Here is a 57,303-nt window from a genome sequence, read left to right on the forward strand (position 1 = left end):
CGTGGTGCTGAGGTTCTCGATCGACTGGTTGGTGGCGAACAGCTGCGAGCCGTTGATGGCATCGGTCGAGCCACCCGAGATCCGGCCCGCCGCCACGTTGGTGATGGTGCGCTCGGCGCCCACGCTGCCCACGCTCACCGTGCTCCCCGGTGTGGTGCCGGCGAAGTTGTAGGTCGTGCCGTTGATCACCGTGCTGGCCGTGCCCACCGCCGCCAATGTGGTGGAGCCGCCGCCCAGTGCCACGTCGTTCGCGTTGTTGGCGACCGCATTCGGGCCGATGGCGACCGAGTCGGTGCCCAGTGCCTGCGAATCGGGCAGCGTCGAGGTGGCATGGAAATACTTGATGCCCCCGCCGTTGTTGATGTCGCCGATCGTGTTGCCCAGGTTGGTGATCTGCGTGGTGTTCGCCGTCACCTGCTGGTTGGTGGCGAAGAGCTGCGAACCGTTGATGGCATCGGTCGAGGTGTTGGAAAGCCGGCCCGCCGCCACGTTGGTGATGGTGCGCTCGGCGCCCACGCTGCCCACGCTCACCGTGCTCCCCGGCGTGGTGCCGGCAAAGTTGTAGGTGGTGCCGCCGATCACCGCGCTGGCCGTGCCGACGGCCGCGGCCGTGGTGGAGCCCGAACCCAGCGCCACGCTGTTGGCGTCCGACGCCGTGGCGCCGAGGCCGATGGCCACGGCCGAGGTGCCGGCCGCCGCCGCGTTCTTGCCCGACGCGATGGCGTCGGCTCCGGTAGCGCCCAGGTTGTCTTCGTTGGTGCCGCCGGTCGAGTTGACGCTGTAGTACTTGGTCTTGTTGGTGGTGACCGTGGTGCTCAGGTCCTCGATCGACTGGTTGGTGGCAAACAGCTGCGAGCCGTTGATCGCATCGGTGGAGGTGCCGGAGATCCGGCCGGCCGCCACGTTGGTGATGGTGCGCTCGGCACCCACGCTGCCCACGCTCACGGTGCTCGCGGGCGTGGTGCCCTGGAAGTTGTAGGTCGTGCCGTTGATCACGGCGTTGGCCGTGCCCACCGCAGCAGCGGTCACGGAGCCCGAGCCCAGGGCCACGTCGCCCGCACTGGCAGCCGCCGTCGCGGCATTGCCGATGGCCACGCTGCCTGCCTTGCCGGCCGCACCTGCGGTGGAGCCATTGCCCAGTGCCACCGATCCCTGGCCGATCGCCTTGTTGCCATTGCCGATCGCGACCGCACCGTTGGCCTGGTTGGCCGCGGTGGCCGTGGCCGTGCCGTCGCTGTTGGCAATGTTGTTGGCGCCGCCGGTGAAGGCGCCGGTGCCGCTCGCATAGCTCGGATCGCCGATCACCACGGCGCCGTCGCCGTAGGCCGTGTTGCCTGAACCGATCGAGATGGCCTTGCCGCCCGTGGCCGTCGCGCCCTTGCCGATGGCCACGGCCTCGGCCGAATCGGCCGTTGCGCCGCTGCCGATCGCCACGGTGTCCGCGGCGCTGGCGCGCGAGCCGTTGCCCATGGCCACGCCGCTGGCACCGGCCGCCGAGGCGTTCACGCCGGCCGCCAGGGCATTGATGCCCGTGGCGCCGTCGTTCGCATAGTTCCCCTGCTTGGTGCCGTTGTCGTTCACGCTGTAGTAGCGGATCTTGGCCCCTTCCACCTGGGTGTTCAGCTGGCTCACGTTCACCGCATCGGTGGGCGCCACGCCGGGCGCCACGTTGGTGATGACCGTGTTGCCGGCGTTGATGCCGTTGATCGTCACGCTCGGGCCGCCCGCGATCGTGAGGCCGTTGTTGTTCAGCACCGTGCCGCCCGTGGTCACGCTGGTGAAGCTGGGCGTGGCGCTGGTGGCGATCTGCACTTCGGCGCCGTTCTGCGTGATGGCGATGTTGTTGCCCGCCGTGTAGGTGGCGGTGGCACCGGGCGCGATGTTCTGCACGCTGGTGCCCGTGGCGGTGCCGGTGCCGGTCTGCGCCGTGGTCACGTTCCAGCCCTTGCCGGCGGTCGTGGCCACGTCGTCGATGGCGGCGTTGGTGGCGAACAGCTGCGAGCCGTTGATGGCATCGGTCGAGGTCTGGGAGATCCGCCCGGCTGCCACGTTGGTGATGGTGCGCTCGTTGCCCGCGCTGCCCACGCTCACGGTGCTCGCCGGCGTCGTGCCCTCGAACTTGTAGGTCGTGCCGTTGATCACGGTGCTGGCCGTGCCGACCGCCTTGCTCGTCGTCGAGCCCGAGCCCAGCGCCACGTCGCCCGCATTGGCGCCCGCTGATGCACCGGAGCCCAGCGCCACGCCATTGACCGTGCTGACCGCGGCGTTGGTGCCCATGGCCACGCTGCCCGTCGCTGCCGTGGTGGTGCTGGCGCCCACGCCTGCGGCAATGGAGTTGATGCCTTGTGCGCCGTCGTTGTTGACGTTGCCTCCGGCCACGCCGTTGTCGTTCACGCTGTAGTACTTGGTCTTGCTGGCCGCGACCGTGTCGGTCAGCTGGTCCACGTTCACCGCATCGGTGGGCGCCACGCCGGGCGCCACGTTGGTGATGACCGTGTTGTTGGCGTTGATGCCGTTGATCGTCACGCTCGGGCCGCCCGCGATCGTGAGGCCGTTGTTGTTCAGCACCGTGCCGCCCGTGGTCACGCTGGTGAAGCTGGGCGTGGCGCTGGTGGCGATCTGCACCTCCGCGCCGTTCTGCGTGATGGCGATGTTGTTGCCCGCCGTGTAGGTGGCGGTGCCGCCCGGCGCGATGTTCTGCAGGCTGGTGCCCGTCGCAGTGCCGGTGCCGGTCTGGCCCGTGGTCACGTTCCAGCCCTTGCCGGCGGTGACGCCCACGGCATCGATCGCCGAGTTGGTGGCGAACAGTTGGCTGCCGTTGATGGCGTCGGTCGAGGTGCCGGAGATCCGCCCGGCCGCCACGTTGGTGATGGTGCGCTCGGCGCCCGGAGCGCCGACACTCACCGTCGAAGTCGGCGTGGTGCCCTGGAAGTTGTAGGTCGTGCCGTTGATCACGGTGCTGGCCGTGCCGACGGCCGCGGCCGTCACCGAGCCCGAGCCCAGTGCCACGTCGTCGGCCTGGGCGGCCGTGGCGCCAACGCCGAGCGCGAGCGCATTGGCAGCGCTCGCATTGGCCCGGTTGCCCACGGCAGTGGCATTCGCGGCCGACGCAATGGTGCTCGATCCGAATGCAATGGCGTTGTCGCCGGAGGCATTGGACACCGATCCGATCGCGGTGGCGTTGGAGCCTGAGGCGTTGGACCGGTTGCCGACCGCGATGGTGCTGACATTGCTCGAATCGGATTGGAGGCCCAGCGCAATCGAGGACTTTCCGGAGGCGCTTGCCAACGGGCCCACGGCCGTGGCTTGCGTGCCCGCCGCCAGGGTGCCCACGCCAGCCGCCAGCGCATTGGCGCCAGTTGCGCCGTTGTTGGTGTAGTTCCCCTGCTGCACGCCGCCGTCGTTCACGCTGTAGTAGTGGGTCGGCGTGCTGGCCGCGATCGCCTGCACCGCCTGGTTGGTGGCGTAGAGCTGCGAGCCGTTGATGGCATCGGTCGAGGTCTGGGAGATCCGGCCCGCCGCCACGTTGGTGATGGTGCGCTCGGCACCCAGTGCGCCGACGCTGACCGTGCTCAATGGCGTGGTGCCGGCGAAGTTGTAGGTGGTTCCGCCGATCACGGCGCTGGCCGTGCCGATGGCCTTGCTCGTCGTGGAGCCCGAGCCCAGTGCCACGTCGTCCGCGTTGTTGGCCACCGCCGTGTCGCCGAACGCCACCGCGCCCGCGGCCAGCGCGCTGCTGGTGCTGCCGATCGCCACGCTGCCCTGGCCGACCACCGTGTTTTGGTAGCCGATGCCGACCGCGCCCTGCGCCGCCGTGCCGGGGGTGCTCACGGCCTGGCCGCCGCCGCCCACCATGTTGGTGTTGCCCATTGCGACCGAACCATTGCCGGTGGCGGTGTTGTCCAGGCCCGAGGCAATCGCGCCGTTGCCGGTCGCGGTGTTGGGATCGCCGATTGCCACGGCGCCGTTGCCGCTCGCGACGTTGCCCGAGCCGATGGCGACTGCGCGGCCGCCGGTGGCCCGGGAGGCCCGGCCGATGGCGACTGCATCAGCGGCATCGGCGACGGATTCACCGCCAATGGCGATGGCATTGGCGCCCGATGCAAAGGCACCCAGGGTGGCATTGCCGCCGATGGCGAGCGAACCCACGCCGGTGGCGCGCACGGCAGTCGCGGCAGTGGTCCCGCCCGAGCCGAGCGCGGTCGCGTTGTCGGCCGCCGCATTGGCCCGGGTACCGGCCGCCAGCGCATCGAGGCCGGTGGCCCGGCTTCCGATCCCCATGGCGACAGCGCGATCTTGAGAGGCGGTCACGTCCGTGCCGATGGCGATGGCGCTCTCCGCCAGGGCACCCGCTCCTGCAGCCGTGCGCGCGCCAAGATTGATGGAATTGACCGCCGATGCGATCGCCTGGGTACCGATGGCGATGGCGTTGATGCCGCCTGCAGTGGCGAGGGTGCCTTGCGCGAGAGTGTTTGCTGCCGATGCCTTTGCCAGCGAACCGAGGGCGATTGCGTTGTTCGCGCTCGCATTCGCGCTCAAGCCGATCGACGTGGTTCCATTTCCCGCCACGCCGATGCCTGCGTTGGTGCCGATGGCGATGTTGTCGTTGCCGCTCACCAAGCTGCCTGCCGAAGCGTCCAGGTTGGCGTCGTAGGCGACCGTGCCATCGCCCGAACCGAAGGCGACGTTGCGCGTTCCCGTGACACCTGAACCTGCGCCTCGCATCACGCTCGCAATGCCTCCGCCCATGGCGGTGTTCTGCGCGCCGCTGACCAGCGTGCCGGCGGCAATGCCCACGGCGGTCGAACCCGTATTGGCGACCGTCGAGCCTGCGCCGGCGCCCTGGCCGACCGCCACGGTGCTGGTCCCGACAGCGACCGCTTGCGCGCCGAGCGCGAGCGAACTGTTCCCCAGCGCCCGGGCGCTGTTGCCGACGGCGGTGGCTGCGTCGTCGCTTGCCGTTGCCAGATGTCCTATCGCGGTGGCATTCACTGCGGACGCGCTAGCCTGAGTTCCTTGCGCGACGGCGTCCTGCATGCTTGCAGATGCCTCGGCGCCAACGGCGATGCTGCGCAGCCCGGTTGCGGCCGAGTTCGTACCGACGGCGAGGGCATCGGTGTTCGTGGCATTTGCGACGACCCCGATCGATGTCGCGTTGATACCACTCGTGCTGGAGCGGGCGCCGATCGCGACTGCACCGGTCGAACCTGACGTGGTGGCTTGCAAACCAATGGCAACGCTGTTCGCAGACTGCGCGTTCGCATCCTGACCCATGGCGACTGCCGCCTGTCCGGCGGCGTTTGCTCTGATGCCGATGGCCGCGGCGTTGAGCGCGCTGGATTGGGCCAGGGTTCCGATGGCAATGACATTGCCCGCGCTGGCGGTCACATCCGTGCCGATCCCGATAGCACCCGCAGCCAAGGCGCCGGTACCGGCGGCGGTACGTGCGCCCAGATAGATCGAATTGATGCTTGTGGCATAGGCCCCAAAGCCCAAGCCGATGGCATTCTGTCCTGTGGTATGGGCGGCATACCCCACTGAGAGCGCACCAAGCACATCGGCAGCTGCGAGGGAGCCCAGCGCAGTGGCTCCGATTCCCGCGGCCGAGGAGTTGAGGCCCATGCAGGACGCCGTGCCGCTGTACGCATTCCAAGGCGACACATTGCAGTTCACCGACTGCGCCTGCGCCGAGATCGATAGCAATCCGAGCACGCTCGCCGCCGCGGCAATGGCCACCCGGCTGCCGCCTCGCTTGCCACGCGCGCGGGTGGTTTCGGATGCGGCGACCCAGGCGCCCAACGCCTCGTTCCAGATGCTGCGGTACGACTTATTCATGCATTTCTCCTTGATTGTTCAAGACGCCAAAAGCCCTGCTCCAAGGCCAATGGATCCCCGGACGGCACATGCCAATAAAACTTTAGAAATAGTTGTAAAACTATTTAATCAACTGCAATTAAACAGAAACATTTTTGGCGGATCTTAAGAGATTGGGAAGGAATGCAACTGGCGTGTGGCGGATTCACGTCATTGTCGTATCGCCGCAATTAAGGATTCTTATTGGACCGATCTTATGAATAGTAATGTGAAGTTATTATTAATTAAATCGCATAACATAATATTCGGATGCTTTTATTTGGAAATTCCTATTGATAATTCCATACAAATAGTAATACAAAGTTTTTAAATATTATATTTACTGCCACGGATTTCAGTAGTTTTCGATTGAAAATTTATATCAATTCATCAATGGCGGTAGCGCACCGAACCGGCGCGCCCCAAATTGGCCGGCACTGAATTGATGCGCACCGAATTGGCGCAGGCGACGGAATGCCGGGCGCGAGCTGTTTTCGGTGCTGAGGGTTGGCCGAGGCCGAGGGAGATGGCGCTGCCAGAAAGGCGGCGAGCTGCTGCCGATGGCTGCGGCCCGCGCTCAGGAGGCGGTGCAGCGATCGCTGGAGCGGGAAGGGGAGATTGCTGCTGCGAACGCCTGCCGCTTGGGGCATTCGCCAGGCAGATGCGCCGCGGAACCGCGGCGCATCGAAGGGAGCGGCTTGGGGGAGCGGCTTAACGCAGCACGTAGCCGCTCAGGCGCCACGTGCCGCTGGCATCGAGGCGAAAACTCGTCAACTCGCGCACCACCCGGTTGCTGGCGTTGGCAAAACGGGTTTCGTATTCGACGTTGATGTATTGCCCGGCCACATCGGGATCTTCGTTTGCAACCATTTGGCGATTGACCGAAATCCACGTGCGCTGCTGCGCGGCACCGAGCGGCGATCGCGACGCCTCGACCTGGCGAACGAACTCGGGACGCGCCACCCGCTTTTTGGTGGCGGGGCCCGAGCCGTCCCAGAGTTCGCCGATCTTGCCCTGGTCCACCAATTGGATGGCCTGCAGGCCGCCGCGAACCATGTTCGTCGGGTCGGCGTCCTGGGCCGAGGCCGTGCTCATCCAACTCGCCAGGAATGCGGCGCCGAGCAGCAATTTGCTTCTTGAGGTCATGTCAGGTCCGGGAGTGATACTAATTTCAATATGTAAGTATGCCGATTCGCATGTGGCACTTTCATGGTGCCGTTCGTTTATAGCACCCCGGGATTGAGGCGCGAATGCAGATGCCGGCCTGCGATTGCGCCATGACGGGCGATTAAAGAAACCGCCCGACCTTTCCATGGCGATTGAAGGACGGGTCTTTTGCGGATTCCGCCTCAGGCTGCGCCCGCATGCCTCCACCGCAGCGATACGCGGGTGCCTTCGCCGCTGCGGCTGTCGATGCGCAGGTGGGCGCCGATCGCTTCGGCCTGCTCCCGCAGCCCGACGAGCCCGTAGTGCCCCGCGGCGCCTGCGCTCGGCTCGAAGCCAATGCCGTCGTCCGCGATCTCCAGTTCGATGCCGTCGCTTCCCATGCGCTGCAGGCGGATCAGGAGGCGTGCCGCGCCCGCGTGCCGCTCGACGTTGCGCAGCACTTCCTCGCACATGTGGAACACGGTTTCCGCCGGCTCGGCCGCAAGGGCGGACAAGGCGGGGTCGATCCGGCAGTCGAGCTCGATGCCGGAGCGCTCGCCCAGGCTCTTGGCCAGCTCGGCCAACGCTGCGCCCAGCCCGATGTCGCGCACCGGGTTGCTGCGCAGCTGGTCGATCGCGCGGCGTGCCTCGTCCAGTCCGTCGCGCGCTGCGCGCTCGGCCCGCACCAGCTCGTTCGGCAGCGCATCGGGCCGGTTCGATGCCAGGTGCTTGAGCACGCGGATTTCGGTGAGCATTGCCATCATGGAATGCGCCAGCGTGTCGTGCAGTCCGCGCGCGAGCCGCAGCCGCTCGCGCACCACCGCCGCATCGCGCGATTCCTGCGCGAGCCGATTGATCTCTTCGGTGCGCTGCCGCACGCGTTCGTCCAGCTCGGCGTTGAGCCGGCGCAGCTCGTCGCGTTCGCGCTGCAGCGTGTCCAGCAGCCGGTCGAGCGCGCTGCCCAGCCGCGCGGCTTCATCGGCGCCTTGCGGCACCTCGATGCGCGTGGCGCTGCCGGCCAGCACCGCGTCGGCCGAATGGGCAATCACGCTGACACGGCGCGTGAGCCGGCGCGCCATGACAATGCCCGCAACCGCGGCGGCCAGGCCCAGCAGGCTCAGCACGATCGAGATGCGCCATTCGATGGCGGTCGCAAACGCCGCGACCGATTCGACCGGCTGGATCACCACGGCCTGCCAGCCGAGCCGGCGCAGCGTGCCCTCGCGCGCATTGGGCGGGGTCGCGATCAGGTAGGGCCGGTTGTCCAGCAGCCGCCTTGTGCGGATGCGCATGGGCAGATCGGATCCGTCGTTGCCCAGGCCCGCGACCACGGGATCGAAGGGCGTGATCGGATCGCCGGCATCCTGCCAGCGCTGCCCCAGGAGCGCGCTCGGCCCGTGGCGCACGATGCCGTCGCGGTCGATCAGCAGCCATTCGCCCGGCGATGCGCGGATCTCGGCCATCATCTTCTGCACCCAGTTCCAGCGGAGGTTCGCGGCCACCACGCCGATGATCGCGCCGTCTGCGTTGCGCACAGGCGCTGTGAGCTTCAGGAAGCGCTCCTGCGGCGAGCGGCCTTCCTCGATCCATGCGGCGTCCAGGCCCTGCGAGATCCAGGCGTGCTGGTTGACGTTCTGGCCGACCACCTGTTCGTCGGTGGCGGCGACGATGAAGCCGTCGGCATCGGTCACCGCCAGCCAGATCAGGTCGGGCACGCCGCGGCGCACCGCCTCGAGCGAGCGCTTCAGGCGTGCGCCTTCGCTGCGCTGCACGTCCTCCGACAGCATGGCCGCCACCACGCTGACGGCCTGCAGGCGCAGCAGCAGCGCGGTGTCGAGTTCGGCGCTGACGTGCTCGGCCGCGGCCTCCAGGCGCTGGCCGTGCTGCTCGAGCAGCGTCGCACGCACGAAGCTGCGCAGCCACAGGTTGGCCGCGAGCGCCAGGCACAGCGTGAGCGCAATCAGCAGCCAGCCGATCGCGGCAGCCATGGAGCGCCGCGGGTCGATGCGACGTGCGAGGTTCATTGGCTGCGGATTCTCGCAGCCGGTGGCCGTGACTTTCGGCATGGGTACTTCCCCCGAGTCCTCGGGGTTTGTCTCGATCCGCCGCGTGACTTCCGGCAGGCGCGCCGGCGGCGGTTTGCGGCAACAGTTGCACCCATCGCGATCCGTGCCTGCAGCGCGACTGAATTCCAACCCTGAACGTGCCGCGACGCGATCGGCGCGACAACGAATGGAGACCCAACGAATGAATCCCACGTCCCTCACACAGGCCGCATCCGGCGCGCCGCCGCGCCTGTTCGACAACCGCTGGCTGCAACTGGCCGTCGGCATCGTCTGCATGATTGCCACGGCCAACATCCAGTACGCATGGACCTTGTTCGTGCCGGAGATCCAGGGCAAGTTCGGCTGGGAGCGCGCATCGATCCAGATTGCCTTCACCATCTTCGTGCTGGTGCAGACCTGGCTCGCGCCGATCGAGGGCTACTTCATCGACAAGTTCGGGCCGCGGCTCATCGTGGCCTTCGGTGCGCTGTTCATCGGCGCGGCCTGGGCCATCAACTCGCAGGCCACGACGCTGATGGGCTTCTACATCGGCGCGGCCATCGGCGGCATCGGCGTGGGTTCGATCTACGCCACCTGCATCAACAACGCGCTCAAGTGGTTTCCCGACCGGCGCGGCCTGGCGGTGGGCCTGACGGCCGGCGGCTACGGCGCGGGCTCGGCCGCCACCATCCTGCCGATCGCCGCGATGATCGAGAGCTCCGGCTTTCAGCAGGCCTTCCTGTTCTTCGGCCTGCTGCAGGGCTCGCTGGCCTTCATCGCGGCCTGGTTCCTGCGCGCACCCAAGGGCAACGAAGTGCGGGGCTCGACCAAGCTCGCGCAGAGCCGGCGCGACTACACGCTGGGCGAGGCGCTTCGCACGCCGCTGTTCTGGCTGATGATCCTGATGTTCTCCTGCGTGGTCACCGGCGGCATGATGGCCGTGGCGCAACTGGGCGTGATCGCGCAGGACCTGGGCGTGAAGAACTTCAAGGTGGACCTGTACTTCGTCACCATGGCCGCGCTGCCGCTCGCGCTGATGCTCGACCGTGTCATGAACGGCATCTCGCGCCCGCTGTTCGGCTGGATCTCCGACCACATCGGCCGCGAGAAGACCATGGTGATCGCCTTCACGCTGGAAGGCATCGGCATCATCGCGCTGGGCTACTTCGGCCACAACCCGTGGGCCTTCCTGATCTTGTCGGGCGTGGTCTTCCTGGCCTGGGGCGAGGTGTACTCGCTGTTCTCTGCGTTGGCGGGCGATGCCTTCGGCACCAAGCACATCGGCAAGATCTATGGCGTGCTGTATTGCGCCAAGGGCGTCGGCGCGCTGTTCGTGCCGCTCGGCAATCTGATGATGGAAGCCACCGGCACCTGGTCGACCGTGCTCTACACAGTCGCGGCGCTCGACCTGTTCGCCGCCTTCCTGGCGATCGTCGCGCTGCGGCCGATGCTCGCAAGGCACACCGCCAGCAATGCCGCCGCATCGCATGCGCCTTCGCCAGCGCCTGATCTCGCAATGCCCGGCGGCCTGTCGCCTGCAGGCCGCACGGCCTGATCGATGCCGCTTCGGGGGGTTACTTCTTCAACACCAGCACCGCCAGTTCGGTGCGCGTGTTCGCGTGAAGCTTCTGCATGATCCGGCTCACGTGGTTCTTTGCCGTTCCCTCGGCCAGGTTGAGCGCCGTGGCGATCTGGCGGTTGCCATAGCCCTTGGCGATCAGTTCGAGCACGGCGGCCTCGCGCTCGGTCAGCGGTTTGGTCGCCATCGTCATCATCGAATCGGACGGCGATGGCTCGCCGGGCGCGGCGGCCTGCGCCGCGGCGCGGGGATCCGGCGCCGGCGGGGAGGGCGGCTCTTGCGCGACGCGATCGGCCAACAGCCGGAACTGGTCCATCACCTTGCGCGCGATCTGCGGCGTGAGGCGCGACTCGCCGCGATGCACGGCCCGCACGGTGTCCAGCACCTCTTCTTCCGAAGCGTCCTTGAGCAGGTAGGCCTGTGCGCCGGCACGCACCGCGTCGAAGACCAGGTCGTCGCGGTCGAAGGTGGTCAGCACCATCACGCGCGTGTGCGGCAAGGCGGCCGAGATCTCGCGCGTCGCGAGCACGCCGCCCTTGCGCGGCATGTGCAGATCCATCAGCACCACGTCGGGCAGCAGGCGGCGGGCCAGCTCCACGGCTTCCACGCCGTCGGCCGCCTGGCCGAGGACCTCGATGTCCGGCGCGGCGTCCAGCAGCATGGCCATGCCGCGACGGATCAGTGCCTGATCGTCGGCAATCAGCACGCGGATTTTCGGCGCGGCCTGCGAAGAAGAGGATGACGGTTCGGCGATGGTGCTCATGGCAGCGCCGATTGTGCCCCGAGGTGTTCCGGGCCCGTCACAATTTGCCGTGTCGACTGCTACGCAAAAGGAAAATCCGATGTCACAAGCCAACCAATTGCGCCCCTTCTCGTTCGTGCTCGCTGTTCCTGACCTCGAGCGAAACACCGCCTACTTCAGGGATGCGCTGGGCTTCAAGGCCGAGTGGCCGGAAGGAACCGGCTGGCAGCTTCTTTCGCGCGGCGATGTGCGCATCATGATCGGCCATTGTCCGGACGCCGTCCCACCGTCTGCGACGGGCGACCACAGCTACTTCGGATACCTGCATGTGGATGACGTCGATGCACTCCATGAAGAATTCGTCCGGCGCGGCGCGTTGATAAAGCAGGCGCCCGCAGACAAGCCGCATGGCATGCGCGAGTTCTCGGTCGTGACGCCTGACGGACACCGACTCATGATTGGCCAGGACCTTGCATCGAGGGCGGGAAGCTGAGTTGGCTTGTGAGCCGAGGCTTGTCGACTGCCGAATATCATCAAACCCATGGCGATATCCGCGTTTGCTGTCAAAGTGCCCTCTGCCGAGACGTTGGTCGGCGACCTTCGGCAGCGTTTCGACGCGACGACGAAGCTGGGAGTTCCGGCGCACATCACGGTGCTTGTGCCGTTCATGGATCCCCAGTACATCACGCCTGCCGTACTGGACCGAGTGCAACGCGCGTTGAATCCAGTGGCTGCGTTCTCCTTTTCGTTGGGCAGGGTGGGGCGCTTCCCGGCGACCGCGTATCTCGCGCCGGAACCGCCAGAACCGTTCATCGCCATGACCAAGGCGCTCGTGGATGTCTTTCCAGATTTCCCGCCGTACGGAGGGGAGCACCAAGGAGTGGTTCCGTACCTGACTGTGGCTCATGGGGAACCCTCCGAGGCCGATGCAGCCGCTGCTGAGTTGCAGAAGCGACTGGATGCATCTGGCGGCATCGTGGCGGATTGCGCCTCGGTCGTGCTGATCGAAAACTCGACGGGCCGTTGGGAAGAGTTGCATGTCTTCCACTTGCCGTCGGCTGATACCCCGGCCCGCGACGATTGACCCCGGGGGTCGAACACGCGTCGCACCATGGTCTTCAGCATTCACTACACCGCGAAGCGGGACATGCCACTGACCCCCATCGGCTGGGCTGCCTGTTGAGCTCGCCGTTTCGGCCGTTTACCCGGTGCGCTTGAACCATCGGCCACGCCGGCGGCGTGCTTGTTTGCAACCGACGGTGCCTAGCCCGCGAGCGTCGGATAGTCCGTGTAGCCCTTGGCGCCGGGCGTGTAGAACGTCTCCGGCGCAGGCGCATTCAGCGGCGCGTCCTGGCGCATGCGGTCGACCAGGTCGGGGTTGGCGATGAAGGCCCTGCCCATGGCCGTCAGGTCTGCGCGGCCTTCGCTCAGGGCCTGCAGTGCGCTGGCCTTGTCGAGTCCGCCGGCAAGGATGAAGGGGCCATCGAACGCGGCCCTGAGGTCGGTCTTCAGCTTGGCCGGGACGGGCGGGGTGCCCAGGGCCGAATGGTCGAGCACGTGGACGTACATGAGGCCGAGCGCGGAGAGCTGCTTCACCAGCGCCAGGTACTGTTCGTCCACGCCTTCGAACGCGCCGGTGCCATTGAGCACGCCGTGCGGCGACAAGCGGATGCCCACGCGCTCCGCGCCGATTTCCTTCACGGCCGCACGCGCGACCTCGAGCACCAGCCGGTTGCGCCCTTCGGCCGTGCCGCCGTAGCCGTCGGTGCGGCGGTTGACGTTGGCGTTCAGGAACTGCTCGAGAAAGTAGCCATTGGCGGCATGCAGTTCGATGCCGTCGAAGCCGGCCTCGATGGCAAGGCGCGCAGCCGTGGCGTATTCGCCGATCGCCACCTGGATGTCGGCCTCGGTCATGGCGCGCGGCGGCGTGTGAGGCTGGTTGCCTTGCGTATCCGTCCACATCTGGCCGGGGCATGTCTCCGACGACGAGCTCAGCACCTCGGCACCGGCCGGCAGGTTGTCCGAGTGGGCCACGCGGCCGGTGTGCATGAGCTGCACGACGATCCTGCCGCCCTTGGCATGCACTGCGTCGGTCACGAGCTTCCAGCCTTGCACCTGGGCATCATTGAACAGGCCGGGAATCCGGGCGTAGCCCAGGCCGTTGGGCGAAGGCGAGGTGCCTTCCGTGATGATGAGCCCGGCGCCCGCGCGCTGGGCGTAGTAGGTGGCCATCAGGCTGTTGGGCGTGTTGTTCTCGGCCGCGCGGCTGCGGGTGAGCGGCGACATCACGGCACGGTTCTTGAGCGGGATGGCGCGCAAGGAGAAGGCGTCGAAAAGCATGGACTGTCCTGAAGAAAAGGGGAGTGAGAAGAAAGGAGGGGGATGGCCTTGGCCCGCAGCGGCTCAGCCGATCCGGTAGCGCGGGGCCGGCGTTCCCACCTGGGTGGCGGCAAACAATGCGGAGCGCGCCGCTTCGTACTTGTCCCACAGCGTTGCATCGGCGACCGACGGCCACGTGACCGCTTCGCCCTGGTCCCATCCCGCGAGCGCCGCATCGACCATGTGCTCGGTGGTCATCAAGGCGTCCTTGTTGAGGGCCGCCAGAGGCACGCCCGACAGGTCCCAGATCTCGGTGGCCGTCGAGGCCGGCAGGACCAGCTGAACCTTCACGCCGGTGCCGGCCAGCTCTTCCTGCAGGCCCCGGCTGTATTGCAGTACGAAGGCCTTGGTGCCGCTGTAGACGGCGCTGATCGGCAGCGCATGGATGCCCAGCACCGAAGCGATGTTGATGATCACCCCGTCGTTTCTGGCGATGAAGGCGGGCACCACCGCCTGGGTCAGGCGCGTCAGCGCCGTGATGTTGAGGGCGATCTGCGACAGCGCGTCGCCCGCGGACCTTTGTGCCACCGGTCCCAGCCGCGCAATGCCGGCGTTGTTCACCAGCACGCGCAGGTCGGCGCGGGTGGACAGGATCGTCTCGATCCGCGCCAGGTCCTCGTCCTGGGTCAGGTCGGCAACGACCGCCTCGGCCTGGATGCCGTGCGCCTTCGAGACCTGCGCGCAGAGGGCTTCGAGGCGGTCGGCGCGACGGGCGACAAGAATGAGGTCGTAGCCGCGCGCGGCGAGGCGGTCAGCATAGACGGCGCCGATGCCGGAGGAAGCCCCGGTGACAAGAGCGACTTTCCTGGAGCTGGGATGTGTCATGGGTGGTTTTCCAATAAAATTTGAGGGCTCAACCAAAAAAGTTGAGGGCTCAAATGTAGAAGCGATCCGCCACCGGCTGCCGTTGGTGCAGCACTCAACCATTTTCAAGACATGGGAATAAAAACCAAAGCCGTCGACGCGAAGTGCAGCCTGGACAAGCCGGCCGCGGATCAGGATGTCCTGGGTGGGCGCGTCTGCACGAACACGGCGCTGCGCCTGGCCGCCCGCCGGCTGGGCCAGCTGTACGACGAAGCACTGGCACCGCTGGACCTCAAGGCCACGCAGCTCGCGCTCATCGCGGAAATCGACAAGCTCACGGTTGCCGCCCCGCAAGGGCCGACGCTGCAGGACCTCGCGACCCGGCTCGCCATCCAGCTGTCGGCGCTGACCCACGCGCTCAGGCCGCTGGTGCGCGACGGCTTCGTCGAGTTGCGTGCGGACGCCAAGGACCGGCGCACCAAGCACGGCGTGCTCACCCCGCTGGGCAAGGCCAAGTTGTCCGAAGCGGTGTGGCGCTGGGCCGCGGCAAACGACCGCGTGGAGGCCGTGCTGGGCCCTGCCTCGGCGGCGAACCTCCGGGCTCTGGCCGATCAGGTGTCGTCCGACGCGTTCCTGGCGGCATACAGGTCGGAGGATTGATTCGACCGGCGGCTGAGCGGGGTGCCATGCGCTGGATGCCGCATGGCGGCATGCAGCGCTGTCCGATAATCGATGGCTTCGATCCGCCATCGCAAGCCCGCTCGTGTACACGCCGCCTCCCGCCGATTTTCCTGTCTTCGACAGCTCCGACTTCAGCGGCGAAGCAGGCGCATTCCATTTCGACCTGGTGCGGCTCGAAGACCGCCCGGACATCCCACGCGGCTTTCCGCACCGCCACAACTACTACCACCTGCTGTGGATGAGCGAGGCCGCGGGCACGCACCTGCTCGACTTCGAGACCTTCGAGGCGCGCGCCAACACCGTGTTCTTCGTCTCGCCCGGCCAATTGCACGCCTGGGCCTCGACCGTGCAGCCCAAGGGCTTCGTCATCAACTTCAGCACCGAGTTCTTCGTGCAGATGTTCCCGCGCTCGGACGACATCGCGAAGTACCCGTTCTTCCACATCGCGTCGGACGCTCCCGTGCTCTACCTTGACCAAGCGCAGCACGACGAGCTGCTGCCGCTGCTGCTCGAGATGGAAAGCGAGATGCTCGGGCGGGCGGAGGCGCGGCTGGACATCGTGCGCTCCTACCTGCTGGTGCTGCTGACGCGGTTGCGGCGGCTCTATCCGGCGCGTGCGGCCGACGGCGCCTCGCCGCAAAGCTACTCGCTGACCAAGCGCTTCAAGCTCCTGATCGACCAGCACTACCTCGACTTCGGCCCGCTGCGCGACTACGCGCAGCGGCTGCATGTCACGGAGCGCCAGCTCAACGACGCCGTCAAGCGCACGCTCGGCAAGACCGCGGGCGAGCTGGTTCATGAGCGCCTGGTGCTCGAGGCCAAGCGGCTGCTGTGCAACACCGACATGGGCGTGGCCGAGATCGCATTCCATCTTCACTTCGAAGACCACGCCTACTTCAGCCGCTTCTTCAAGAAGCGCACGCAGCTGACACCCGGCGAGTTCAAGAAGCGCTACGGCACGGCCCTCTAGCTGGCGTAAGCCCCTAGTGCGGGCCGTCGAAAAGTACAAGACGAGCTCGCAATCGTCCTACCGCCTCGGGCGTTCGGCTGCCTAAAGTCGATCCATCTCAACTCCGCCGCCGCAATGGTGGCCCGATGGCTGGCGATGAATGATTCCCCCAAACTGCGCACCGGCGGCCAGCTGATCGTCGACGCGCTGCTCGCGCAAGGCGCTGACACCGTGTTCTGCGTGCCCGGCGAGAGCTACCTCGACGTGCTCAACGCGCTGCATGCGCAGCAGGACGCCTTGCGTGTCGTGGTGTGCCGCCACGAAGGCGCGGCCGCCTTCATGGCCGAGGCCCAGGGCAAGCTCACGGGCCGGCCCGGCATCTGCATGGTCACGCGCGGGCCCGGTGCCACCAACGCGAGCATCGGCGTGCACACCGCCTTCCAGGACTCCACGCCGATGATCCTGCTGATCGGCCAGGTCGGGCGCGACATGCTCGAGCGCGAGGCCTTCCAGGAGATCGACTACCGGCGCATGTTCGGCCCCTTCGTGAAGTGGGTGGCGCAGATCGACGACGTCGCGCGCATTCCCGAATTCATGGCGCGCGCCTGTTCGGTGGCGATGTCCGGGCGCCCCGGCCCCGTGGTGCTCGCGCTGCCCGAGGACATGCTGACCGATTCCGCCTTTCCCGTTGCGGCGCCGCGCGTGGAAGTGCCGCAGGCGCATCCCGCGCCCGACGCGATGCTGCGCCTGCGCGACCATCTTGCCGCGGCGAAGCAGCCGCTGCTGCTGCTCGGCGGCCCCGGCTGGAGTGCGGCAGGCCGCGAGGCGATCGAGCGCTTTGCCGTGCAGAACGCGCTGCCCGTGGCCTGCGCCTTCCGTCGGCAGGACCTGTTCGACAACCGCCATCCGCAGTACGTGGGGGAGGTCGGCATCGGCATCAATCCCGAGCTGGCCCGCGCGGTGCGCGAGGCCGACCTGCTGGTCGCCGTGGGAACGCGGCTGGGCGAGATCGTCACGAGCGGCTACACGCTGCTCGAGGTGCCGGTGCCGCGCCAGCAGCTGGTGCACGTGCTGGCCTCGGCCGAGGAGCTCGGGCGCGTGTACCAGCCCGTGCTCAAGATCCTGAGCAGCCCGGTGCCATTCGCGCAGGCGGCTGCTGCGATGCCACCGGCCGACCCGGCGCCTTGGCGCGCATGGCTCGGCCAGCTGCGCGCAAGCTATGAGCGCTATGTCGCACCTTCGACGCGCGAGGCGAAGCTCGACCCCGCGCGCGTGATCCAGACCCTGGGCGACACGCTCGAACCCGATGCCATCCTCACCAATGGCGCGGGCAACTACAGCGCCTGGGCGCACCGCTACTACCCGTTCTCGCGGCCGAACACGCAGCTCGCACCCACCAGCGGCGCGATGGGCTACGGGGTTCCGGCCGCCATTGCCGCCAAGCTGCAGCATCCGTCGCGCCAGGTGGTCTGCCTGGCGGGCGACGGCTGCTTTTTGATGACCTCGCAGGAACTCGCGACCGTCCAGCGCCATGCGCTCTCGATCCTCTTCATCGTGTTCAACAACGGCATGTACGGCACGATCCGCATGCACCAGGAAGTGAACTACCCCGGCCGGCCGATCGGCACCGACCTGTGCAACCCCGACTTCGTGCGCTATGCGCAGTCGTTCGGGCTGCGTGCCGAGCGGGTGGAGCGCAGCGACGACTTCGCTCCCGCGCTGCAGCGCGCCCTGGGCGCAGCCGGCAGCGCGCTCATCGAGCTTGCGATCGAGCCCGAGATCCTGACGCCGCGCGCCACCCTGAGCGAGCTGCGCGACAAGGCATTGCGCGCCGCGTCCTGACGAAATTTCGCGATCCCAAAAAGGAGACATAGAGATGAACAAACTGCTGCGGGCTTCGGCCCTGGCGGCACTGGGCGCCTGCGCGCTCGTGCAGGCCCATGCGCAAGGCCCCGCCGACTTTCCGACACGCCCGATCCGGATCGTGGTGCCCTTTGCCGCCGGCGGCGCCACCGACGTGATCGCCCGCGTGGTGGGACAGAAGATGTCGGACCAGCTCGGCCAGCCCGTGGTGGTCGACAACAAGGCCGGGGCCAACGGGAACATCGGCGCCGTGGCCGTGGCCCGCGCTGCGCCCGACGGCTACACGATCCTGATGGCGACCTCGAGCCACGCGATCAACGCGACGCTCTACCGCAAGCTCGACTACAGCCTGACCAAGGACTTTGCGGCGCTGTCGAACCTGGCCTCGGTGCCGCTGGTGCTGGTGGTGAACCCGGGCGTGCCGGCACGCAGCGCGGCCGAGTTCGCGGCCTACGCGAAAAGGCAGGGCGACAGGCTCAACTTCGCTTCGGGCGGCACCGGCACCGCGGCGCACCTGGCGGGCGAGCAGTTCAACACCCTGGTGGGCACGCGCATGCTGCATGTGCCCTACAAGGGCGGCGCGCTGGCCCAGACCGACCTCATCGGCGGCCAGGTGCAGGCGATGTTCGCCAACCTGCCCGAGGTGCTGTCGCAGGTGCAGGCCGGCAAGCTGCGGCCGCTGGCGCTGACCGGCAAGGCCCGCCGCGCCAGCCTGCCCGAGGTGCCGACCTTCGCCGAAGCCGGCTATCCGCAGATGGAGGCGCGCTCGTGGTTCGGCCTCTTCGCGCCGGCCGGCACCCCGGCGCCGGTGGTGGCCCGGCTGTCTTCGTCGATCGCGCAGGCGGTGGCCGACCCGGCCGTGCAGGCGCGCCTCAAGGAACTCGGCGCCGACGCCATCGGCGACACGCACGAAGCCTTCCAGCCCTTCGTCGCACAGGAAGTGAAGCGCTGGGGCGCACTGGTCGAGCGTTCCGGCGCGACCGTGGACTGAATGAAAGAACCCTCCTGAACCGCAAAGAACCTCAAAGAAACGGAAAACACATGCTCTACGACGTCCGCACCTACACCTGCCGCCCTGGCACCCTGAAGCGCCACCTGGCGCTGTATGCCGAGCACGGCTTCGACATCCAGCGCCGCCACCTCGGCGAACCGCTGGCCTATCTGCAGACCGAGACCGGCAACGTCAACAGCTACACGCACATCTGGGTCTTTGCCGATGCGGCCGATCGCGCGAACAAGCGCGCCGCAATGCAGCGCGACCCGGCCTGGGCGAGCTACCTCGAGAAGAGCGCGGCGGCCGCCTACCTCGTTTCGCAGGAAACGAGGCTGATGGTGCCGACCTCCTTCTTCAAACCCTGACATCGCGCTGCTGCGCGCACGCGCAGCCACGGCAGCCGCAAAGACGGCCGCGCCGCCACAAGACCCTTGGAGACATCCCTTGTATCAACAGATCTACGACCCGATCGGCGGGTCCCTGCTGCTGTCGTCGGCGCTGGCCGCGCTGCCGCTGCTCACCATGTTCGTCATGCTGGGATGGCTGCGCGTTGCGCCGCACATCGCGGCCTTCGTGTCGCTCGCCATCTGCGTTCTGGTGGCGGTGTTCGCCTACCGCATGCCGTGGGCCACGGCGCTCGACGTGGGGCTGTACGGCGCGGCCTTCAGCGTGCTGACGGTGCTGTGGATCATCGTCAACGCGATCTGGCTCTACAACCTGACCGTGCAGTCGGGCCACTTCGCGGTGCTCAAGGACAGCTTCGCGCGCATCAGCCCCGATCCGCGCATCCAGTCGATCATCATCGCCTACAACTTCGGCGCGCTGATCGAGGCCCTGGCCGGCTCCGGAACGCCGATTGCCATCTCGGGCGCCATGCTGCTGGCCATCGGCATCAAGCCGATGAAGGCCGCCGTGCTGGCGCTGGTGGCCAACACGGCGCCCGTCGCCTTCGGCGCACTTGCGGTGCCGATCGTCACGCTGGCGCAGGTGTCGGGCGAACCCTTTGGCCTGCTGGGTGCGATCGTCGGGCGCCAGACGCCGATCCTGGCGGCCTTCGTGCCGCTGATCCTCGTCGGCCTGCTCGACGGCAGGCGCGGCCTTCGCCAGACCTGGCCGGCCGCCGTGGTCGCAGGCCTTGCGTTCGGCGCGGCGCAGTGGATTGCCGCCAACCACATCTCGGTCGAGCTGGCCGATGTATTCGGCGCCCTCGGCTCGGCCGGCGCGCTCATGCTGTTCCTGCGCGTGTGGCAGCCGGTGCAGCCCGGGCGCATCGAAGACGTGGAGCCGTCGCAGCTGGCGGCGGCGCGGCACGACGCACGCACCGTATGGATCGCCTACGCACCCTACATGCTGATCATTGCCATCTTCTCGCTGGCGCAGATCAAGGGCGTGCAGCAATGGCTCTCGGCCGGCACCCTGCGTTTCCCGTGGCCGGGGGTGGACATCGTCAATGCGGCGGGCAAGCCCGTGTCCTCGGTCTTCACGCTCAATGCGCTGTCGGCGACCGGCACGCTTCTTTTCGTGGCAGGGCTGCTGTCGGCGATGCTGCTGCGCGTGCGGCCCAGCGCGGCCGTGCGCACCTATGGCGCCACGCTCAGGCAGCTGCGCTGGGCCATTCCCACCGTGCTGTGCGTGCTGGCCCTGGCCTTTGTGATGAACTACTCCGGCCAGACGATCACGCTCGGCCGCTGGATGGCGCAGACCGGCCCGGCCTTCGCCTTTCTCTCGCCGGTGATCGGCTGGATCGGCGTGGCCGTGACCGGGTCGGACAATTCCTCCAACGCGCTGTTCGGCGCGCTGCAGGTCGCCGCGGCCAACGAGACCGGCATCCGCCCCGCATTGCTGGCCGCGGCCAACGCATCCGGCGGCGTGCTCGGCAAGATGATCTCGCCGCAGAGCCTGGCCGTCGGCGCGGCCGCGGTCGGCGTCATCGGGCAGGAGGGCGCGATCTTCCGCAAGGTGATCGGCTGGAGCCTCCTGTTGCTGCTGGCGCTTTCCACGCTGGTCTACTTGCAGACGGGGCCGCTGGCCTGGATGCTTCCCTGAACTTCCACACTTTCTGATCCACGGAGATCCAACATGCAGAACTATCGTCAACTTTTCGATCTGACCGGCAAGACGGCCGTGGTGCTGGGCGCGGCGTCTGGCATCGGCCAGGCGTCGGCCCATGCATTGGGCGCGCTGGGTGCGCACGTCGTGTGCGCGGACCGCGACACCGACGGCGCAAAGGCCACGGCCGAGCAGATCACGCAAGCGGGCGCGGGCTCGGCCGAATGGCGCCGCACCGACGCGGCCAGCGGCGCGGACATCGCGGCTCTGGCTGCGCACACGCTGGCGGCGCGCGGGCGCATCGACGTTGCCGTGGCAACGCCGGCGCTCAACATCCGCAAGCTCATCGTCGACTACACCGATGAAGAATTCGACCAGGTCGTGAACCTGAACCTCAAGGGGGCATTCCACTTCATGCGCCGCTTCGGCGCGCCGATGATGAAGCAGGGCAGCGGCAGCCTCATCCTGTGTTCGTCGATGCGCGCGGTGACGATCGAGCCCGGCCTCGGGATCTACGCGGCCACCAAGGCCGGCATCGCGCAGATGGTGAAGGGCTTCGCGTCGGAGGTGGGCAGCTACGGCGTGCGCGTCAATGCGGTCATGCCCAGCATCATCGAAACGAGGTTGACCGCGCCGCTCAAGGAGCGCCCGGCCATCTACGACACCTATGCCGCGCACACCGTCTTCAACCGCTGGGGACAGCCGTCGGAAGTGGGTTCGGCGGTGGCCTTTCTGGCGTCCGACGCGGCCAGCTACATCACGGGCAGTTCGCTGTCGGTGGACGGAGGCTGGACCGCGATCGACGGTCCGCCCACGGGGCTGACGGCGACGCGGCCCTCCGAGTAGGCGCGCTCCTCCGGGCCCACGCCGGCGGCTCCATGCCGAAGCCATGCAGACAGGGCGCCGTCGCCGGCCTAAACTGCGGCCCGCACAACTTCTGTTCGGAGGACCGATGACGACGAATTACCAAGGCAGCTGCCACTGTGGCCGGATCGCCTTCGAGGTCGAGGGCGACATCCAGGGGGCGATGGCCTGCAACTGCTCGATGTGCCAGCGCAAGGGGTCGCTGCTGTGGTTCGTGCCGCACGAGCGGCTTCGGCTGAAGACGCCGCCCGAGGACATCAGCACCTACCTGTTCAACAAGCATCTGATCTCGCATCGCTTCTGCGCAGTCTGCGGCATTCATCCCTTTGGCGAAGGCACCGATCCCAAGGGCAACAGGATGGCGGCCATCAACATCCGCTGCCTCGAAGGCATCGACCTGGATGCAGTGCCGGTGCAGCATTTCGACGGGCGTTCGAAGTAGGCCCTGGGGCAGTCACCGGCTTGCGCCGGCACGGCCAATCCCGTACGCTGGCCTGGCGTCCACGTGCAGCACCCGAGCCCTTGCGGGCCGCCGGGCCGGTCTTGCGGGCGCGTAAGGAGTGCATGCCATGCCAAGCCGATCGAACGGCCTTGCGGCCGAAATGCAGGCCGTGCGAACGCTGGCGCTCGTGGGTGCCGCAGCCGCCGGCAAAAGCTCGCTGGCCGAGAACCTGCTGCACAAGGCCGGCGCCATCGCAGCCTGCGGCAGCATCGAGCGCGGCAGCACCGTCAGCGATCACGACCCGCTCGAGCGCCGCATGCAGCACTCGCTCAACGCATCGGTGATGCACCTCACGCACGGCGGCACGCGCATCCACCTGATCGACACGCCCGGCGGGCCCGATTTCCTCGGCCAGAGCCTGCCGGCGCTGGAGGCGGTCGAGACGGCGGCGGTGGTCATCAATGCCGCGACCGGCATCGAGCCGATGACGGTGCGCATGATGGAGTACGCGGCCTCGCGCCACCTGGCGCGCATGATCATCGTCAACAAGATCGACTCGCAGGGTGTTTCGCTGGCGGGCCTGCTGGCGGACATCCAGGCCACCTTCGGCCGCGAATGCCTGCCGCTGAACCTGCCCGACGGGGTCGGCCGTCAGGTGGTGGACTGCTTCTTCAACCGCTTCGGGCAGTCCGACTTCGGCCCGGTCGAGGCGGCGCACCGCGCGCTGGTGGAGCAGGTGGTCGAGGTCGACGCGGCCTTCGTCGACCGCTACCTCGAGGAGGGCGACGTGGATCCGGCCGAGCTGCACGCGCCGCTCGAACAGGCACTGCGCGAAGGCCACCTGATCCCGGTGTGCTTCGTCTCGTCGCGCAGCGGCGCCGGCGTGGCCGAACTGCTGGACGTGATCGTCAAGCTGCTGCCCGATCCGACCGAAGCCAACCCGCCGGACTTCATCGTTGGCGAGGGTGCAGAGGCCAGGCCCATGGAGGCCAGCCCCGACCCGTCGCTGCACGTGCTGGCGCATGTGTTCAAGGTCACGGTCGACCCCTATGTCGGCAAGCTGGGCATCTTCCGCGTGCACCAGGGCACGGTCACCCGCGACAGCCAGCTCTACATCGGCGACGGACGCAAGCCCTTCAAGGTGGGGCACCTGTTCATGCTCCAGGGCAAGGATCACGTCGAGGTGTCGCATGCGGTGCCGGGCGACATCGTGGCGGTGGCCAAGGTCGAGGAGATCCATTTCGATGCCGTGCTGCACGACGCGGCGGAAGACGCCCACGTGCACCTCGCGCCGCTGCCGTTTCCGGTGCCGGTGCACGGCCTGGCCGTGGAGCCCAAGCGACATGGCGACGAGCAGCGCGCCTGGGAGATCCTCGGCAAGCTCGCGGCCGAGGACCCGTGCCTGCGCATCGAGCACGTGGCCGCGACCAACGAGACGGTGCTCTACGGGCTTGGCGAGTTGCACCTGCGCATCGTGCTCGAGCGCCTGCGCGAGGTGTACCGCTTCGAGGTCCAGACGCGGCCGCCGCGCATCGCCTACCGCGAGACCGTGAGCGCGCCGGCCGAGGGCCACCACCGCCACAAGAAGCAGACCGGCGGCGCCGGCCAGTTTGCCGAGGTCTTCCTGCGCATCGAGCCGCTCGCGCGCGGCGCGGGTTTCCAGTTTGGGGACGAGGTCAGGGGCGGCGCGATCCCGGGCCAGTTCATTCCCGCGGTGGAGAAGGGCGTGCGCGAGGTGCTGGCGTACGGCGCAATCGCAGGCTACCCCGTGGTCGACGTGCGCGTGGTGGTGTACGACGGCAAGCACCACAGCGTCGACAGCAAGGACATCGCCTTTGCGACCGCCGGCCGCAAGGCCTTCATGGCCGCGATCCGCGAGGCCCGGCCGGTGGTGCTCGAGCCGATCGTGCAGATCGAGATCGCCGTGCCCGAGCATGCCGTGGGCGACGTCACGAGCGACCTGTCGGCTCGGCGCGGCCTGGTCACCGGCACCTCGGGCCTGGGAGGCGGCACCGTGGCCATCGGCGGGCAGGTGCCCGAGGCCGAGCTCGCCAGCTATCAGTCGCGGCTCAATGCAATGACCAGCGGCCAGGGCCGCTACACCATCGCGCTGTCGCACTACGAAGCGGTGCCGCCGGCGGTCCAGCAGGCGCTGGTGAGCCAATACCAGGTGCGTGACGAGGAATAGCATCGCGCCTGCCGTCCACGCTGTACCGAGGCGGCGTGTGACGCCGACCATCGAACGGCGGCACCATGCGTCGGGCTCGAACGCCAAGAGCCCAGTAGCCCGTGCGCGAGACCGAATGCAACGTCCGATCCGAGTCGACGGGTATCGCGGCTACAACGAGACATCGAACCGACGGCGGAAGTCGCCTGGCGTGCATCCTTCAATGCTGCGAAAGAACTTGGTGAAGTTGGTCGCCTCATCGAAGCCAAGCCGCTGCGCGATGACGGAAATCGGCGTCTCCGTATGTACGAGCAGGCGCTTGGCTTCCAACGCAAGGCGCGAGGCAATAAAGGCCTTCGCACCGACGCCAGCCACCGCACTGCAGATGCGAGTAAGAGTCTTCTCGGAACATCCCATGGCATGTGCATAGCGCGAAACGTGATGCCACTGATGCACCTTCGCGTCCAAAAGCCGTTTGAAAAGACGAAAGCGCTCCGGCGCGTCGGCCGATGCTCCAGCGGGCGGCTGTTGCTCGGTGTGAAAGATGTGCAGCCGCATCACGAGCGTTGCCAGTTCACTCTGGAGCAGCCAGTTCAGCAGCGGTTGCCGGGCTTCGAGCACGCACTCCTCCTCGAGCCGCGCGAGCGTGTCGGCCAAGAACCGACCCGTCGACCGATCGAGGCGCAGATGGCCAGGAAGCGCATCGATCAGTTCAGGCATCTGAAGGCGTTCCTCGCCTTGCGAAGCCTGCAGCAGTTCGGGTCTGAACAGCAGGAGGTTTGCGTCCCAGCGGCTTCCCGGGCCGAAGCGGTGAACCTGTCCGGGCCGGATGGTCAGCAGCGATCCCGCGCCACACTCGATGTGCCTGAAGTCCACCACAGCGCGGCATTTCCCGCGTCTGACGTGCACGAACATGTGAAAGTCGTAGCGGTGGTGACGCTGGAGGTGGGCTTGGGGCACCCTTCGTCTTAAGTCCGACATAGAGAAGACCTCGAGATCCAGTGTGCTCTCGGCCGAGGGCCGATATTGGACCTGCTCGATATCGATGGGTCTCGTTCCGCGCGGCATCGACCCATTCTGTCCGATATTCACCATTCAGCAACCGACTTTGATCGTGTCGAACACGCCGGCAACTCGAACAATATGGGTACGCGGGCACCGGGCGGCCACCAAGCCCCGCGTCCCATCCCGATAGACATTCCGAGGCGACAGATGCAAACCACAAACCGACAGTTCATGACTCGCTTCGTGGAGTTCATCAACACAGCGGACCCGCGGCTCGCCACAGAGTTGGTTTCTCCGGACGCCGTGTTTCAAGTTCCTGGGCGCGCCGAACCCGTGCGCGGGCCACAAGGCTACCTGGAGATCATCGGGATGATGCGCGGCGGATTCCCCGACGTTCAATGGACTCTTGAGGAAACCGTCATCGAAGGCGATGTCATCGCTGCGCGATTCACGATGCGTGGGACGCATCGCGGAGCTTTTTTCGGCGTGCCTCCCACAGGCAAGACGATTGCCGTGCAAGCGCTGAACATTTATCGATTCTCGACCGGGAAGATCGTCTCCGAAGTGGGGCAACCGGACCTGCTCGGACTGATGCAGCAGATCGGCGCATTGCCGCGTTCCTGAGGCCCAAGGCTGGACCAAAGGACCGCTTCCGCTGCATCGCTGCCGCGCGGGTAGGGATGGAGCAAACCTTGTGGGCGGCCAGGCCGTCGCGCTCTACCGCAATTTCGCTGCGTCGAAGATCCGTCGCTTGGCGTTGAGGATATGGAGCCGTGTTGCCTCGGCGGCGTCGGCCGGGGATCGTTTCTCGATGGCGTCGAGGATCTGCTGGTGCTCCATCTGGACCAGCCGGACACGCTCGACGGTCATCTTCGATCGCACGCTGCGCGCCAGTTCCATGAATTGCCTGATGGGCGCGACACTCGTTTCGACGGCGGCCACGAAGAACTGGTTGTGCGAGGCCCTCGCGATCGCCCTGTGGAAGCGGACGTCGTCTTCGATGCCTTTGTTTCCACCCTCCATGGCCAGGGTCTGCGCTTCCAGGCAGGCTCTGATCGTCGTCAGGTCGTCGGCAGTGCGGAACTCCGCCGCGGCGGCCGCCGCCCCCGATTCAACAACTGTGCGGTAGGCGTAATACCGCTCGATGTCCGAATAGTTCCTGATGGGGGGCATGCTCGATGCCGGTGTCCCGGGGGCCCGCACGACCTGGCTGCCGGAGCCGCGGCGGGACTCGATGATCCCGTCCGACCGCAGCCTCGACAGTGCCTCCCGGACGGTCGGCCGCGAGACCCCGAATTGCGAGGCCAGTTCGCTTTCCGTCGGCAGCTTTTTCGAGTCGACGTAGTCCCCGCGCAGGATGGCTTCGACCATCCGGGCGTAGATCTGGTCGGGCAGTGTGCCGCCATTGACGTCTAGCAAGTGTTCCGCCATCGAACCGATACCCTGGGAATCTTTGTCAGACAACTATAGCAAATCTTCCGAACTTGACGAGAACAGCGAGTGGCTCTCCCGCAGCACCCTTGCTCTTCCAGAGGTGGGCGTGTGTCCGCGGGGCTCAGCGAAAACCCGGATGACAACTCGAAAGTTGTCTTACAAGATTCCGCCTGCCAAGCCCATCCATCAGGAGATTCCGAATGCGCCCAGTTTCCCTCTCACGGCATCGCCGCGCCCTCATTGCGGCCGTTCTCGGGACGGCGAGCTGTGCCGGCATCGGCCTGGTCCAGGCGCAGGAGATGCCAAAGTCGCCGGTGGTGATCAACGTGATCGACGCCGCCGGCAACCTGGCGCTGACGCAGGGGGCGTTTGAGGCCTACCAGGCGCAGAACCCCAAGCTGGTCTCCAAGTTCACTTTCACCAAGGCGCCCGCGCCCGAGATCCCGGCCAAGATCAAGGCGATGCAGAACGCGGGCCGCAGTGACATCGACATGATCATTGTCGGCACCGATGCGCTCGCGGCCGGCCTCGAGATGAACCTGTGGGTCAAGTTGTTCCCCGACTACGCGGCCAAGTTCCCCAAGCTGCAGGAGAACTACCTTCCCAACGCCTACAAGATGCAAGCGCTGGCGAAGGACCACGGCCTAGCCATCGTCTTCATGCCTGCCGGCCCGCTGGTCGAGTTCAACCCCGACAAGGTCAAGACGCCGCCGACGACGCCCCAGGAACTGCTGGCCTGGTGCAAGGCCAATCCCAACAAGCTGATCTATGCACGGCCCGCCAACTCCGGTCCGGGGCGCACCTTCTTGATGGGGCTGCCCTATCTGCTGGGAGACAAGAACCCTGCCGACCCGATCAATGGTTGGGACAAGACCTGGGCCTACCTGAAGGACCTCGACGCCTGCATCGAGTACTACCCCACGGGAACCGCAGCCGTGATGAAGGAACTGGGCGAAGGCTCGCGCGACATGACGCTGACGGTGACGGGTTGGGACATCAACCCAAGGGCGCTGGGCATCGTGCCGAAGAACTTCCAGGTGCTGCCCTTCAAGGGCATGACGTGGGTCAACGATGCGCACTACATCGTGATTCCCAAGGGCGTCCCGCCGGAGAAGCAAGCGGTGGTTCTCGACCTGATGGCTTTCCTGCTCAAGCCGCAGCAGCAGGCGATGACCTATGACAAGGGCTACTTCTATCCGGGCCCGGCGGTCAAGGACGTGCCGCTGTCGCTGGCACCCAAGGACAGCCAGGACGTGATCAAGGAGTTCGGACGGCCTGACTACGACAAGTGGCTGGCCCAGTTCCCTCATGCCGTGCCGCTCGAGCCCAAGGCCATGGTCGATGCGTTCCGCCGCTGGGACCAGGACATCGGCACCCGCAAGACCAAGTGATTCGCGGCGCGCACTGCGCGCCCGACCGATGCCGCAAGCGGCCATGTGGGCGCTTGCAGGCTGCTTCTTTTCCAGGATTGCGTCTCTCCATGACTTCAGACTTTTCCGAGTTGCGCCTCGATGGCGTCACGCGCCGCTTTGCCGCGGGCAAGGGCGTGCAGAGCTTCACTGCGCTCAATGCCTTGACCATGACGGTCAAGCGCGGCGAGTTCATCGCGCTGCTTGGACCCTCGGGCTGCGGCAAGTCGACGGCCCTCAATTGCCTGGCCGGGCTGCTGCCCTTGACGGATGGAGGCATCTGGCTCGACGACACCCGCATCGATGTACTGCCGCCTGAAAAACGGGGCTTTGGCATGGTGTTCCAGAACTATGCGCTCTTTCCGCACATGAGCGTGGCGCGCAATGTCGCGTTCGGGCTGGCGATGCGCGGCGTGCCATCCGCCGAGTCGGCGCAGCGCGTGAAGCGGGCGCTGGACCTTGTGCAGCTGAACTCGCAGGCGCACAAGCTGCCCGGCCAGTTGTCCGGCGGACAGCAGCAGCGGGTCGCGATCGCCCGGGCGATCGTCATCGAGCCGCCGCTGGTGTTGATGGACGAGCCCTTGTCGAATCTCGACGCCAAGCTGCGGCTGGAGATGCGCGCCGAGATCCGGCGCATTCACCGCGAACTGGGACGATCGACGATCTACGTCACCCACGACCAGGACGAGGCGCTGTCGCTGGCCGATCGCGTCGTCGTCATGAAGGACGGCGTGGCACAGCAGATTGCCGAGCCGCAGCGCATCTACGCGGAGCCGGCCAACCTGGACGTGGCCCGCTTCATGGGCTATCGCAACCTGGTGGAGCTGGACGTGCGCTCGGAGGGCGGCGCGTCGGTGCAGCTCGCCGGCAGCGGCCTGGCGCTCAACGCGCGGGCGATGCAGCCACTCGCCAGCGGCAAGGCGATGCTCGCGATCCGGCCCGAGGAATTCGACGTCGTCTCTTCACCGGTGGACAACAGCTTTGCCGCCCGGGTGCTCAATGTCGAATACTGCGGCCACGACAACATCGTCGACGTCGAGGTGGCCGGCGGGCTCAAGCTGATCGTGCGCACGACGGCGCGCCTGCGGGTCGGCGATCCGGTCATGCTGGCCATTGCGCCGGACAAGGCGCTGGCCTATCCCGTCGATGCAGCCGCGGGCATGGTGCCATGAGCAGCGCCAGCCCGTCTTCGTTCGACCGGTCCCTGCTGCTGCTGGTGCCGGCGACGCTCTTCATGGTGGTGCTGTTCGTCTATCCGTTCCTCTACGGCTTGCAGCTGTCGTTCCATCCGATGGAAGGCAACTGGCTGGCGAACTACACGCAGTTCTTCACCACCGGCAACCTGCGCGACACGGTGTGGACCACGCTCAAGCTGGCCATTCCCGCCACCGTGATCAACGTCGGCGCGGCGCTGCCGATCGCCTATCAGATGCGCCGCAGCAGCCGCTTCCAGAAACTGATCACCACGCTGCTGGTCATTCCGTTGACGCTGGGCACCGTCCTGATCGCGGAGGGCATGCTCGGCTACTTCGGCCCCAAGGGCTGGCTGTCGCAGTCGCTCCAGTGGCTGCACATCTACGAAGGCCCGATCCGGCTGACGCACAACTACTGGGGCGTCCTGATCTCGCTCGTCATCTCGGGTTTCCCGTTCGCGTTCCTGCTCACGCTGTCGTACATCACCGGCATCGACCCCAACCTGCCACGCGCTGCCTCGACCCTGGGCGCAACGCCGTGGAACCAGTTCCGGCATATCTATCTGCCGCTGCTGGTCCCGGGGCTGGCGATGGCCTTCGCGCTGTCGTTCGTGCAGGCCTTCTCGGTGTTTCCGTCGGCGGTCCTGCTCGGGTCGCCGGCCGGTGCCACCCGAGTGATCTCGATCGCGGCGTACGAGGCCGCCTTCGAGCGCTACGACTATTCCATGGCTTCGGCCGTCGCGATGCTGATGGGCGTGGTGCAGCTGTTCGTCGTTGCCGCGGTCCTGGGCGCGCGCGGGATGTTCTATCGGGGCCCCGTCTCCGGCGGCAAAGGTTGACCATGGATACGCATCGCCTGCTGATGAAACTCTGGAAGTCACTGGTTGCACTGGTGATGGGCTTCTTCATCGTCAATGTCGCACTCATGGTGGCCGCGGTCGGCACCAGCTCGGTGGCCCGCCGCTGGCTGGGCACCTGGCTGCCCGATGGCTACACGTTCAACTGGTACCAGACCGCCTGGCAGGAGTTCCAGCTCGACAGCGTGCTGTGGGTCACGATCGAGGTGGTCGCCGCCGTCGTGTTCCTGTCGATCCTGATCGGCGTGCCGGCGGCCTACGCGCTGGCGCGGCGCAACTTCCGCGGCAAGAACCTGCTGATGGGGCTGTTCCTGCTGCCGCTGATGATCCCGCCGATCACCTACGGCATTCCGCTGGCGACGGTGATGTACCAGGCGCACATCGCGGGCACCATCTTCGGCGTGATCCTGGCGAACATGATTCCGGCCGTGCCGTTCATGATCCTGGTGATGACACCGTTCATCGAGCAGATCGATGCCAACCTCGAATCCGCCGCCCGCGTGTTCGGCGCCAACACCTTCAAGCTGTTCTGGCACGTGCTGCTGCCGCTGCTGGCGCCGGGCATTCTGGCGGCCTCCCTGCTGGTGCTGGTGCGCACCATCGGCATGTTCGAGCTGACCTTCCTGACGGCCGGCCCGGATTCGCAGACGCTGGTGGTGGCCCTGTACTACGCGGTCTTCGCGGCGGGCGTTCGTGCGCCGCAGTCGGTCGATGCAATGGCGATGGTCTACATGGCGGTCACGCTGGCCTGGCTGCTGATCGCGCTGCAATTCGTCAACCCGACGCAGCTGGTCAGCCGCGTCAAGGAACATCCAAAAACGGCCTGATGCCGCCCTCCATGAAGATCACGCAAGTCGATACGGTCCACGCGGCCGCCTATCCCAACATCCTGTGGGTGCAGATCCACACCGACACCGGCCTGGTGGGCCTGGGGGAAACCTTTCGTGGCGCCCAGGCCGTGCAGGCGCAGATCCATGAACTGATCGCGCCCTACCTGCTGGGAAAGGATCCGCTCGCCATCGAAGCCCACAGCCAGCACCTGCTGTACGGCTATATCGGCTTTGCCAGCAGCGGCGCCGAAACGCGCGCCGCTTCGGCGGTCGACATCGCGCTGTGGGATCTGTTCGGCCAGGTCACGCAACAGCCGCTCTACCAGTTGCTCGGCGGCGCCGTGCGCGAACGCGTCCCGGTCTACAACACCTGCGCGGGCTACACCTACAACAAGGCCCCACAGCGTCGCTCGGTGACGCAGGCCAGCGCCGACGTCGCGCCCGAAGGGCCTTACGAGGACCAGGTTGCATTCGTCAAGCGCCCGGCGGCGTTGGCCGAAAGCCTGCTGTCCGAGGGCTACAAGGCGATGAAGATCTGGCCCTTCGATCCCTTCGCCCAGGCCAGCGGCGGGCAGTCGATTTCGGCCCGCGACCTGGACACTGCGCTCGAGCCGTTCCGCGAAATCCGGCGCGCTGTCGGCTACGAGATGGACATCATGGTGGAGCTCCATTCGATGTGGAACCTGCCGATGGCCGTGCGGATCGCGCAGGCGCTCGAGGAGTTCAAGCCCTATTGGGTCGAGGACCCGATCCAGATGTCCAACCTCGACACGATCGCCGAATTCCGTTCGCGCACCCGCATTCCGGTCTGCGGCAGCGAGACGCTGGCCACCGTCCAGCCATTCATCCAGCTGCTCAAGAACAATGCGGTGGACTATGTGATGCTGGACCTGGGCTGGGTCGGGGGTCTCTCCGAAGCCAGAAAGATCGCGACCCTGGCGAAGGCCTTTCACAAACCAGTCGCGCCGCATGACTGCACCGGCCCGGTCGTGCTCGCGGCGTCGCTCCACCTGGCGATGAGCACGACCAACGTGGTGCTGCAGGAAGTGGTGCGCGCTTACCTGGGAGGCTGGTATCGCGAGCTCGTGACGCAATTGCCCGATGTCCGCGCCGGCCATGCGACGGTTCCGCCCGGCGCGGGCCTGGGCCTGGCACTGTCGCCGGCGCTGCTGCAGCGGCCTGACGTCACCATCCGCAGTTCGAAGTCGTGAGCGGATGGCGATGCATCTGAACGTGACGCCCGACACCACGCTGTGCAGCGGAACGCTGACGGCGACGCTGGCGCCGGCTGCCGGCGGACGCGTCACCAGCCTCAGCTCCCGCGCAACCGCGGGCGAACGAATCGACTGGCTGGTGCCGCTCGACGACGCCGTCCGCGCCGGCGGTTTCGAATCCACCCAGTGGCCCAAGGCCGGCTGCTATCCCCTGGTTCCGTTTTCGAACCGCATCCGCGATGGCCGCGTCGCCGGCACGCAGGGCAGGGTGCAGTTGCCGCTTCATCCGGGGGAACGGCACGCGCTGCATGGCGTCAGCCAGCAGCGTCCATGGCACCTCGAGCGGCACGCGGCGGACCGCGCAACCATGACCTATGTCCATGTGCCGGGGGACCACCGCTGGCCATGGGCTTTTCGGGCCGAGCAGGTGGTGGAGCTCGATGCCGCGGGCATCACGCTGAGCTTGCGGGTCACCAACGACGACCGGGAGCCGATGCCGGGCGGTTGCGGCTTCCATCCCTATTTCCCGGCCCAGTTCGCGCACGGCCTGCAGTTCGATGCGCGCACCGTCTGGCCGGCGGACGCCGAATTCCTCGCGAGCACGCCGCAGCCGACCGGTCCGGCGGACGACTACGCGTCGGCGAAGGCCTTGCCCGATGTCGAATGCACCCGCTACTACGGCGAATGGAACGGACAAGCGCGAATGGCGGCGGCCGATGGTCCCGCCATCGAACTGCTGGCCAGCGCCGCGCTGCAGCACCTGGTGCTGCATCGGCCGGGTCCGGGAGCGTACTTCTGCGTGGAACCGGTCTCGCATGTCGCGGACGCCGCCAACCTGGCTGCGGCGCGCGCCGACACCGGCTGGCGGGTGCTCGCGCCCGGCGAGGCGATGACATGCAGCCTGCGCCTGTCGGTCTTTCCTCTGTCGAGCTAAGCCTCGCCACCATTGACTACACGAGATCGACAACATGACTGAATCAACAGCTTCCCTCAGGACCGCCCTGGACGGCATCTCAGGCATCCTGGTGACGCCCTTCGACGATGCGGACCACATCGCGCCCGATCGCCTGGGCCCCGTCGTCGACCGCGCCATCGAGGCCGGCGTCCATGTGCTGGTGGCCAACGGCAACACCAGCGAGTTCTTCGGCCTGACCATGGCGGAGGCCGAGCGCATGGTGCATGCCGCGGCGGAACATGTCCGTGGCCGCGTGCCCTTGCTGGGTGGCGTGGGGCGCAGCGTCCACGACGCCTGCGCCCTGGCGCGCGCCTCACGCCAGGCAGGTGCCGCTGCCCTGATGGTGCATCAGCTGACGGACCCTTTCGTCGCGCCCAGCGGTGTGGTCACGTATGTGCGCCGGGTTGCCGACGCGGCGGACGGCCTGCCTGTCGTGCTCTATCTGCGTGACGACGCGATCGGTCTGCCGGTGATCGAAGCCCTGTGCCGAATCCCGCAGGTCATCGGCGTGAAATGGGCATCGCCCACGCCCTTGCGCCTGGTGCAGGCCATGGCGCAGGTGGCCGATCGCGGCCTGGCCTGGGTGTGCGGACTGGCCGAGCCCTGGGCCCCGCCGATGTATGCGGTGGGTGCCCGCGGCTTCACCTCGGGGCTGATCAACGTGCGGCCCGACCTGTCCGTGCGCATTCACACCGCGCTCGCGAAGGGAGATCACCAGCTGGCGATGGAATTGATCGGCGGCATCGCGGCCTTCGAGGAATTGCGCACGCATGAGCGCAACGGCTCGAACGTGAGCGTGGTGAAAGCGGCGCTGCAATACGCGGGGCGCGACTGCGGCGCGGCCCGGCCGCCCAGCACCTGGCCGCTGCCGGACGCGGATCTGGCGCAGCTCAAGCAGTTGGTCGACGGCTGGCAATAGCATGGAACGCCGCTTCTTCGCCGCCCTCGTGTTCGGCCTCATCGCTGCTGCGAACTGGCCTGTCGCCGCACAGACCTATCCAGCCCACCCGGTGAAGCTGGTCATCCCGGTTCCGCCCGGCGGCAGCGCGGACGTGGTCGGGCGCCTGCTTGCCAATGCGGCGTCGGCGGAGCTGGGCCAGCCCGTCATCGTCGACAACCGTGCCGGAGCCGCCGGCAGCGTGGGAACGGCGTCGGCGCTGAAGGCGCCGGCCGACGGCTACACGCTGGTCCAGTGCAGCATCGGCAGCTGCGCCATCAATCCGAGCCTGTACAAGAACGTCGGCTACGACCTGTTCAAGGACATGGCCCCGGTGATCCTGCTGGGCGCATCGATCAATGTGCTCACCGTCAACAACGAGGCGGGCATCCGCAGCGTGAAGGACCTGGTCGACCAGGCCAGGCGCCAGCCCATGGCCTACGCGTCTTCGGGCGTGGGCGCGTCCAACCACCTCGCCGCCGAGTTGCTCAAGAAGATGGCGGGCGTCGAGCTGACGCATGTGCCGTACAAGGGATCGGGGCCTGCCATCACCGACCTCATCGGCGGCCAGGTCCCGGTGTTCTTCGACAACGAGCCTTCCATCCTGCCCTTCATCAAGCAGGGCAAGGTGCGTGCGCTGGCGGTGACGGGCAAGACGCGCTCGGCCAATCTGCCGGACGTCCCGACGATGGAAGAACTGGGTTTTGCCGGCTTCGTCATCGAGCCGTGGTACGCCTTCGCGGCCCCGGCGGGCACGCCCGAGCCGGCGATCCGGCGGCTCAATACCGCGTTCAACAACGCGCTGAATCAACCGGCGGTGCGCGACAGGATGGTCGCCATGGGCATTACCCCGGCGGGCGGCTCGCCCGAAGTGCTCGGTCGCCTGATCCGCAGCGAATACACACGCTGGGCGGAGTTGATCCGCGTGCAAGGTATCAAGGGAGATTGAGGGCCAGCGGCCGCAATGCGGTGCGGATACGCCCGTCAGAGACCCATCTGCAAACGTGAAGGCGAAGCGTCAGAGATCCGAGGCGTGCGTCTCGTCGTCGGCGATTTCCTCCTGGTGGTCGATGCAGCCGTCCAGGGTGACATTGAGGCTGAAGACTAGAAGTCCCGTGCGAGTCTCCTCGGAGTCGGGCGGTCCGCTGGACTGTCAGTTCGCCGCGAAGCAGTACATCAGCCCGGCGCTCCCGCTCATCTTGAGTTGGTCGACGCTGCAGCCGCGCGTACCGTGCGAAGAATTCCACGACGCATTGGCTACCGGATCGGGATTGGTGCCCTTGTGGTCGTGATGGCCCACGATGGCGGAGCCGCCGTCGCTTTTGGTCCAGTTGCCGCAGGTGGTGTCCTTGCCGGGATCGGGCGCGGCAAGGGTGCCGTCAGGGCGCGAGCCGGTGAGGATGTCGTGGCGGTTGACCGGATCGCCGAAGCCGGAGACAACCTCGCCCTTCTCGGTCAGCGAGGTGTCCTTGCCGACCTTGGCGTTGGCGCTGTGCAGGTCGGCCACGCTGGTGGCGACGACCACTCCCTTGGCGTTGGTCCAGGGACCGGTGCCGATCCGGTCGCGCGCATTGACGGCCGGCTGCCCGTTCGCGGCCGTGGTGCTCAGATAGGCGTGCCACGTTTTGTTGCCCGCCCCTGCACTCGTGGCCAGCGACTGGCAGAAGCGGTCGGCTCCGGCCAAGCCTCCGAGGTCGCCGCCCTTGCCGGGGTTGGCGCTGGTGATGAAGAAGCTCATGGGGTTGCCGCTCGATGAACGCATGGCACCGCAACCGATGATCAGTGCGGTGGCTGCGACGGCGGCGCCAGTGGAAAGAAGCAAGCGGCTGGACATCGGGGGACTCCTGGCTGTATTGGAGCCGGGAGGCTACCGCACCGTCGTGCCAGCGGCAACCCGAGCCTGCCCTCCCATGCGGCAACCGCAGCATCATTGCAGCGGAAGGGCGGCGGCTTTTGGCCGAGTTCGGCCGGCCACGACGCTTTCTGGAGACAATGGCTCCTCTCGAAACCGGCCATGAGAGGATCAAGATGTCAGCCGACGACTGGTGGAAGTGCGGAATCGTCTATCAGGTCTATCCGCGTTCGTTCCAGGACAGCAACGGCGACGGCATCGGAGACCTGGATGGAATCCGCGCGCGGCTGGACCATCTGGTCTCGCTCGGTGTCGATGCCGTCTGGATCTCGCCGATATATCCCTCGCCGATGGCCGACTTCGGCTACGACATCTCCGACTTTTGCGGCATCGATCCGCGCTTCGGCACGCTGGAAGGCTTCGATGCGCTGGTGCAGGAGGCGCACGCGAGAGAGCTCAGGATCATCCTGGACTTCGTGCCCAACCACACCTCGGACCATCATCCGTGGTTCATGCAGAGCCGCAGCGCGCGCAGCGATCCGCGGCGCGACTGGTACATCTGGCGTGACCCGGCGCCGGGCGGCGGGCCGCCCAACAACTGGCTCAGCAATTTCGGCGGCCCGGCCTGGACCTTCGATCCGGCCACCGGCCAGTACTACGCCCATTCGTTCCTGAAGGAGCAGCCCGATCTCAACTGGCGCAACCCCGAAGTGCGGACCGCGATGTACGAGGTGCTGCGCTTCTGGCTTCGGCGTGGCGTCGACGGATTCCGCGTCGACGTGCTCTCCCAGATCATCAAGGACGCGCAGTTCCGCGACAACCCGCCGAACCCGGATTTCATCGAAGGCCAGGACCCCTTCTTTCGCTGGCAGATGCTCTACAACACCGACCTGCCGGAGCTGCAGCCGATCGTGGCCGAGATGCGCCGCGTGGTCGACGAGTTCAGCGACGCACGCTCGTCGCGCGTGCTGATCGGCGAGCTCTACCTGCCGCTCGCGCGCCTGGTCGCCTACTACGGACTCAACACCGAAGGTGTGCTCGAAGGCGTGCAGCTGCCCTTCAACTTCCAGCTGATCGCGACCGAGTGGCAGGCGGCGCGCATCGACCGCCTGGTGCGCGACTACGAAGCCGCCTTGCCCGCCGGCGCCCAGCCGAACTGGGTGCTGGGCAACCACGACAGGTCGCGCATCGCGAGCCGCGTCCGGCCGCAGATGGCACGGCTCGCGGCCATGCTGCTGCTCACGCTGCGCGGCACGCCGACGCTCTACTACGGCGACGAGATCGGCATGACGGACGTCGCCATTCCCGCCGATGAGGTGCAGGACCCATTCGAGAAGAACAAGCCCGGCATGGGCCTGGGCCGCGACCCGGAGCGAACACCCATGCAGTGGAGCGCCGCAGCGCATGCGGGCTTCACGACCGGTACCCCGTGGCTGCGCCTGGCGGCCGACGGGCCCACGCGCAACGTGGAAGCGCAATCGCAGGACGCGGGCTCGATGCTGGCGCTCTACCGGCGCCTCATCGCGCTGCGCCGCGCGCAGCCTGCGCTGAACCGGGGCAACTACGAAGCGCTCGATGCCGAGGGCGAGGTGCTCGCCTATGCGCGCAGCTTCGAAGGACGGCGGCTGGTGGTGCTGTTGAACTTCGGTGCCACCCCGGCGCCGATCTCGCCGGCGTTGATGCCGCGCCAGCCGGTCGTGCTGGCATCGACCGATCCTGCGCGCGCCGAGTCGATCGAGGGGCCGCTGGAGCTGGCGCCTTGCGAAGGCGTCGTGCTCGGCGCCCTGAACGGCAAGGCTCCGGCGACACGCTGAGCGATCAAGGCGTGCCGGCCTGGATCTCGACGTAGCTGCGCGCGTGCCAGCGCACGCGAAGGGGCCACTTCGCGTCGGCGATGGTTTCCGAATTCACGTCCTTGCCGCTGCCGTAGTTGACCTGCCGGTCGGGCCGCTTGTTGAGGCCGACCAGCAGCACGATGCGGCTGCCCGCCGCAAGCTTGCAAGCCGTCACGCGCTCGGCGGTGAACGCAAGCAGTTGGCGCTCGCCGGCCCGCAGAAGCCTGCGGCGCACGCGATGGCCTGCGTAGCTGGCGCGGAAATCGTAGGGATCGAACAGCAGCTGGTACTCGCCGCTTTCGGTCTGCTCGTACAGCGAGATGCTGAAGTCCACGTCCTGCCGCGAGGGCGTGATGTCGAACACGCCCTGCAGGCTGCCGAAGATCTCGGTGTCCTGCGGAAGCGGATCGCTGACAAAGCGGATGCTGTTGCGCGCCGGCAGCTGCGCCGCGCGCAGCGCGTCCGGCCACGGAATGCGCATGTCGCGCCGGTCGGCAAGGTCGACCGAGAGCCGCGTGCTGCCGCCGCCTTCTTCGGACGGTGACGGCAACAGGCGGTGCGGCTCGTTGCGCTCGCGGGTGTCGAGGTAGAAGCGCAGCCGCGTGCGCTGCGGCGCATCCAGCGCCGGCACATGGCGCCACTGGTCCGCGCCCATCACCTGGTAGTTGACGCGATCCCCCAGCAGGGCAGGCTTGCTCGCGCCCTTCAGGATGTGGTCGAGCCATTGCAGGCGCAGCTCGGGCAGGTCGACGCGTGCGGCGGGGTCGAGCGTGTAGCCGCGCAGCGTGGCCGCCGTGCCGTGCCGGATCGAGGCCGCGTCGTAGGGGCCGAGCAGCAGCGTCGTGTCGGCCTGCGGCCGGTGGCGGCGATGCTCCTGATGGAAGTAGAGCGCGCCGGCGTCCGCGCCGTAGTAGCCGGCAAAGCTGAGCACCGGAATGTCGATGCGCGCAAACTGTTCCGCCGACGGCAGGAACTTCTGCCAGTAGCGATCGTGGCTCGGGTGCGTGAGCCATGTCCGGATCAGCCGGCTGCGCTTGCCCAGCAGGACGCGGTCCACGTCCCAATAGGGGCGATGGCCGCGATACCAGCGCGCGTCGAGTACCTGCCATGCCGTGTCCGGGTCGGCATCGACGCCGGACCGCAGGGGCTCGTCATCCGCGTGCTCCTCGGCCCAGCGCACCATGGCGTTGCGGAAGATCTGCCCGGCCATCGGAAAGTCGATGCCCGGCGCCATCGGCGCGATCGTGGCAATGGCCTTGAGTGCGGCCGGTCTCCTGCGGGCGGCGGCCCAGGCGGCATAGCCGGAGTAGCCGTCGCCGATCATGCAGACGCGGCCGTCGCTCCATGCCTGCCGGGCAATCCAGTCGATGACGGCGGCGGCGTCTTCGCCGTCGCGAACGAACGGCCACACGGCGCCCTGGCCGTCGGGCGTGCGTCCGCGCACGTACGCCGTGACGCCGACGTAGCCCTTGGCGGCGCTGCGCTGGGCGTCGTCCTCGGCCGGATCGAGCGTGAAGCGCAGCAGCGTCGGCAGGGCGCCCGGTGCGTCATTGGCGCGGCCGGGCCGAACCAGGCGCGCATGGATGACAGCGCCGCGCACGGGAATCCTGAGGTCGGCCTCCGCCACGTAGCGGTTGCGGTCTTCCACCGCGAACAGTTCGGGCAGCAGCGCTCCGAAGCTGCGGCGCGACTCGTACGAATGCCAGGTCCGCACGAGCGCCAGCGCGTCGTCCTGCGGAAGGCTGCCCTTCGCGCGCCAGAGATCGAAAGCCCGGCGCAGCGGCTCTGCATAGACCGCCGCCGGGATGTCGAGCCGCGCCATGATGGCCTGGGCTTGCGCATTGTCGAGCGGCGACACCAGTTCCCGGAACGCGCGCGCGTAGGCTTCGGCGAAGCCGAGGCGCTCGTTCGCTTCGAGTGCGCGCGCACGGGCGTAGATGCCGTCGAGGATCGCGCGCTGCACCAGGTCGTCGAACGGCTTGCCCTGGCGGCGGGTGCGCAGGGCCCGGCTGCTGTCGGAGGCTGCACGGTAGGCGCCGCTGACGATCTGCAGGGCGGCGAGGTTGGCCAGGAAGACGTCGGTGTCCGCGTCCTGGTACACCGGCAGGATGCGCTCGGCCAGGTCCCGCATCAGGTCCGCCGCGGCGGCATCCTCGGGATCGCGCGGCGGCTTGAAGCCGAAATCCGCCGCCCAGCTCCACGCGGGCAGCGCAAGCATCAGCCGCACGAGGGCGCGGCGCGCACGGCCGACGGTGGACCCAAGGTGTCTCATGGCCGCTGCTCCTCGCGCACGGTGTTCGCCGGCGCCTTGACCAGGTGCACCACCTGCGTGAACAGCCGGTCGCGCGCTTCTCCGGCCGAGCCGATGTGGACAATGCCCGTGTGCTCGAGCTTGCCCAGCAGGTCGATGATGAGTTCGCGCGTGTCGTCGTCGAACGCGCCGAAGGCCTCGTCCATCACCAGCCAGGGCGGCGCCTGCAGCACCACGCGGGCAAAGCCCAGCCGCAGCTGCTCGTCCATGCTGAGCTCGCTCTCCCAGCGGCCCGTCTTGTTCAGCAAGGGTTCCAGGCGCTGCAGGCCCACGCTCGCCAGTGCGGCCACCATGGCTTCCCTCGGGTAGCTCGACGGCTCCATCGCATACGACAGCACCTCGGCCAGCGTGCCGCGCGGAATGTAGGGCGTGCCCCGCGGCATGTAGTGGATGGTCTCGCCGGCGGGCCGGCGCACGGTGCCGGAGCCCCAGGGCCAAAGGCCCGCGAGCGCCCGGAACAGCAAGGTCTTCTCGGTGCCCGGCGTGCCGAGGATCAGGACGCGTTGGCCGCGATGCAAGACAAGACCCGGAGCGTCCAGCCGATCGTGGCCGGTCCAGGAGCGGACTTCGAGCGCTTCGATCGCGAGCACCCCGGCTTCGCCCTCTTCGTAGGCGATGCGGCTGCCGCCTGCGCGTGCCTCCAGGTCGGACGCCAGCATGCGGCGCAGGTCGGCAACGCGCAGCAGCGTGGCGCGCCAGTCGGCAATGATGCTGAAGTTGTCGACGAACCAGCGCAGCGACGACTGCGCCTGCGTGAAGGCCGCGGCGGCCATCATCAGGCCGCCGAACGACACTTTCCCCGAGAAGTACAGGGGCGCGGCCACCAGCGTCGGCGCGATGATGGTGATCCAGCCGAAGCCCGCCGTGACCCAGGTCAGGTTGGTCAGCCCGAGCACCACGCGCGAGGTGGCGCGAAGGACGTCGCCGAAATGCATGGCGACGCGGCGCTTCTCGTCGGCCTCGCCACCCGCCAGCGAGATGCCGTCGAGATGCTCGTTGATGCGCGTCAGCGAGAAGCGCAATTCGCCCTCGCGCGCGTAGCGCTCGGCATTGCGCGAGATCAGGCCGCTGCCGACCCAGTAGGTGACCAGCGAGCCGGCGATCGCATAGGCAATGGCCGCCCACAGCATGAAGCCCGGCAGCACATGGTCCTTGCCATTGAAGAAGAGGCTGAAGTCCTTGGAGAGGACCCACAGCACGCTCGCAAAGCTGCCGAACAGCATCGCTGCCTGCAACAGGCCCACGCCAAGGGTGACCGACAGATCGCACAGCTTCAGCGTGTCGTCGTGCATGCGCTGGTCGGGGTGGGCCCCCATCGGGCCGCTGGCCTGCAGCCAGAACGCCCGGCGCGGCTGCAGCCACAGCCCGACGAGGTCATTGACCACGGCCTCGCGCAGCTTCAGCTGCAGGGTTTCGCCGAGCCACCGCTGCGCCACGTTCAGGACCAGCAGCGCCCCCGCAATGATCGCGAAGACGCCGACCTGCACGACGAATTCGCCGAGGTCGCGGCGCGAGATCGCATCGTAGAACGGCTTGTTCCAGCTGTTGAGCTCGATCTGCCCATACGCGGTGAGCGCGACCACCACGACGATCGCACCCATCAGCGCGACCAGCGTTTTTGCGACCGGCGATACGCGCAGGGCGCCGAGCAGCTCGCTGACCTGACGGAAGAAACCGGTCCTTGCAGCCGGCTCGACACGGTTCTCTGTCCGCGCGCTCATCGCTGCCGCGACGCCTCGCAGGCGGCGGCCGCGCTGCGGCGCGCCGAGACACACGAAATGAACGCGGCGTGGCTCCAGGCCAGTTGCTTGGCCGAGGTCTGCGCGCCGCTGCGCTGGTCGAACTGTTCCGACAGGTCGCCGCTGGCCGGCGTGTACGCGCGCACGGTGGCGAGGTAGGCGTCGCCGCGTTCGAGCCAATGGCGTGCATCGCCGCCCATCGCTGCGGCAGCACGAAAGCAGAACTCGGCGGCGCCGAGCGTCGAGAAGTAGTACGCGCCGCCCGAGTAGTACACATCGCCGCCATACCGGCCCATTGCCGCGCCAAGCCTCTCGGCACGGCCATGGTTGATGGGATAGGCCGCATCGAACAGCGCGTCCAGGCGCGCCAGCGTGGCCTGCATGCGCGGATCGGCCGGTCCATGCGCGGCCTCGGTGCCGAGGCTGTGGATCGCCGACAGGATCACCGCGATGTCCAGCGCCTTCGGGCCGGGCCGGCCGTCTTCCAGCGCGCGCGAGCGGTAGTAGCCGGGCGCCGCGCCGCGTTCGCCGCGTTCGTCCACCCAGTAGCCGTCGAGCAGGCGCAGCACCGCGCGCGACTCTTCCCGGCAGCGCTGCGCCTGCGCCGCATCGCCCAGGCCCTCCAGCCACGCCGCGCCTTCGGCCAGCGCCGCACCTGCGACACGCAGCGTGTAGTAGTGCTGGCCGAGCTCCTCTTCCCAGATGTCGTAGGACGGCTCGCGCCAGCGGCGCAGCGTGAAGTCCAGATCGAAACGGATCAGCTCGGCAGCTTCCGCCAGCAGCGGCGCGTCGAGGTGGCCGCCGGCCGCCCAGCGCAGCAGCGCCAGCGCGCGCAGCGGCGCGCCGTCGTGCTGGGGGCGATTCCATCGGCAGACGTCGAGCGTGCCGTCGGGGTTCACGCGCGTCTCGGCGGCCACCAGGTCGCCGAAGGCTTTGGCAAGGTCATGGTCCTCGCGCCAGTACTGCAGGAGCTCGGGGGCCACGCACGCGCTGCGGTTCTCCACCGCGGCAGCCGCGCGGCCGTCGAGGCGGTTCAAGTCCAGGCTGAAGCGGATGAAGTCGCGCAGGTGCTGCAGGGCTTCGTCGCCGATGCGCCCCTCAAGGTGGAGCAGGCGCAATGCATCGATGACCACGGCGGAATCGCGGAACCAATGAAAGAAGTAGTCCGGGTCCGGGTTGTAGTCGGCAAGCACGGGCGAGGCGACGATGGCGCCCGCGATCGGCCGCACGGTCTGGCCGAAGCCCGGCCGGTGCTTGACGACCGACACCGGCGAAATGCTGGACAGCATCGCCGCCGCCGAATGGCGCAGCTGTGTTTCGAGCCAGGGCTCGAATGCCGGGTCTTGCGGGCTCGCCACGCTGAAGCTCACGCCGCCGACGCCTCGAGATGCGGGCTGCTGAAGTCCAGCGCGCGCAGCCCGGCCTGCACTTCGGGCACGCTCATGAACAGTTTCCACAGAAGGCCCGTGCGATGGTTTTCCATCATCACGACGATCGGGCCCTGGTCGATGGCAAGGTAGGTGTCTGCGAACCAGCCGCGCCGCTCGCAGAACGCATCGACGAAGCCGTAGTCCCGCCACACCCGCTCGCCATGCACGGTGAGGAAATGCCGCAGCACCCGCATCACCTCGGCGGGCGCATAGGGCAGGCTGGCCAGCGCGGCCGTCGGCGAGATGGTGCCGTTGTCGTTGTTGGGATCGTGCGCAAGGTAACCGTCGGGGTCGTCGCTCGCGGTCAGGCCCCAGCACGATTCGCCATAGCCCGGGAAGCCCCGCGGGTTGGCGATGCAGTGGGCGCGGTTGATCCGCACGTGGCGCGTGTTGAGATCCCAGTAGTCTGCGTAGCGGTCCCTCAGGCCGCGCGGATCGAGGCCGCAGAACGAGTAGTGCGCAAAGAACAGCGGACCGGCGTTCGGCGGACCCAGCGGCAGCTCGATGCCGTGGTACGAATGGCCGTTGAGGAAGTCGGGACCGGAGGCAAAGCCGCGGTGGTAGACCTTCGGATCGATCGCATGGCGCGGCGCGGCCGCCGCCAGGAAGTAGGTGATGAGGCACTCGTTCCAGCCGTGCACCTCATGGTTCATGGCCCAGCCGTGGTTCGGGCTCCAGTGCCAATACAGCACGTCGCGCCCGCCCTGGGTGAACCAGTTCCACTCGACCTCGTGCCACAGCGTGTCGATGTCGGCGCGCAGTCGGCGCGCCATGGCCGTGTCCTCGCTGAAATACTGGCGCGCGCAGAGCAGGCCCATGCAGAGGAACGAGGTCTCGACCAGGTCGCCCGCGTCGTCCTTGGGGCTCATCGGGATCGTTGCGCCGCTCGCCCCGTCCATGAAGTGCGGAAAGGCGCCGTGGTAGCGCCTGGCGCGCAAGAGGGCGTCCCGCATGCGCCCCAGGCGCTCCAGCGCCGCGTCCCGCGTGATCCAGCCGCGCTCCACCGCGACGATCAGGGCCATGATGCCGAAGCCCGTGCCGCCGATCGCGACCCTCTCGTCGGCCAGGTCTTCGCCGGTGGCGCCGACGAGCGTGCGGCGGTCGAGCGCCAGGCCGCTGGCGGCATCCGCGCCGTCCCAGAAATAGCGGAAGGTTTGCCGCTGCACGGCGTCGAGCAAGGCTTCATCGGGCAGGGCTGCCAAGGCCTTCGGGTTCCTGTCATCCTTCTTCAACACGCATGGCTCCTTTCGTTGGTGGTCCCGGGCGTCACGTTTGGTTTCGCCGAATCGTCGGCGGCGCCACACAGCCGAGGGCTCTCTGCCCGCAGCATGCCATCATTAAGGCCCTTGGGTCCTATTCGAAATCCCTGATGAGCCGCATCGACACACTCATGGCCCGGATGACGCTGGCCGAAAAGCTGGGTCAACTGACGATGACCGCCTCCAGCTACACGGTCACCGGACCGGTGCTCGCGGGGGACTCCACGCAGTCGATCATCGACGGCAGCGTCGGCAATCTGCTGAACATGGTCGGCGCCGGCCCCACGCACGAGATGCAGCGGCTGGCCATCGAGAAGTCGCGGCTTGGCATTCCGCTCTTGATCGGCCTGGACATCATCCACGGCCATCGCACGCTCTTTCCGATTCCGCTCGCGGAGGCCGGCAGCTTCGACGAAGACCTCTGGGAGCGCACCGCGCGCGAGGCCGCGCGCGAAGGCGCGGCCGAGGGCCTGGCAATGACCTTCGCGCCGATGCTCGACGTATCGCGCGATCCGCGCTGGGGCCGCACCGCGGAAGGCCCCGGCGAAGACCCCTGGCTGAACGCGCGCATCGCAGAGGCCAAGGTGCGCGGTTTCCAGGGCGCCGACCTGTCGTCGGCCGAATCGCTGGCCGCCTGCGCGAAGCATTTCGTCGCCTACGGCGCAGTCACCGCGGGCCGGGAGTACGCCGCGGTGGACATCTCCGAGCGCACCCTGCGCGAGGTGCATCTGCCGGGCTTCGAAGCAGCGGTGCGCGCCGGCGTCGCAACGCTGATGCCCGCGTTCACCGATCTCAACGGCGTGCCGATGACAGCGCACATCCCCTTGCTGCGCGACTGGCTGCGCGGCGAGATGGGCTGGGACGGCGTCATCGTCAGCGACTACAACGCGATCGCGGAGCTGATCAAGCACGGCGTCGCGGCCGATCTCGTCGATGCCGCGGTACTGGCGCTGAAGGCCGGCGTCGACATCGACATGATGGCCGACGCCTATCGCAAGGGCCTGCCGATCGCGCTCGAACAGGGCCGGGTGACGATCGACGAGATCGACGCAAGCGTGCGCCGCGTGCTGCGGCTCAAGGAGCAGCTCGGCCTGTTCGACGACCCCTACCGCCGCGGCGCAACGCCGGAACCCGCGGCAGCCGTTGCCGAACGGCACACGGTGGCGCGCGACGCCGCGTGCAAGGCCATCGTCCTGCTGAAGAACGAGCGGGACACGCTGCCCTTGCCTGTGGCACCGAAGGCACTGTGTGTCATCGGCCCGCTGGCCGATGCAAGCACCGAGATGAAAGGCCCGTGGTGGGGCGCCGGCGAACACGAGCCGGCCGTCAGCGTGCTGGCCGGCCTGCGCGCCGCGCTGCCGCAGACCGACATGCGCCATGCGCCCGGCGTCGCCATCGAGGGCGGCGACGACAGCGGCATCGAAGCCGCCACCCTGATGTGCGACGGCGCCGATGCGGTCGTGCTGTGCCTGGGCGAGCGCGCCACCATGAGCGGCGAGGCGGCGAGCCGTGCCACGCCCGCGCTTCCGGGCCGGCAACAGGCGCTGGCCGAAGCGGTGACGGCGCGCGCCCGCGCGCTCGGCATCCCGGTCGTCGCCATCTTGTTCTCGGGCCGCCCGCTCGTCGTGCCCTGGCTGGCTGAAAACGCCGATGCGCTGCTCGCTGCGTGGTTCCTCGGCGTCGAGGCCGGCCATGCGATTGCCGACGTGCTCACGGGCCGGGTGTCGCCCAGCGGCCGCACGCCGATGAGCTGGCCGCGCGTTCTTGGGCAGGTGCCGATCCATTTCGGCCAGCGTCCCACCGGCCGGCCGATGAATCCCGCCGACCACTTCACGAGCAAGTACCTGGACGTGGCCAACACGCCGCTGTATGACTTCGGCCATGGCCTGACCTATGGCCGGTTCGACTATGGCGAGCTCCAGGTCGAGCCGCGGCGCGTGCGCGAGGGCGACACGCTCAAGATCAACGTCAGCCTGCGCAACGTCGGCGCGCGCGAGGCCGAAGAGACGGTCTTCCTGTTCGTTCGCCACAAGCTGAGCCGCGTCACCCGTCCGCTGCTGGAGCTCAAGGGCTATGCAAAGCTGCGCTTGAAGCCGGGCGACGTTGGCTCGATGAATCTGGCGTTGCCGGCGGCCGCGTTGCGCTACCTCGGGCCGGACCTGCAGCCCGTGTTCGAGCCGGGCGAAGTCGAGGTCCTCGTCGGGCCGAGTGCCGAGCCATCAGGCTTGCTGCGACAGACCGTCGAGTTGTACTGAAACCCTGCGGATGTCGTCGCCGATGCCGGTCGCCAGTGACCGAAGCTCCTCGAACGCGCTTTGTTCTGCTATCCCCAGGCTCGGGTCATCAACTCGTCCATCGCATCAATGATCTGTTGCCCATGCTCCGCAAGAGAGTCGACCACGGCACCGAGTTGATCGGTTGCCACGGATACCACCTGCAATGGATTGAGGACGACTTCGACACCACCCACGCGGAAGATGGGATTCATCCGGGAGCCGGAAACCGATGAGCCAGGGGCGTGCTGGCGCAAGACCAAGGGAACAACCACTCTGCGGCGATAGGCATCGAATCGCGCAGACTGGATGACCACCACAAAGGGAATGCTTTCCTTTTGGCTCCCTTTGTTGCGATGAACGTCGAATTGCGCCACTGGTTCAGAGCGTCGAGTGCTCGTCCGCGAACGAACCGAACCTGGTGTCGAACTCATTCCAGGCCTGTGCGCTTGCCGTGGCCCAGTCGCGCGCAGATTTGCCTTGGCCGCTGCGTGCACGCGCCTCCTGAAACTCTTTCATCTCTTGAGGCGAGATCATGTAGGCCGCGGGGCGCCCGTGACGCGTGATGATGACTGGCTCGCGTTGCGCTGTGTCCAGGAGCTGCCCAAACTTGTTTTGTGCCTCGACAGAGGTGACGGTAATCATTGCCCGATCCTGCAAAGTAGCTAACATGGACAGTTTAGCGCGCCGCGTGCCGATGTCCAGTCCGAGCACCGAGTTCGCCGCGGGCTTCACGGTCGCGGTCGAGGCAACCAGTCTCCACGGCGAAATCGGCAGGCGCTGCGCCGGAGAACGGCCCTCTGGACAGCGCCCGCGCGCCTTGCCACACTGCCCGCATGGCACTCACGCACGCATCCTCTGGCCAGGTCGTGAACCTCGGCGCACTCGACGGGCAGGCGACCGAAACCTGCGCACTGCTGAAGGCCCGCGACATCGAGCTCATGTGGCTGGTGCTGCCGGCCGGCAAGCGGGTTCCGTCGCATGCGGTCTCGACCTCGATGACCTTGCAGTGCATGCGCGGCAAGGTCGAGGTGCAGCTGGACGGCGACGTGAAGCTGCTCGAGGCCGATCAGGTCATGTACCTGGCGGGCGGCGTGCCGCACGGCCTGCATGCGCTGGAAGATGCCAGGCTGCTGATGACCGTCGTGCTGCCGGCCAGCCGCACCGACTGAGTCAGCAGCCCGCCGCCGCCAGCTGCGCCACCGCGTTCAGGTCGGGCGCCACGCCGATGCCCGGCTGCTCGCCCAGGCTGCAGCGGCCTTCCGTCACGCGCGACAGCGCCGGCGCGAGCGCGGTGCGCAGCGGGTTGGGATTGGCGTCGATCTCGAGGATGCCGCCACCGCCGGCCGCGGCCAGCAGATGGGCCGAATGCAGCAGACCGATGCCGCCGCCGAGGTAGTGCGGACAGTAGCGCAGGCCCGCGGCCTGGCCGCGTGCGATGACGGGCCTGCAGCCCGAGATGCCGCCCCACTTGGCGCTGTCGGGCTGCAGCACCGAGAGCACGCCTTGCGCAATGGCGGCATCGAAGGCCGCCGGGCCCGCGATGTTCTCGCCGGCCGCGAGCGGAATGCCCGTGGCCTGCGACAGCTGCTGCCACTCGTGCCAGGGCCGGTCGGCGCGCAGCGGCTCTTCGAGCCACCCGAGGTTGAAGGCCTCCAGCTGCGGCGCCATGGCGCGGGCTTCGTCGAGGCTCCAGGCCTGGTTGGCGTCGGTCATGAGCGGCAGGCCGGGGCCCAGCACCTCGCGCATCGCGGCGAGGTTCGCCAGGTCGCGCTCGCGGCCGAAGCCGATCTTGAGCTTGAACGCGCGGTAGCCTTCGGCGAGCCGCGCCGCCGCCAGGTCCTGCGGCCGATCGGGATTGATGCCGCTGGCATAGACGCCCACGCCGTCGTGCGCGCCGCCCAGGTAGCGCCACAGCGGCTGGCCGGCGCGCCGTGCGCACAGGTCCCACAGCGCCAGGTCGATGCCCGCGATCACCTGCGCCATGGGGCCCGGCTCGCCCGACTGGATCGCGAGCACGGCGGTGCGCTGCGTCAGCCAGTCGAAGGCTTCGGCGGGGCCGTCGAAGGCGCGGCTCGCCAGCAGCGGCGCCATCACGGTGTCGACGAGCTTCGCGCGGTGCTCCGCGCCGCAGGAAGGAAAGTTGCACCAGACCTCGCCCCAGCCGGTGGCGCCGTCGCGGTCTTCCACGCGCACGAAGACGGCCGGCCGGTCATGCATGGTGCCGAAGGAGGTGCGCACGGGCGTGGCGATCGGGCAGCGGAACACGAAGGCCTCGATGCGCGCGACGTGGACAGGGGAGAGGGGCAGCGGCTTCATGGTTTCAGGTTCATTTCGACGCGGATGGCATCGCCGCGGTAGGTGACGTCGGCCAGGTAGATCACGGTGTCCTCCGCGTCCTTGAAGATGCGGCGCACCTCGGCCACGGGCGCGTTCATCGGCAGCTTCAGCAGCCCGGCCACTTCCATGTCGGCCGTGCCGATGGTCAGCACCTGGTGCGCCGCGGCGATCTTCACGCTCTTCATCGCGATCAGCAGCGGGATCACGGTCCTGGTGCGGAACTTCTCGGGCGCCTTGCGGAAGATGCGCTCGTCCAGGTAGATGTTGATGACGCAGTAGGCGCGGCCGTCGCGGAAGTGCACGCGGCGCATGAAGGCGTAGCGCGCGGCGGGCTGCCCTTCGCCCGGTGCGAGCGGCGGGGAGGTGGCCGCCTCGTCGATGTTCATGATCTTCGGCTGCGTGTCCTCGTAGACGCGCGCGAGCTCGTCCAGGCTGGTGACCACGCTGATGAAACGGTCGCGGTTGGGCATGCCGGTGACGAAGGTTCCGCGGCCCTGCTGCGGCGACACCAGGCCCTCGCGCGCGAGCAGGTCGATCGCCTGGCGCACCGTGACGCGCGCCACGCCGAATTCCGCCGTCAGTTCATCGAGCGAGGGCAGCCGGTGCTCGCGCGGCCAGATGCCGCGCGCGATGCGCTGGCGCAGCAGGTCCGCCAGCTGGTGGTAGCGCGGCATCGGACTGTCGAGAAACTTGGAAGACATGTTTTATCGATCAAACGTATGGTCTATAGTATGACAGATTGACAGAGACGAAAGCCCAAGGGCCCAAGTCCGCCCACGAGAGACAAACCGCCGATGAGAAGCTCCTCTTCCCCGCTGACGCGCGCGCTGCTGATCGTGGCGCCGTGGCTGTTGATCCTCGCGCTCTGGTACGCCATCCGCGCGAGCGGCCTGGTCAATCCCGCGCTGGTGCCGGCGCCGCACATGGTGCTGGCCAAGTTCGTCGAGCTGTCGCGCGGCAGGCTGTGGGAAGACATCTACATGTCGACGCAGCGCGTCTTCATCGGCGTCGCCCTGGGCGTGTCGCTGGCGGTGCCGGTGGGCTTCTGCCTCGGCTGGTACCGCGGCCTGCGCAGCTTCATGGACCCGGTCATCAACTTCTTTCGCGCGCTGCCGCCGATTGCGCTGATTCCGCTGGTGATCGTGTACTTCGGCATCGGCGAGGCGGCCAAGACCGCGATTCTTTTCTATGCCTCGTTCTTTGCGGGCGTGATCGTCATGTACGAGGGCATCGCGCAGATCAGCCCGATCTACATCAAGGTGGCGCGCACGCTGGGCGCCAGCGACGTGGAGATCTTCGGCAAGGTGATCGTGCCGCTCACCATTCCGCACATCCTCACGGCGGTGCGCGTGGCGCTCGGCGTGGCGTGGGCCACGCTGGTCGCGTCCGAGCTGATCGCGGCGCAGCAGGGCCTGGGTGCGCTGATCCAGAACGCCTCGTCATTCTTCCAGCTCGACATCATCTACGTGGGCATCATCTGCATCGGCGTGATCGCGCTCGTCATGGACCTGCTGCTGCGCCTTGCGACGCGCCGGCTGGTGGCCTGGCAGGACCGCATCGCCTGAAGGAGGGCCGCTCGACATGACGCCACAGCAACCGGTACGCATCAGCTTCGACCACGTGTCGGTCGATTTTCCGACCGAGCACGGTCCCATGCGCGTGCTCGACGACGTGTCGTTCGACATCCGCAACGGCGAGTTCGTCTCCATCATCGGCCCGTCGGGCTGCGGCAAGACGACGATGATGAACATCGTCGGCGGCTTCGTCCAACCCACCAGCGGGCAGGTGCTGCTCGACGGCAAGCCGGTGGCCGCGCCGGGGCCCGACCGCGGCGTGATCTTCCAGGAGTACGGCGTGTTCCCGTGGCTCACGGTGCGGCAGAACATCGAGTTCGGCCTGAAGCTCTCCGCAAGCCGGGTGCCGACGGCCGAGCGCGAGGAGATCGTGCAGCGCTACATGCAGCTGATGGGGCTGTCGGACTTTGCGGGGCATTTTCCCAAGCACCTGTCGGGCGGCATGCGCCAGCGGCTGGCGATTGCGCGGGCCTACGCGGTGCGGCCGGAGTTCCTGCTGATGGACGAGCCCTTCGGCGCGCTCGATGCGCAGACCCGCTCGGCCATGCAGGACCTGCTGCTGCAGGTGCTGCAGAGCGACGGCAAGACCGTGATGCTGATCACGCACTCGGTGGAAGAGGCGATCTACCTGTCGTCGCGCATCGTCGTGGTCACGGCGCGGCCGGCGCGCATCCGCACCGTGATCGACATTCCCTTCGGCTACCCGCGCGCGGAAAACCTGCACGAGGACCCGCGCTTCGCCGAGCTGCGCGCCCACATCCGCGAGCTCGTCATGCAGGAATACGCCGCACAGGCCAGGCAGGCCGTGCGCATGTCGGACTAGCTGCTTTCACCACCCCGCCACAGGAGACACACCATGGCCCTTCGACGCAGACAACTGATCCAGGCCGCCGCCGGCGCGGCCGCACTGGCCGGCGGCATGCCGGCCTTCGCCCAGGCGCGGACCAAGGTCAAGGTGGGCTACCTGCACACCCCGGCCGTGGACGGCCACATCTGGATCGGGCAGGAGAGCGGCGCCTTTGCGAAGCAGGGGCTCGAACTGGAGATGATCCAGTTCACCACCGGCCTGGAGCTGTTCCAGGCCATGATCGGCGGCAGCCTGGACATGCTGTCCACCGGCGCCGTGGTGTCCAACTTTCCGGCGCGCGGCCAGGGCAAGGTGTTCCTGATGAACAACATCGAGTATGCGACGGCCCAGCTGTGGGTGCGCGAGGACGCCGGCATCAAGACCGTGGCCGACCTCAAGGGCAAGCAGATCTCCACCACCACCGGCACCACGGCGCACGTGTTCCTGGACCGCGCGCTGCGCTCGGGCAACCTGGACCCGGCCAAGGACGTGAAGCTGGTCAACCAGCGCATGACCGAGGCCGTCACCTCCTTCATCTCCGGCGCGGTGCCGGCGGTGGCGCTGTGGGTGCCCTTCGATTCGGTGATCCGCCAGAAGCTGCCGGGCGCGCGCAAGCTGATCGACGCCTCGGCCTTCTTCCCCGAGGCCGCCATCATGGGCGGCTGGGCCGCGCGCAACGACTACTACGACAAGAACCGCGCCGTCATCGCCAAGCTGATTGCCGCATGGGCCGAGGTCAACGACGTGGTCACCGGCAAGCCCGACGCCGCGGCCGAGATGCTGCAGAAGACCCAGTACAAGGAGGTGCCGCTCGCGGACTTCAAGGCGCAGTTCAAGGCCTCCAAGTACTACACCAACGCCGAATGGCGCACGCGCTACCAGGACGGCACCGTCACCAAGTGGCTGCAGCAGGTGACGGACTTCTTCGTTGCCAACGCCAACATCCAGGGCGCACTGAAGGCCGAGCAGTACTTCGACGCCAAGCCCTTCCTGGAGACGGTCAAGGCATGACGGCGGGCACCGGCGGCTACGACTACATCATCGTCGGCGCCGGTTCGGCCGGTTGCGTGCTGGCCAACCGCCTGAGCGCTGATGCGCGCTGCCGCGTGCTGGTGCTCGAGGCGGGCGGGGAGGGCGGTGCCTTCTGGCTGCGCATGCCGATCGGCTACTTCCGCACCATCTACGACCCGCGCTATTCATGGCAGTTTGCCGTGGAGCCGCAGGAGGCCACGGGCAACCGCGCCATCGTGTGGCCGCGCGGCAAGGTGCTGGGCGGCTCCAGCGCGATCAACGGCCTGCTGTACATCCGCGGCCAACATGCCGACTTCGACGACTGGGCCGGCGTGGCGGGTGCCACGGGCTGGAGCTTTCGCGAGGTGCTGCCGTACTTCAAGAAGTCCGAGCGCTACCAGGGCGGCGAGAGCGAATACCACGGCGCCTCGGGCGAGCTGTGCGTCTCGGACCTGCGGAACGAACACCCCTACTGCGCCGCCTGGATCGAGGCGGGCGTGCAGGCCGGCCACGGCCGCAACCCGGACTTCAACGGCGCGCGCACCGAAGGCCTGGGCGCCTACCAGCTGACGCTGCGCGGCCACTGGCGCTGCGATGCGGCCACGGCCTTCCTGGCGCCGGTGCGCGCCCGGCCGAACCTCACGGTGCTGACCGGCGTGCACGTGATGCGGGTGCTGATCGAGCAGGGCCGCGCGGTCGGCGTGGAATGGCTGCAAGACGGCGAACTGCGCAACGCGCGCGCGGATGCCGAGGTGCTGCTGGCCGCGGGCGCACTGCAGTCGCCGCAGCTGCTGCAGCTGTCGGGCGTGGGCCCGGCCGGCCTGCTGCGCGGCCACGGCATCGCGGTGCAGGCCGATGCGCCGCAGGTCGGCGAGAACCTGCAGGACCACTACCAGGCGCGCGTGATCGTCAGGCTCAGGAAGCGCATGTCTCTGAACGATCAGGTGCGCAACCCGCTCGCGCTGGCCACGATGGGCGCGCAGTGGCTGTTCCGCCAGCGCGGCCCGCTCACGGTGGGTGCGGGGCAGGTCGGCGGCATGGTCTGCAGCCCGCATGCCGAGGGCGGCCGCCCCGACGTGCTGTTCAACGTGATGCCGCTGTCGGTGGACAAGCCGGGCGATCCGCTGCACCGCTTCTCGGGCTTCTCGGCCTCGGCCACCCAGTGCCGGCCGCTGTCGCGCGGCACGGTGCGGATCCGCTCGGCCGATCCGCTGGCGCCGCCGCGCATCGTCTCCAACTACCTGAGCGATCCGCACGATGCCAAGGTGCTGGTGGCGGGCCTGAAGATGCTGCGCGAGATCTACCGCCAACCGGCGTTCCGCGACCTGGTGACGGACGACGAATACCTGCCCGGGCGCGAAGCCGCCGACGACGCCGCGCTCGAGGCCTTCGCGCGCCACAAGGGCGGCACCGTGTTCCATCCCGCGGGCACCTGCCGCATGGGCGGCGACGCGCTCTCGGTGGTGGACCCGCAACTGCGCGTGCGCGGCATCGAGCGGCTGCGCGTGATCGACGCGGCCGTGATGCCGGCGATGGTGTCGACCAACACCAATGCCGCGTCGATCATGATTGCGGAGAAGGGAGCGGCGCTGGTGCGGGAGGGCAAGTGATCGGCGTGATCCGATCAAAAAATATACGCATTGAGTATTTTTTCCAAAGAATTTTGGCGCATGGCGTATATTTGAGGCATGAGCCAACAGCAAGACCTCCTGCGCGACGCGATGCGCCGCCTCAATCTCACGCGCGACGCATTTTCCGAACGGCTGGGCGTGCGCCGCCGTGCGCTCGACACCTGGCTGCTGCCGTCCGATTCGAGTGAGTCGCGGGCGATGCCGGAGATGGTCGGCAAGTTCGTTGCCGAGATTCTTCAGCGCGAGGCGCTCGACACCGGCGCCGGCCCGGTGGGCACGGGGCAGCGCCCGCTCGCGCAGCGCATCGCGGCCGAAGGCAAGCCGCAGCTGCTGTCGGTCGCGCAGTTCGACCGCGGCAGCCTCGAGGACCTGTTCCATGTGGCCGACGTGATGCAGCCGATCGCGCGCCGGCAGAAAGTCACGCGCATCCTCGAAGGCGCCGTGCTCGGCAGCCTGTTCTTCGAGGCCAGCACGCGCACGCGCGTGAGCTTCGGCGCCGCCTTCTGCCGGCTCGGCGGCACGGTGTGCGACACCACGGGCTTCACCTTCTCGTCGATGGCCAAGGGCGAGTCGATCTACGACACCAGCCGCGTGATGAGCGGCTATGTCGACGCGCTGGTGGTGCGCCATCCGGAGCAGGGCTCGGTGGCCGAGTTCGCGCGCGCCACCAACATCCCGGTCATCAACGCCGGCGACGGCCCCGGCGAACACCCGAGCCAGGCCATCCTCGACCTGTACACCATCCAGCGCGAGTTCTCGCGCATGGGCAAGCTGGTCGACGGCACGCACGTGGCGATGGTCGGCGACCTCAAGTACGGCCGCACGGTGCATTCGCTGATCCGGCTGCTGGCGCTCTACCGCGGTCTCAAGTTCACCCTGATTGCGCCGCCCTCGCTGGAGATGCCGGCCTACCTGGTCGAGCTGGTCGCGCGCAACGGCCACGTCGTCGAGCAGACCTCCTCGCTGGCACAGGGGCTGCGCGGAGCCGACGTGGTCTACGCCACGCGCGTGCAGAAGGAGCGGTTCGCGAACGGAGAAACGCTGGAGGGCTACACGCCCGAGTTCCAGGTGTGCAAGGCCCTGGTGGATGCAGCCTGCAAGCCCGACACCATCCTGATGCACCCCTTGCCGCGCGACGGGCGTCCGGGCGCGAACGACCTGAGCGTGGACCTCAACCACGATCCGCGGCTGGCGATCTTCCGGCAGACCGACAACGGCATCCCCGTGCGCATGGCGATCTTCGCGGTGCTGATGGGCGTGGAGCAGCAGGTCGCGCGTTCGATGCGCGATGCCAGCTGGCGCTCGCCCGCGCACATCGGTCCCGACGACGCCGACTTCGACGGGCTCGACTGAAACTACAAAGCACCTTTTCATGCGCCGGTGCATGGCGGCAGGGGTGCGCTCCTAGACTGGGTGTTCCGGCGCCCGGGGCGGGCGCCCCGAGGACCGTCGAATGAAGAACCACCTTTCCATGCAACCCCTGGCCGGCGTGCGCGTACTCGACCTGTCGCGCGTGATGGCCGGCCCGCTGTGCGGCATGGCGCTGGCCGACCTGGGCGCCGACGTGATCAAGGTCGAGCATCCCGAACGCGGCGACGACACGCGCGACTGGGGCGTGCGCATCGGCCGCCACAACACCTCCTACTTCAACAGCTGCAATCGCAACAAGCGCTCCATCTGCGTGGACCTGCAGGACGAGGACGGCCAGGCGCTCGTGCGCGAGCTCGCGGCGCAGTGCGACGTGGTGATCCAGAACTTCAAGTACGGCGGCGCACAGAAGATGGGCCTGGGCTACGAGGACCTGCGCAAGCTCAATCCCGGGATCATCTACTGCTCGATCTCGGGCTACTCGGTGCTGGGCCCCGAGAAGGCGCGGCCGGGGTACGACCTGGTGATCCAGGGCGAGACCGGCCTCATGGCCATGAACGGCGAGGAGGGCCAGGGGCCGCTCAAGTTCGGCATTGCCGCGGTCGACATGTTCACCGGCATGTATTCGGCCCAGGCGATCCTCGCGGTGCTGTACGAGCGCACGCGCACCGGAGAAGGCCGCCACATCCAGATGTCGCTCTACGACAGCGGCATGATGATCACGTCCTACTACGGCCTGACCGCCTGGCTCAACGAGGGCGATCCCGCGAAGTTCGGCAACTCGCATCCGTCCATCGTGCCCTACGGCGTGTTCGAGGCCGCGGACGGCCCGCTGGTGATCGCCGTCGGCAACAACAGCCAGTTCAGGAAGTTCTGCGACGAGGTGATCCTCTGCCCCGAGCTGCCGGCCGATCCGAAGTTCGCCACCAACACCGAGCGCGCGAAGCACCGCCACGAGCTGCTGCCGATCCTGCTCGGCCGCATCGCGCAGTTCCCGCGCGCCGACCTGCTCGCACGCATGGACAAGGCCGGCATTCCATGCGGCGAGGTGTTGGGCCTGTACGAGGCGCTGCAGTCAGAGCGGACGGCGCAGGCCGGCGTCTGGCACCGTTTCGAGGACGCGGAGGCCGGCGCGCAGGCCGTCCATGCGCCGCCCTACGTCATCGACGGCGCGCGCTCGGACGTGCGCCACCCGCCGCCGCACCTGGGGGAGCACACGGGCGAGGTGCTGCGCGAATTGCTGGAGATGGGGGAGGGCCGGCTCGACTCGCTGGTGCGCAGGAGCGTTATCCGATGAAGCCGGCGATGCTGCAGCATCAAGGCGCTCAATGTTCCAGGTCGTCCCCGAAGTCCTCATCCAGGATGGTTTCATAGTCCTGGTCGCCATAGAACACGCCGATGATGGACACCTGCTCGGCGTCTACCGAAAATGCGATCACCGC

48 protein-coding genes (2 of these 48 cut by a window edge) are annotated in these 57,303 nt (G+C 67.6%); 30 read left to right on the top strand and 18 right to left on the bottom strand.

Annotated elements, in window-relative coordinates:
• The 3 genes from AC1DMS_RS01395 to AC1DMS_RS01405 all read right to left on the bottom strand — a co-directional run.
• Positions 1–5,835 carry the 5' portion of an ESPR-type extended signal peptide-containing protein gene (locus AC1DMS_RS01395; protein WP_015865613.1) on the bottom strand. Its footprint begins 1,356 nt before the window's first position, so 5,835 of the gene's 7,191 nt are visible here — the first part of the coding sequence; its start codon is at positions 5,833–5,835; its stop codon lies off the left edge, out of view.
• A gap of 729 nt (positions 5,836–6,564) precedes the next feature.
• Positions 6,565–6,999 carry a DUF4019 domain-containing protein gene (locus AC1DMS_RS01400; protein WP_015865612.1) on the bottom strand — a complete coding sequence of 145 codons (435 nt, stop codon included), beginning with the start codon at positions 6,997–6,999 and terminating at the stop codon, positions 6,565–6,567.
• Between the two features lie 203 nt (positions 7,000–7,202).
• Complete coding sequence (locus AC1DMS_RS01405; protein ID WP_478083613.1) at positions 7,203–9,023, bottom strand: sensor histidine kinase; 1,821 nt, start codon at positions 9,021–9,023, stop codon at positions 7,203–7,205.
• A 223-nt stretch (positions 9,024–9,246) separates the two neighbouring features.
• Between AC1DMS_RS01405 and oxlT the strand changes: the two genes are divergently transcribed.
• Positions 9,247–10,599 carry an oxalate/formate MFS antiporter gene (gene oxlT, locus AC1DMS_RS01410; RefSeq protein WP_015865610.1) on the top strand — a complete coding sequence of 451 codons (1,353 nt, stop codon included), beginning with the start codon at positions 9,247–9,249 and terminating at the stop codon, positions 10,597–10,599.
• A gap of 19 nt (positions 10,600–10,618) precedes the next feature.
• Here the strand turns inward: oxlT and AC1DMS_RS01415 are convergent, their stop codons facing one another.
• Positions 10,619–11,386: a response regulator transcription factor gene (locus tag AC1DMS_RS01415; protein WP_015865609.1), complete on the bottom strand. Its 768-nt coding sequence runs from the start codon at positions 11,384–11,386 to the stop codon at positions 10,619–10,621.
• A 79-nt stretch (positions 11,387–11,465) separates the two neighbouring features.
• Here AC1DMS_RS01415 and AC1DMS_RS01420 point away from each other — a divergent pair, with 79 nt between their 5' ends.
• Together AC1DMS_RS01420 and AC1DMS_RS01425 are read left to right on the top strand one after the other, a co-directional pair.
• On the top strand, positions 11,466–11,858 hold the full coding sequence (locus tag AC1DMS_RS01420) for a VOC family protein (protein ID WP_015865608.1): 393 nt from the start codon (positions 11,466–11,468) through the stop codon (positions 11,856–11,858).
• A gap of 48 nt (positions 11,859–11,906) precedes the next feature.
• The gene (locus AC1DMS_RS01425) at positions 11,907–12,449 is read left to right on the top strand and encodes a 2'-5' RNA ligase family protein (RefSeq protein WP_015865607.1); all 543 of its coding nucleotides are present in this window, start codon (positions 11,907–11,909) and stop codon (positions 12,447–12,449) included.
• A 179-nt stretch (positions 12,450–12,628) separates the two neighbouring features.
• Here the strand turns inward: AC1DMS_RS01425 and AC1DMS_RS01430 are convergent, their stop codons facing one another.
• Positions 12,629–13,705 (bottom strand): alkene reductase, encoded by a 1,077-nt coding sequence (locus AC1DMS_RS01430; RefSeq protein ID WP_015865606.1) that lies wholly within the window; start codon positions 13,703–13,705, stop codon positions 12,629–12,631.
• Between the two features lie 63 nt (positions 13,706–13,768).
• Positions 13,769–14,569 (bottom strand): SDR family NAD(P)-dependent oxidoreductase, encoded by an 801-nt coding sequence (locus AC1DMS_RS01435; RefSeq protein ID WP_015865605.1) that lies wholly within the window; start codon positions 14,567–14,569, stop codon positions 13,769–13,771.
• Positions 14,570–14,680: 111 nt separating this feature from the next.
• On the opposite strand from AC1DMS_RS01435, the gene AC1DMS_RS01440 reads away from it, so the two are divergent.
• The 9 genes from AC1DMS_RS01440 to fusA all read left to right on the top strand — a co-directional run bounded on the left by AC1DMS_RS01440 (position 14,681) and on the right by fusA (position 24,578).
• Entirely contained in the window at positions 14,681–15,208 is a 528-nt protein-coding gene (locus AC1DMS_RS01440; RefSeq protein ID WP_015865604.1) for a MarR family transcriptional regulator, read from the top strand.
• A gap of 103 nt (positions 15,209–15,311) precedes the next feature.
• Complete coding sequence (locus AC1DMS_RS01445; protein WP_015865603.1) at positions 15,312–16,199, top strand: helix-turn-helix domain-containing protein; 888 nt, start codon at positions 15,312–15,314, stop codon at positions 16,197–16,199.
• Between the two features lie 135 nt (positions 16,200–16,334).
• Positions 16,335–18,020, top strand: a complete 1,686-nt coding sequence (locus tag AC1DMS_RS01450; RefSeq protein WP_041945844.1) for a thiamine pyrophosphate-binding protein — start codon at positions 16,335–16,337, stop codon at positions 18,018–18,020.
• Positions 18,021–18,054: 34 nt separating this feature from the next.
• Positions 18,055–19,032 (top strand): tripartite tricarboxylate transporter substrate binding protein, encoded by a 978-nt coding sequence (locus AC1DMS_RS01455; RefSeq protein WP_015865601.1) that lies wholly within the window; start codon positions 18,055–18,057, stop codon positions 19,030–19,032.
• A 50-nt stretch (positions 19,033–19,082) separates the two neighbouring features.
• Positions 19,083–19,400 carry an NIPSNAP family protein gene (locus AC1DMS_RS01460; RefSeq protein WP_015865600.1) on the top strand — a complete coding sequence of 106 codons (318 nt, stop codon included), beginning with the start codon at positions 19,083–19,085 and terminating at the stop codon, positions 19,398–19,400.
• Between the two features lie 79 nt (positions 19,401–19,479).
• A complete protein-coding gene (locus AC1DMS_RS01465) occupies positions 19,480–21,081 on the top strand; it encodes an L-lactate permease (RefSeq protein ID WP_015865599.1) in 1,602 nt (533 codons plus the stop codon).
• A gap of 33 nt (positions 21,082–21,114) precedes the next feature.
• A complete protein-coding gene (locus tag AC1DMS_RS01470; RefSeq protein ID WP_015865598.1) occupies positions 21,115–21,930 on the top strand; it encodes an SDR family oxidoreductase in 816 nt (271 codons plus the stop codon).
• Between the two features lie 106 nt (positions 21,931–22,036).
• Complete coding sequence (locus AC1DMS_RS01475; RefSeq protein WP_015865597.1) at positions 22,037–22,390, top strand: GFA family protein; 354 nt, start codon at positions 22,037–22,039, stop codon at positions 22,388–22,390.
• Between the two features lie 127 nt (positions 22,391–22,517).
• Positions 22,518–24,578: an elongation factor G gene (gene fusA, locus AC1DMS_RS01480; protein ID WP_015865596.1), complete on the top strand. Its 2,061-nt coding sequence runs from the start codon at positions 22,518–22,520 to the stop codon at positions 24,576–24,578.
• A gap of 150 nt (positions 24,579–24,728) precedes the next feature.
• Here the strand turns inward: fusA and AC1DMS_RS01485 are convergent, their stop codons facing one another.
• Entirely contained in the window at positions 24,729–25,652 is a 924-nt protein-coding gene (locus AC1DMS_RS01485; RefSeq protein ID WP_478180623.1) for an AraC family transcriptional regulator, read from the bottom strand.
• 141 nt (positions 25,653–25,793) lie between these two features.
• On the opposite strand from AC1DMS_RS01485, the gene AC1DMS_RS01490 reads away from it, so the two are divergent.
• The gene (locus tag AC1DMS_RS01490; RefSeq protein ID WP_478129115.1) at positions 25,794–26,186 is read left to right on the top strand and encodes an ester cyclase; all 393 of its coding nucleotides are present in this window, start codon (positions 25,794–25,796) and stop codon (positions 26,184–26,186) included.
• Between the two features lie 93 nt (positions 26,187–26,279).
• On the opposite strand, the gene AC1DMS_RS01495 is transcribed toward AC1DMS_RS01490, so the two are convergent.
• Entirely contained in the window at positions 26,280–26,993 is a 714-nt protein-coding gene (locus tag AC1DMS_RS01495) for a FadR/GntR family transcriptional regulator (RefSeq protein WP_015865593.1), read from the bottom strand.
• A gap of 203 nt (positions 26,994–27,196) precedes the next feature.
• On the opposite strand from AC1DMS_RS01495, the gene AC1DMS_RS01500 reads away from it, so the two are divergent.
• From AC1DMS_RS01500 to AC1DMS_RS01535, 8 genes are all read left to right on the top strand, one after another.
• Positions 27,197–28,387, top strand: coding sequence for an extracellular solute-binding protein (locus AC1DMS_RS01500; protein WP_015865592.1), 1,191 nt, complete (start codon positions 27,197–27,199; stop codon positions 28,385–28,387).
• An 89-nt stretch (positions 28,388–28,476) separates the two neighbouring features.
• Positions 28,477–29,577 (top strand): ABC transporter ATP-binding protein, encoded by a 1,101-nt coding sequence (locus AC1DMS_RS01505; RefSeq protein WP_015865591.1) that lies wholly within the window; start codon positions 28,477–28,479, stop codon positions 29,575–29,577.
• Positions 29,574–30,437 (top strand): ABC transporter permease, encoded by an 864-nt coding sequence (locus AC1DMS_RS01510; protein ID WP_015865590.1) that lies wholly within the window; start codon positions 29,574–29,576, stop codon positions 30,435–30,437. The genes AC1DMS_RS01505 and AC1DMS_RS01510 overlap by 4 nt, the downstream gene beginning before the upstream one ends.
• 2 nt (positions 30,438–30,439) lie before the next feature.
• Positions 30,440–31,282, top strand: a complete 843-nt coding sequence (locus tag AC1DMS_RS01515) for an ABC transporter permease (protein ID WP_015865589.1) — start codon at positions 30,440–30,442, stop codon at positions 31,280–31,282.
• 11 nt (positions 31,283–31,293) lie between these two features.
• Positions 31,294–32,496 carry a mandelate racemase/muconate lactonizing enzyme family protein gene (locus AC1DMS_RS01520; protein WP_041945842.1) on the top strand — a complete coding sequence of 401 codons (1,203 nt, stop codon included), beginning with the start codon at positions 31,294–31,296 and terminating at the stop codon, positions 32,494–32,496.
• 4 nt (positions 32,497–32,500) lie between these two features.
• Complete coding sequence (locus AC1DMS_RS01525; RefSeq protein ID WP_049826191.1) at positions 32,501–33,433, top strand: aldose 1-epimerase; 933 nt, start codon at positions 32,501–32,503, stop codon at positions 33,431–33,433.
• A 34-nt stretch (positions 33,434–33,467) separates the two neighbouring features.
• Positions 33,468–34,373 carry a dihydrodipicolinate synthase family protein gene (locus tag AC1DMS_RS01530; protein ID WP_015865586.1) on the top strand — a complete coding sequence of 302 codons (906 nt, stop codon included), beginning with the start codon at positions 33,468–33,470 and terminating at the stop codon, positions 34,371–34,373.
• 1 nt (position 34,374) lies between these two features.
• Positions 34,375–35,340, top strand: coding sequence for a tripartite tricarboxylate transporter substrate binding protein (locus AC1DMS_RS01535; protein ID WP_015865585.1), 966 nt, complete (start codon positions 34,375–34,377; stop codon positions 35,338–35,340).
• A 204-nt stretch (positions 35,341–35,544) separates the two neighbouring features.
• On the opposite strand, the gene AC1DMS_RS01540 is transcribed toward AC1DMS_RS01535, so the two are convergent.
• Positions 35,545–36,225, bottom strand: a complete 681-nt coding sequence (locus tag AC1DMS_RS01540; RefSeq protein WP_015865584.1) for a hypothetical protein — start codon at positions 36,223–36,225, stop codon at positions 35,545–35,547.
• 194 nt (positions 36,226–36,419) lie between these two features.
• On the opposite strand from AC1DMS_RS01540, the gene AC1DMS_RS01545 reads away from it, so the two are divergent.
• On the top strand, positions 36,420–38,057 hold the full coding sequence (locus AC1DMS_RS01545) for an alpha-amylase family glycosyl hydrolase (RefSeq protein WP_015865583.1): 1,638 nt from the start codon (positions 36,420–36,422) through the stop codon (positions 38,055–38,057).
• A 4-nt stretch (positions 38,058–38,061) separates the two neighbouring features.
• Here AC1DMS_RS01545 and AC1DMS_RS01550 read toward each other — a convergent pair whose 3' ends face one another.
• The 4 genes from AC1DMS_RS01550 to AC1DMS_RS01565 are packed head-to-tail and all read right to left on the bottom strand — an operon-like array spanning position 38,062 to position 44,793.
• Positions 38,062–40,350, bottom strand: a complete 2,289-nt coding sequence (locus tag AC1DMS_RS01550) for a CocE/NonD family hydrolase (protein ID WP_015865582.1) — start codon at positions 40,348–40,350, stop codon at positions 38,062–38,064.
• A complete protein-coding gene (locus AC1DMS_RS01555; protein WP_015865581.1) occupies positions 40,347–42,110 on the bottom strand; it encodes an ABC transporter ATP-binding protein/permease in 1,764 nt (587 codons plus the stop codon). The genes AC1DMS_RS01550 and AC1DMS_RS01555 overlap by 4 nt, the downstream gene beginning before the upstream one ends.
• Complete coding sequence (locus tag AC1DMS_RS01560; RefSeq protein WP_015865580.1) at positions 42,107–43,498, bottom strand: glycoside hydrolase family 15 protein; 1,392 nt, start codon at positions 43,496–43,498, stop codon at positions 42,107–42,109. The genes AC1DMS_RS01555 and AC1DMS_RS01560 overlap by 4 nt, the downstream gene beginning before the upstream one ends.
• A complete protein-coding gene (locus AC1DMS_RS01565; protein ID WP_015865579.1) occupies positions 43,495–44,793 on the bottom strand; it encodes a glucoamylase family protein in 1,299 nt (432 codons plus the stop codon). The genes AC1DMS_RS01560 and AC1DMS_RS01565 overlap by 4 nt, the downstream gene beginning before the upstream one ends.
• Positions 44,794–44,927: 134 nt before the next feature.
• Between AC1DMS_RS01565 and AC1DMS_RS01570 the strand changes: the two genes are divergently transcribed.
• Complete coding sequence (locus AC1DMS_RS01570) at positions 44,928–47,072, top strand: glycoside hydrolase family 3 N-terminal domain-containing protein (RefSeq protein WP_015865578.1); 2,145 nt, start codon at positions 44,928–44,930, stop codon at positions 47,070–47,072.
• A 68-nt stretch (positions 47,073–47,140) separates the two neighbouring features.
• Here AC1DMS_RS01570 and AC1DMS_RS01575 read toward each other — a convergent pair whose 3' ends face one another.
• Both AC1DMS_RS01575 and AC1DMS_RS01580 read right to left on the bottom strand, forming a co-directional pair.
• On the bottom strand, positions 47,141–47,467 hold the full coding sequence (locus AC1DMS_RS01575; protein WP_015865577.1) for a CcdB family protein: 327 nt from the start codon (positions 47,465–47,467) through the stop codon (positions 47,141–47,143).
• A 4-nt stretch (positions 47,468–47,471) separates the two neighbouring features.
• Positions 47,472–47,735, bottom strand: a complete 264-nt coding sequence (locus AC1DMS_RS01580) for a type II toxin-antitoxin system Phd/YefM family antitoxin (RefSeq protein ID WP_015865576.1) — start codon at positions 47,733–47,735, stop codon at positions 47,472–47,474.
• 191 nt (positions 47,736–47,926) lie between these two features.
• Here AC1DMS_RS01580 and AC1DMS_RS01585 point away from each other — a divergent pair, with 191 nt between their 5' ends.
• Positions 47,927–48,262, top strand: coding sequence for a cupin domain-containing protein (locus AC1DMS_RS01585; RefSeq protein ID WP_015865575.1), 336 nt, complete (start codon positions 47,927–47,929; stop codon positions 48,260–48,262).
• Between the two features lies 1 nt (position 48,263).
• Here AC1DMS_RS01585 and AC1DMS_RS01590 read toward each other — a convergent pair whose 3' ends face one another.
• The gene (locus AC1DMS_RS01590) at positions 48,264–49,409 is read right to left on the bottom strand and encodes a mandelate racemase/muconate lactonizing enzyme family protein (RefSeq protein ID WP_015865574.1); all 1,146 of its coding nucleotides are present in this window, start codon (positions 49,407–49,409) and stop codon (positions 48,264–48,266) included.
• Positions 49,406–50,131: a GntR family transcriptional regulator gene (locus tag AC1DMS_RS01595; protein ID WP_015865573.1), complete on the bottom strand. Its 726-nt coding sequence runs from the start codon at positions 50,129–50,131 to the stop codon at positions 49,406–49,408. Before AC1DMS_RS01595 ends, AC1DMS_RS01590 begins: the two co-directional genes overlap by 4 nt.
• A gap of 93 nt (positions 50,132–50,224) precedes the next feature.
• On the opposite strand from AC1DMS_RS01595, the gene AC1DMS_RS01600 reads away from it, so the two are divergent.
• From AC1DMS_RS01600 to AC1DMS_RS01625, 6 genes are all read left to right on the top strand, one after another.
• Complete coding sequence (locus AC1DMS_RS01600; RefSeq protein WP_015865572.1) at positions 50,225–50,995, top strand: ABC transporter permease; 771 nt, start codon at positions 50,225–50,227, stop codon at positions 50,993–50,995.
• Between the two features lie 16 nt (positions 50,996–51,011).
• Positions 51,012–51,827 (top strand): ABC transporter ATP-binding protein, encoded by an 816-nt coding sequence (locus AC1DMS_RS01605; protein WP_015865571.1) that lies wholly within the window; start codon positions 51,012–51,014, stop codon positions 51,825–51,827.
• 33 nt (positions 51,828–51,860) lie between these two features.
• Positions 51,861–52,862: an ABC transporter substrate-binding protein gene (locus tag AC1DMS_RS01610; protein ID WP_015865570.1), complete on the top strand. Its 1,002-nt coding sequence runs from the start codon at positions 51,861–51,863 to the stop codon at positions 52,860–52,862.
• Complete coding sequence (locus tag AC1DMS_RS01615) at positions 52,859–54,472, top strand: GMC family oxidoreductase N-terminal domain-containing protein (RefSeq protein ID WP_015865569.1); 1,614 nt, start codon at positions 52,859–52,861, stop codon at positions 54,470–54,472. Before AC1DMS_RS01610 ends, AC1DMS_RS01615 begins: the two co-directional genes overlap by 4 nt.
• A 78-nt stretch (positions 54,473–54,550) precedes the next feature.
• Positions 54,551–55,846: an aspartate carbamoyltransferase gene (locus AC1DMS_RS01620; protein WP_015865568.1), complete on the top strand. Its 1,296-nt coding sequence runs from the start codon at positions 54,551–54,553 to the stop codon at positions 55,844–55,846.
• Between the two features lie 100 nt (positions 55,847–55,946).
• Positions 55,947–57,158: a CoA transferase gene (locus AC1DMS_RS01625; RefSeq protein WP_015865567.1), complete on the top strand. Its 1,212-nt coding sequence runs from the start codon at positions 55,947–55,949 to the stop codon at positions 57,156–57,158.
• A gap of 28 nt (positions 57,159–57,186) precedes the next feature.
• Here AC1DMS_RS01625 and AC1DMS_RS01630 read toward each other — a convergent pair whose 3' ends face one another.
• Positions 57,187–57,303, bottom strand: the end of a protein-coding gene (locus AC1DMS_RS01630) for a type II toxin-antitoxin system RelE/ParE family toxin (protein WP_041945773.1). The gene runs 210 nt beyond the window's last position; 117 of the gene's 327 nt are visible here — the last part of the coding sequence; the start codon falls outside the window, past its right edge; the stop codon is at positions 57,187–57,189.

This window comes from Variovorax sp. 05T418 (assembly GCF_056396385.1).

Bases quoted from the DNA above. Each gene is read 5' to 3' on its own strand.
- AC1DMS_RS01400 (WP_015865612.1), bottom strand. From the start codon at position 6,999: ATGACCTCAAGAAGCAAATTGCTGCTCGGCGCCGCATTCCTGGCGAGT.
- AC1DMS_RS01405 (WP_478083613.1), bottom strand. From the start codon at position 9,023: ATGAACCTCGCACGTCGCATCGACCCGCGGCGCTCCATGGCTGCCGCG.
- oxlT (WP_015865610.1), top strand. From the start codon at position 9,247: ATGAATCCCACGTCCCTCACACAGGCCGCATCCGGCGCGCCGCCGCGC.
- AC1DMS_RS01415 (WP_015865609.1), bottom strand. From the start codon at position 11,386: ATGAGCACCATCGCCGAACCGTCATCCTCTTCTTCGCAGGCCGCGCCG.
- AC1DMS_RS01420 (WP_015865608.1), top strand. From the start codon at position 11,466: ATGTCACAAGCCAACCAATTGCGCCCCTTCTCGTTCGTGCTCGCTGTT.
- AC1DMS_RS01425 (WP_015865607.1), top strand. From the start codon at position 11,907: ATGGCGATATCCGCGTTTGCTGTCAAAGTGCCCTCTGCCGAGACGTTG.
- AC1DMS_RS01430 (WP_015865606.1), bottom strand. From the start codon at position 13,705: ATGCTTTTCGACGCCTTCTCCTTGCGCGCCATCCCGCTCAAGAACCGT.
- AC1DMS_RS01435 (WP_015865605.1), bottom strand. From the start codon at position 14,569: ATGACACATCCCAGCTCCAGGAAAGTCGCTCTTGTCACCGGGGCTTCC.
- AC1DMS_RS01440 (WP_015865604.1), top strand. From the start codon at position 14,681: ATGGGAATAAAAACCAAAGCCGTCGACGCGAAGTGCAGCCTGGACAAG.
- AC1DMS_RS01450 (WP_041945844.1), top strand. From the start codon at position 16,335: ATGAATGATTCCCCCAAACTGCGCACCGGCGGCCAGCTGATCGTCGAC.
- AC1DMS_RS01455 (WP_015865601.1), top strand. From the start codon at position 18,055: ATGAACAAACTGCTGCGGGCTTCGGCCCTGGCGGCACTGGGCGCCTGC.
- AC1DMS_RS01460 (WP_015865600.1), top strand. From the start codon at position 19,083: ATGCTCTACGACGTCCGCACCTACACCTGCCGCCCTGGCACCCTGAAG.
- AC1DMS_RS01470 (WP_015865598.1), top strand. From the start codon at position 21,115: ATGCAGAACTATCGTCAACTTTTCGATCTGACCGGCAAGACGGCCGTG.
- AC1DMS_RS01475 (WP_015865597.1), top strand. From the start codon at position 22,037: ATGACGACGAATTACCAAGGCAGCTGCCACTGTGGCCGGATCGCCTTC.
- fusA (WP_015865596.1), top strand. From the start codon at position 22,518: ATGCCAAGCCGATCGAACGGCCTTGCGGCCGAAATGCAGGCCGTGCGA.
- AC1DMS_RS01485 (WP_478180623.1), bottom strand. From the start codon at position 25,652: ATGGTGAATATCGGACAGAATGGGTCGATGCCGCGCGGAACGAGACCC.
- AC1DMS_RS01490 (WP_478129115.1), top strand. From the start codon at position 25,794: ATGACTCGCTTCGTGGAGTTCATCAACACAGCGGACCCGCGGCTCGCC.
- AC1DMS_RS01495 (WP_015865593.1), bottom strand. From the start codon at position 26,993: ATGGCGGAACACTTGCTAGACGTCAATGGCGGCACACTGCCCGACCAG.
- AC1DMS_RS01500 (WP_015865592.1), top strand. From the start codon at position 27,197: ATGCGCCCAGTTTCCCTCTCACGGCATCGCCGCGCCCTCATTGCGGCC.
- AC1DMS_RS01505 (WP_015865591.1), top strand. From the start codon at position 28,477: ATGACTTCAGACTTTTCCGAGTTGCGCCTCGATGGCGTCACGCGCCGC.
- AC1DMS_RS01510 (WP_015865590.1), top strand. From the start codon at position 29,574: ATGAGCAGCGCCAGCCCGTCTTCGTTCGACCGGTCCCTGCTGCTGCTG.
- AC1DMS_RS01515 (WP_015865589.1), top strand. From the start codon at position 30,440: ATGGATACGCATCGCCTGCTGATGAAACTCTGGAAGTCACTGGTTGCA.
- AC1DMS_RS01520 (WP_041945842.1), top strand. From the start codon at position 31,294: ATGAAGATCACGCAAGTCGATACGGTCCACGCGGCCGCCTATCCCAAC.
- AC1DMS_RS01525 (WP_049826191.1), top strand. From the start codon at position 32,501: ATGGCGATGCATCTGAACGTGACGCCCGACACCACGCTGTGCAGCGGA.
- AC1DMS_RS01530 (WP_015865586.1), top strand. From the start codon at position 33,468: ATGACTGAATCAACAGCTTCCCTCAGGACCGCCCTGGACGGCATCTCA.
- AC1DMS_RS01535 (WP_015865585.1), top strand. From the start codon at position 34,375: ATGGAACGCCGCTTCTTCGCCGCCCTCGTGTTCGGCCTCATCGCTGCT.
- AC1DMS_RS01540 (WP_015865584.1), bottom strand. From the start codon at position 36,225: ATGTCCAGCCGCTTGCTTCTTTCCACTGGCGCCGCCGTCGCAGCCACC.
- AC1DMS_RS01545 (WP_015865583.1), top strand. From the start codon at position 36,420: ATGTCAGCCGACGACTGGTGGAAGTGCGGAATCGTCTATCAGGTCTAT.
- AC1DMS_RS01550 (WP_015865582.1), bottom strand. From the start codon at position 40,350: ATGAGACACCTTGGGTCCACCGTCGGCCGTGCGCGCCGCGCCCTCGTG.
- AC1DMS_RS01555 (WP_015865581.1), bottom strand. From the start codon at position 42,110: ATGAGCGCGCGGACAGAGAACCGTGTCGAGCCGGCTGCAAGGACCGGT.
- AC1DMS_RS01570 (WP_015865578.1), top strand. From the start codon at position 44,928: ATGAGCCGCATCGACACACTCATGGCCCGGATGACGCTGGCCGAAAAG.
- AC1DMS_RS01580 (WP_015865576.1), bottom strand. From the start codon at position 47,735: ATGATTACCGTCACCTCTGTCGAGGCACAAAACAAGTTTGGGCAGCTC.
- AC1DMS_RS01585 (WP_015865575.1), top strand. From the start codon at position 47,927: ATGGCACTCACGCACGCATCCTCTGGCCAGGTCGTGAACCTCGGCGCA.
- AC1DMS_RS01590 (WP_015865574.1), bottom strand. From the start codon at position 49,409: ATGAAGCCGCTGCCCCTCTCCCCTGTCCACGTCGCGCGCATCGAGGCC.
- AC1DMS_RS01595 (WP_015865573.1), bottom strand. From the start codon at position 50,131: ATGTCTTCCAAGTTTCTCGACAGTCCGATGCCGCGCTACCACCAGCTG.
- AC1DMS_RS01600 (WP_015865572.1), top strand. From the start codon at position 50,225: ATGAGAAGCTCCTCTTCCCCGCTGACGCGCGCGCTGCTGATCGTGGCG.
- AC1DMS_RS01605 (WP_015865571.1), top strand. From the start codon at position 51,012: ATGACGCCACAGCAACCGGTACGCATCAGCTTCGACCACGTGTCGGTC.
- AC1DMS_RS01610 (WP_015865570.1), top strand. From the start codon at position 51,861: ATGGCCCTTCGACGCAGACAACTGATCCAGGCCGCCGCCGGCGCGGCC.
- AC1DMS_RS01615 (WP_015865569.1), top strand. From the start codon at position 52,859: ATGACGGCGGGCACCGGCGGCTACGACTACATCATCGTCGGCGCCGGT.
- AC1DMS_RS01620 (WP_015865568.1), top strand. From the start codon at position 54,551: ATGAGCCAACAGCAAGACCTCCTGCGCGACGCGATGCGCCGCCTCAAT.
- AC1DMS_RS01625 (WP_015865567.1), top strand. From the start codon at position 55,947: ATGAAGAACCACCTTTCCATGCAACCCCTGGCCGGCGTGCGCGTACTC.